This window comes from Colwellia sp. 5_MG-2023 (assembly GCF_030547795.1).
Classification (GTDB): Bacteria; Pseudomonadota; Gammaproteobacteria; order Enterobacterales; family Alteromonadaceae; genus Colwellia.
The window spans coordinates 346,028-391,309 of record NZ_JAUOPW010000001.1; the positions used below are offsets into that span (position 1 = coordinate 346,028).

The 45,282-nt window shown below is 35.4% G+C and carries 38 protein-coding genes and 1 pseudogene (1 of these 39 running past the window's edge); 11 read left to right on the forward strand and 28 right to left on the reverse strand.

What is annotated here, in order from left to right; translation table 11 throughout:
* Positions 1 to 178: the 5' portion of a hypothetical protein gene (locus tag Q4496_RS01390; RefSeq protein WP_303609809.1), read on the reverse strand. The gene continues 1,508 nt to the left of window position 1, outside the view; 178 of the gene's 1,686 nt are visible here — the first part of the coding sequence; its start codon is at positions 176 to 178; its stop codon lies beyond the left edge, outside the window.
* A 204-nt stretch (positions 179 to 382) separates the two neighbouring features.
* Here Q4496_RS01390 and dgt point away from each other — a divergent pair, with 204 nt between their 5' ends.
* A complete protein-coding gene (gene dgt, locus Q4496_RS01395) occupies positions 383 to 1,858 on the forward strand; it encodes a dGTPase (protein ID WP_159821005.1) in 1,476 nt (491 codons plus the stop codon).
* Between the two features lie 339 nt (positions 1,859 to 2,197).
* Here the strand turns inward: dgt and Q4496_RS01400 are convergent, their stop codons facing one another.
* Complete coding sequence (locus tag Q4496_RS01400) at positions 2,198 to 2,410, reverse strand: hypothetical protein (RefSeq protein WP_303609810.1); 213 nt, start codon at positions 2,408 to 2,410, stop codon at positions 2,198 to 2,200.
* Positions 2,411 to 2,596: 186 nt separating this feature from the next.
* Positions 2,597 to 3,627, reverse strand: a pseudogene (locus Q4496_RS01405) (PepSY-associated TM helix domain-containing protein); the annotation flags it as partial.
* A gap of 254 nt (positions 3,628 to 3,881) precedes the next feature.
* On the opposite strand from Q4496_RS01405, the gene Q4496_RS01410 reads away from it, so the two are divergent.
* The 3 genes from Q4496_RS01410 (at position 3,882) to Q4496_RS01420 (ending at position 8,989) form a co-directional block, all read left to right on the forward strand.
* A complete protein-coding gene (locus tag Q4496_RS01410; protein WP_215973762.1) occupies positions 3,882 to 6,014 on the forward strand; it encodes a TonB-dependent siderophore receptor in 2,133 nt (710 codons plus the stop codon).
* Positions 6,015 to 6,354: 340 nt separating this feature from the next.
* Positions 6,355 to 7,431, forward strand: coding sequence for a patatin-like phospholipase family protein (locus tag Q4496_RS01415; RefSeq protein ID WP_303609811.1), 1,077 nt, complete (start codon positions 6,355 to 6,357; stop codon positions 7,429 to 7,431).
* A 271-nt stretch (positions 7,432 to 7,702) separates the two neighbouring features.
* Entirely contained in the window at positions 7,703 to 8,989 is a 1,287-nt protein-coding gene (locus Q4496_RS01420) for an NAD(P)/FAD-dependent oxidoreductase (RefSeq protein WP_215973760.1), read from the forward strand.
* A gap of 117 nt (positions 8,990 to 9,106) precedes the next feature.
* Here the strand turns inward: Q4496_RS01420 and Q4496_RS01425 are convergent, their stop codons facing one another.
* From Q4496_RS01425 to Q4496_RS01465, 9 genes are all read right to left on the reverse strand, one after another.
* The gene (locus tag Q4496_RS01425; protein WP_215973759.1) at positions 9,107 to 9,298 is read right to left on the reverse strand and encodes a DUF3185 family protein; all 192 of its coding nucleotides are present in this window, start codon (positions 9,296 to 9,298) and stop codon (positions 9,107 to 9,109) included.
* Between the two features lie 50 nt (positions 9,299 to 9,348).
* Positions 9,349 to 9,510: a YqaE/Pmp3 family membrane protein gene (locus Q4496_RS01430; protein WP_159821012.1), complete on the reverse strand. Its 162-nt coding sequence runs from the start codon at positions 9,508 to 9,510 to the stop codon at positions 9,349 to 9,351.
* A gap of 116 nt (positions 9,511 to 9,626) precedes the next feature.
* The gene (gene aqpZ / locus Q4496_RS01435; RefSeq protein ID WP_303609812.1) at positions 9,627 to 10,328 is read right to left on the reverse strand and encodes an aquaporin Z; all 702 of its coding nucleotides are present in this window, start codon (positions 10,326 to 10,328) and stop codon (positions 9,627 to 9,629) included.
* A 525-nt stretch (positions 10,329 to 10,853) separates the two neighbouring features.
* Entirely contained in the window at positions 10,854 to 12,734 is a 1,881-nt protein-coding gene (locus Q4496_RS01440; RefSeq protein WP_303495248.1) for a protein kinase, read from the reverse strand.
* Positions 12,735 to 12,995: 261 nt separating this feature from the next.
* On the reverse strand, positions 12,996 to 14,270 hold the full coding sequence (locus Q4496_RS01445; protein ID WP_303609813.1) for a 2-oxo acid dehydrogenase subunit E2: 1,275 nt from the start codon (positions 14,268 to 14,270) through the stop codon (positions 12,996 to 12,998).
* A 40-nt stretch (positions 14,271 to 14,310) separates the two neighbouring features.
* Complete coding sequence (locus Q4496_RS01450) at positions 14,311 to 15,288, reverse strand: alpha-ketoacid dehydrogenase subunit beta (protein ID WP_215973756.1); 978 nt, start codon at positions 15,286 to 15,288, stop codon at positions 14,311 to 14,313.
* 2 nt (positions 15,289 to 15,290) lie between these two features.
* Positions 15,291 to 16,472, reverse strand: coding sequence for a thiamine pyrophosphate-dependent dehydrogenase E1 component subunit alpha (locus Q4496_RS01455; RefSeq protein WP_303609814.1), 1,182 nt, complete (start codon positions 16,470 to 16,472; stop codon positions 15,291 to 15,293).
* A gap of 391 nt (positions 16,473 to 16,863) precedes the next feature.
* Positions 16,864 to 17,916 carry an aldo/keto reductase gene (locus Q4496_RS01460; protein ID WP_303602036.1) on the reverse strand — a complete coding sequence of 351 codons (1,053 nt, stop codon included), beginning with the start codon at positions 17,914 to 17,916 and terminating at the stop codon, positions 16,864 to 16,866.
* Positions 17,917 to 18,085: 169 nt separating this feature from the next.
* Complete coding sequence (locus Q4496_RS01465; protein ID WP_252727566.1) at positions 18,086 to 19,078, reverse strand: hypothetical protein; 993 nt, start codon at positions 19,076 to 19,078, stop codon at positions 18,086 to 18,088.
* Positions 19,079 to 19,298: 220 nt separating this feature from the next.
* Between Q4496_RS01465 and Q4496_RS01470 the strand changes: the two genes are divergently transcribed.
* Positions 19,299 to 20,240 carry a glyoxylate/hydroxypyruvate reductase A gene (locus Q4496_RS01470; protein ID WP_303602037.1) on the forward strand — a complete coding sequence of 314 codons (942 nt, stop codon included), beginning with the start codon at positions 19,299 to 19,301 and terminating at the stop codon, positions 20,238 to 20,240.
* A 204-nt stretch (positions 20,241 to 20,444) separates the two neighbouring features.
* Here the strand turns inward: Q4496_RS01470 and astE are convergent, their stop codons facing one another.
* From astE to seqA, 3 genes are all read right to left on the reverse strand, one after another.
* Positions 20,445 to 21,563, reverse strand: a complete 1,119-nt coding sequence (astE, locus tag Q4496_RS01475) for a succinylglutamate desuccinylase (RefSeq protein WP_215973752.1) — start codon at positions 21,561 to 21,563, stop codon at positions 20,445 to 20,447.
* 53 nt (positions 21,564 to 21,616) lie between these two features.
* A complete protein-coding gene (gene pgm, locus Q4496_RS01480) occupies positions 21,617 to 23,281 on the reverse strand; it encodes a phosphoglucomutase (alpha-D-glucose-1,6-bisphosphate-dependent) (protein ID WP_303609815.1) in 1,665 nt (554 codons plus the stop codon).
* A gap of 68 nt (positions 23,282 to 23,349) precedes the next feature.
* Positions 23,350 to 23,931: a replication initiation negative regulator SeqA gene (gene seqA / locus Q4496_RS01485; RefSeq protein WP_303609816.1), complete on the reverse strand. Its 582-nt coding sequence runs from the start codon at positions 23,929 to 23,931 to the stop codon at positions 23,350 to 23,352.
* A gap of 167 nt (positions 23,932 to 24,098) precedes the next feature.
* Here seqA and Q4496_RS01490 point away from each other — a divergent pair, with 167 nt between their 5' ends.
* The 5 genes from Q4496_RS01490 to fur all read left to right on the forward strand — a co-directional run bounded on the left by Q4496_RS01490 (position 24,099) and on the right by fur (position 26,785).
* Positions 24,099 to 24,941 carry an alpha/beta fold hydrolase gene (locus Q4496_RS01490; RefSeq protein ID WP_303609817.1) on the forward strand — a complete coding sequence of 281 codons (843 nt, stop codon included), beginning with the start codon at positions 24,099 to 24,101 and terminating at the stop codon, positions 24,939 to 24,941.
* A gap of 154 nt (positions 24,942 to 25,095) precedes the next feature.
* A complete protein-coding gene (locus tag Q4496_RS01495; RefSeq protein WP_215973749.1) occupies positions 25,096 to 25,317 on the forward strand; it encodes a DUF2788 domain-containing protein in 222 nt (73 codons plus the stop codon).
* Positions 25,317 to 25,598 (forward strand): LexA regulated protein, encoded by a 282-nt coding sequence (gene ybfE, locus Q4496_RS01500; protein ID WP_215973748.1) that lies wholly within the window; start codon positions 25,317 to 25,319, stop codon positions 25,596 to 25,598. The genes Q4496_RS01495 and ybfE overlap by 1 nt, the downstream gene beginning before the upstream one ends.
* A gap of 35 nt (positions 25,599 to 25,633) precedes the next feature.
* Positions 25,634 to 26,158 (forward strand): flavodoxin FldA, encoded by a 525-nt coding sequence (gene fldA / locus Q4496_RS01505; RefSeq protein ID WP_215973747.1) that lies wholly within the window; start codon positions 25,634 to 25,636, stop codon positions 26,156 to 26,158.
* Between the two features lie 183 nt (positions 26,159 to 26,341).
* Positions 26,342 to 26,785, forward strand: a complete 444-nt coding sequence (gene fur / locus Q4496_RS01510; protein WP_215973746.1) for a ferric iron uptake transcriptional regulator — start codon at positions 26,342 to 26,344, stop codon at positions 26,783 to 26,785.
* 172 nt (positions 26,786 to 26,957) lie between these two features.
* Here the strand turns inward: fur and Q4496_RS01515 are convergent, their stop codons facing one another.
* Together Q4496_RS01515 and Q4496_RS01520 are read right to left on the reverse strand one after the other, a co-directional pair.
* Positions 26,958 to 27,515, reverse strand: a complete 558-nt coding sequence (locus Q4496_RS01515; RefSeq protein WP_215973745.1) for a GNAT family N-acetyltransferase — start codon at positions 27,513 to 27,515, stop codon at positions 26,958 to 26,960.
* 333 nt (positions 27,516 to 27,848) lie between these two features.
* Entirely contained in the window at positions 27,849 to 28,418 is a 570-nt protein-coding gene (locus Q4496_RS01520; RefSeq protein WP_215973744.1) for a PhnA domain-containing protein, read from the reverse strand.
* Between the two features lie 192 nt (positions 28,419 to 28,610).
* On the opposite strand from Q4496_RS01520, the gene sstT reads away from it, so the two are divergent.
* Positions 28,611 to 29,837, forward strand: a complete 1,227-nt coding sequence (gene sstT / locus Q4496_RS01525; RefSeq protein WP_303609818.1) for a serine/threonine transporter SstT — start codon at positions 28,611 to 28,613, stop codon at positions 29,835 to 29,837.
* 259 nt (positions 29,838 to 30,096) lie between these two features.
* On the opposite strand, the gene Q4496_RS01530 is transcribed toward sstT, so the two are convergent.
* The 11 genes from Q4496_RS01530 to bamA form a co-directional block, all read right to left on the reverse strand.
* Positions 30,097 to 30,813, reverse strand: a complete 717-nt coding sequence (locus Q4496_RS01530) for a PEP-CTERM sorting domain-containing protein (protein WP_303609819.1) — start codon at positions 30,811 to 30,813, stop codon at positions 30,097 to 30,099.
* A 348-nt stretch (positions 30,814 to 31,161) separates the two neighbouring features.
* The gene (gene tilS / locus Q4496_RS01535; RefSeq protein WP_303609820.1) at positions 31,162 to 32,517 is read right to left on the reverse strand and encodes a tRNA lysidine(34) synthetase TilS; all 1,356 of its coding nucleotides are present in this window, start codon (positions 32,515 to 32,517) and stop codon (positions 31,162 to 31,164) included.
* Positions 32,518 to 32,718: 201 nt separating this feature from the next.
* On the reverse strand, positions 32,719 to 33,675 hold the full coding sequence (accA, locus tag Q4496_RS01540) for an acetyl-CoA carboxylase carboxyl transferase subunit alpha (protein ID WP_215973740.1): 957 nt from the start codon (positions 33,673 to 33,675) through the stop codon (positions 32,719 to 32,721).
* 134 nt (positions 33,676 to 33,809) lie between these two features.
* Positions 33,810 to 37,328 (reverse strand): DNA polymerase III subunit alpha, encoded by a 3,519-nt coding sequence (gene dnaE, locus Q4496_RS01545; RefSeq protein WP_303609822.1) that lies wholly within the window; start codon positions 37,326 to 37,328, stop codon positions 33,810 to 33,812.
* Positions 37,329 to 37,374: 46 nt separating this feature from the next.
* Positions 37,375 to 38,007 (reverse strand): ribonuclease HII, encoded by a 633-nt coding sequence (rnhB, locus tag Q4496_RS01550; protein ID WP_215973739.1) that lies wholly within the window; start codon positions 38,005 to 38,007, stop codon positions 37,375 to 37,377.
* An 8-nt stretch (positions 38,008 to 38,015) separates the two neighbouring features.
* On the reverse strand, positions 38,016 to 39,200 hold the full coding sequence (lpxB, locus tag Q4496_RS01555; protein WP_303495249.1) for a lipid-A-disaccharide synthase: 1,185 nt from the start codon (positions 39,198 to 39,200) through the stop codon (positions 38,016 to 38,018).
* A gap of 273 nt (positions 39,201 to 39,473) precedes the next feature.
* Positions 39,474 to 40,244, reverse strand: a complete 771-nt coding sequence (lpxA, locus tag Q4496_RS01560) for an acyl-ACP--UDP-N-acetylglucosamine O-acyltransferase (RefSeq protein WP_215973738.1) — start codon at positions 40,242 to 40,244, stop codon at positions 39,474 to 39,476.
* Between the two features lie 72 nt (positions 40,245 to 40,316).
* Positions 40,317 to 40,760 (reverse strand): 3-hydroxyacyl-ACP dehydratase FabZ, encoded by a 444-nt coding sequence (gene fabZ, locus Q4496_RS01565; protein ID WP_303495251.1) that lies wholly within the window; start codon positions 40,758 to 40,760, stop codon positions 40,317 to 40,319.
* 144 nt (positions 40,761 to 40,904) lie between these two features.
* Positions 40,905 to 41,948 carry a UDP-3-O-(3-hydroxymyristoyl)glucosamine N-acyltransferase gene (lpxD, locus tag Q4496_RS01570; protein WP_215973736.1) on the reverse strand — a complete coding sequence of 348 codons (1,044 nt, stop codon included), beginning with the start codon at positions 41,946 to 41,948 and terminating at the stop codon, positions 40,905 to 40,907.
* Between the two features lie 3 nt (positions 41,949 to 41,951).
* Positions 41,952 to 42,470: an OmpH family outer membrane protein gene (locus Q4496_RS01575; protein ID WP_215973735.1), complete on the reverse strand. Its 519-nt coding sequence runs from the start codon at positions 42,468 to 42,470 to the stop codon at positions 41,952 to 41,954.
* Positions 42,471 to 42,575: 105 nt separating this feature from the next.
* Positions 42,576 to 45,050: an outer membrane protein assembly factor BamA gene (bamA, locus tag Q4496_RS01580; RefSeq protein WP_215973734.1), complete on the reverse strand. Its 2,475-nt coding sequence runs from the start codon at positions 45,048 to 45,050 to the stop codon at positions 42,576 to 42,578.
* Positions 45,051 to 45,282 lie beyond the last annotated feature (232 nt).

Consider the following 45,282-nt stretch of genomic DNA (forward strand, 5'->3'; position numbering starts at 1 on the left):
ATCTGTCTGGAATTATAAGCTGAACTTTAGAGGTCGATGCTTCGAATTCCAACTCAATTGATAAAGTATTACTTGAAACTTGTGAAATGGAATATTTAATTAATGACTCAGACTCACTCGCTTTAAGAGTATTACTAACTAATAAAATATAAAGGATAAGTATTATTATTTTTTTCATTTATTACTCAATATAAACAGCCTTAAATTTAAGACTGTTTATTATTACATTAAATTATCCATTTAGTAATATGAAAAAAAGTTAACTTTATATAACTCCTTTGAATACCAGAAACAGTTAGTGGAAGAACCGATAGTAAACAGTTAAAGTATTGTAATCGTGGATTTTACTTCCCTATTTAAACACGGAAAATGGATTTTTATTATGAATTACAACAATAAATTAAAAACAACTCGCTCACGTCAATCATCAATTGAAGGAAGATGCTTCAATGAGGAGATGGAAAGTGATCGTGGCCGCGCTGTTAATTCTGCTGCTGTTAGACGTTTACAACAAAAGACCCAAGTTTTTCCATTGGAAACTAATGCCGCAGTGAGAAGTAGGTTGACACACTCGCTTGAAGTACAGCAGGTTGGTCGATATATCAGCAAATTAGTAATAAAAGAGCTTTCGAGTAAGGGATTATTGGAAAAACTTGAAATAGCAGGCAATATTGATGGTTTCGTTAGTGCAATTGAAGTTGCCTGTTTACTTCATGATGTTGGTAACCCAGCATTCGGGCATTTTGGTGAAGAAGCAATAAAGCTCTGGGGGAAGAAAACACTTACAAATATATTTAATGAAAAATTTTCAAACGAAGTCAATTGCAGCATACTTATAAAGGATCTCTCCAGTTTTGAAGGGAATGCACAAGCGATAAGATTACTCCATAGCCTCCAATCATTGAACTTAACGTACACTCAACTAGCTTGCCTTATAAAATATACACGTGGCGCATATGAAGACAAACCAATAAAAACTGATACTTATGCATACAGAAAGAAAAAGCCTGGTTTTTATTTTTCTGAAAAAAATCTATTCGAAGATATAAAAAAAGAACTATCTATTGCTGACGGATGCCGCTTTCCCTTAACTTATATAATGGAAGCTGCTGACGATATTTCTTATTGCATCGCTGATGTAGATGACGCTATTGATAAAGGTATTTTAACTGTCGAACAACTCCACATTGAGATAAAAAAAACGTGGAACAATTTCAAAGATGATCCTGATATCAAAGATGAAATAGTAGAAAACGGCTATCTACTCAAAATAGCAGACCGTGCGTATAAAAAGTATCAAGAAGAAGAACACAACAAAGACCACGCTTATATACTTACACTACGCACTACACTGGTAAATGAGCTATCAACATATGCAGCAAAAAGATTCATAGATAATCACGAACTGGTATTTAACGGTGAACTCGATGAATCACTTCTAGATGGCCATGATGAGTTTAATCTAGCTACCGAAACGTTTAGAAATCTTGCTATCAATAACATATTTAATAGTAAAGAAATCGAAAACTTAGAACTTAAAGGGTATGCAGTAATTTCTGGTTTACTGAACATCTATACCCCATTAATTGAATTATCCTTTGATGAATTTAAAGAATTAGTAAGTAATAACTTTTTAAAATCACACCCAATTGAAACAAGGCTTTTTCACAAACTATCAGGCAAACATAAAGGTAGATATAAAGAAGACGTAAAAGGTATATATGCTAATGAATTACCACTTAACAAAGATAAAATGATGGAATTATATGCTAGAACAAGGCTGCTCATAGATTATATTAGTGGTATGACAGATCAATTTGCTCTTGAAGAGTTTCAAAATCTATCTGCAATTAAATAATTTTTTGCCAGATAATTTCGTTGGTTTAAATGTAAATACAGCAAACAAAGCTACTTACTTTAAACCAAGGTTTTCTTTATATCTAAAGGCATATTACTTAAGAGTCGTGCGTATAATTCTTCACAATTATTCTTCTGAAATTTTACTAAATCCTTTTCTTGTTTTTGGGCTTTCTTTTTAATTTCATCTTTTGATAAGTGCTGTAGCCCATATTTAGGTTTATTTATTTTTAATTATTTTTAATTATTTTTTCTTTTCTAATATATCATTAACGTCATCATAGCAATCTGAAAGTTTCACCGAATAACTAACACTTCTGAAAATTGGCTGCGGTTTTTTTCACATTTCTTCAGCTACTTCTGCTTTTGATATCTTATAACTGAACTTGTTTTTAAAGTCCTTCTCATCTGAATGTCCATTGATATATCGCAATTTAGCTTTCTTAAATTTAATAATTGCATCGTAAGCCTTCCCTGATGTTTCAACATCAACTGCCCAACTAGGACGTTTTTCATCCTCTACTGGTTTAATTAAAGAGCGGTCTTCACCCAAAAATTATTTAAGATAATCATCTGCCATTATTTTATTTCCTGTTCAATGAATGCGTCTTTACCATCGTAACTATTCTTTGTGTTAGTTATGACAGTGGCCTCTTTATTTTTTTCTTGCCTTTACTGTACGACTCCCCCACATTAAAAAGCCTGTAATTGACATGCCAGTTAACAAAGCACCAAAAATAAACCAAATAATTTTAGTCCATATTCCACCAATCGTTCCATAATGCAACGGATTAGCAATATGCGATAATGTTTGTACCACTGTCATCTTATCGGGATCCCTCTCACCTGCCACATCGCCCGTCCAAGGATTAACAATGACACCATAAGAATATTTGTCATAGAAAATAAAATCGCCACTACCATATAATTTATAGGTATCTCGATTATGTTCAGGCAGCATTAAATACGTCCCTTCAAAATCTGGTGATTTTTTATGGGCTATGTCTAACGCACGAGTCAATGAGGTTTTTTCGAAGGTATCAATTTTATTGCTTAATGGGAGTTGTTCTACAGTCGCAATAGGTGAATGTGGCTCTATGTCATAATCAGCATGCCACAAGACGGCTTGAACTAAATACCATAACCCAGTGAGACTCATCAGCAGTAAGAACCAAAGAGACCAAACGCCAGCTAAACGGTGTAAGTCGCCATATAGCGTTTTTTTACCCTTTCTTAGACGAAGCTTAGGTTGTGTAAAAGCGTGCCAAAAATTCTTATAAATAACTAATCCGGTAATCAAAACGCCAAGCATGACAAAAGCCATAGCGCATACAATGTAATAACCAATACTGTAATTACTCTCCCAGGAAATATTAACCAACCATGCAAAGAGCGCATAAAACCATTGAACGTTATATCCTGATACACACCTTGTATGTCGCCAGTGTATTGATTGATGTAAGCAATAGCTTGCGGTTTATCTATATCTGTAAAAACAATCGCATGGATAAGATAAGGCTCAAATGTCATCACAGTTGTTATTTTTGCTGTAGGGTGAGTTTTTTGCACAATAGAAATTAATTCTGGCGCACTTTTCATTTCATAATTTTCAGGATTGTTTGCCCGTGAATTAGGATTACTTAACCAAGTCAACTCTTGGCTAATAACGGCAATGATAACGGTAAGACAAACAAAACAAAATAACAGCCATACGGGCAATGAAAACCAGCCATGAAGTTGAAGCCAGAACCGATTGCTGAGCTTTGCCATAAACTTGCCGTATTGATAATTATAAAAACTGAATAGGTGCCTATAATAATATTTATTTACAATCAACTCAATTGATAATCATTGCTATTGTTATTTATGTGTTTGTAACAAGTAAATATTCTCGCAGCTATATTAATTTACATTAACATCTACTCAACATACAAATAGCAACAATTATCATTTGCATTACAGTTTGCTAAATGTATAATAGCGAGAAATTTGCTAATAACAGAATAGATAACCTGAGGATAAACATGAAACTTAAATGTACTTTTGCATTTTCTACGTTAATTTTGGCTATGGGACTTCCGGCTTATGCACAAAATGTACAAACAGAAAAAAGTGCTGAAATAGAAAATAATAATGTTGAGAAAATACTTATCGTAGGCGTTCGTCAAGACCGAGTTAGCAAAGGTGCCACCGGTTTAACGATGGAGCTTAATGAAACGCCACAATCAATTAGCGTTATAAGTGCAGAACAAATTGAAAACTTTGCTGCGAATAGTATTAATGACGTTATGAAAATGGCGACAGGTATTACCGTAGAACAAGGTGAAACTAACCGTACTCGATATACAGCCCGCGGTTTTGATATTCAAAGCACTCAAATAGATGGTATCGGCCTACCTAATGGTTGGGGACTTGTTACCGGTGCAATGGAAAGTTACGCTTATGAAAAAATTGAAGTTATTCGTGGTGCTAATGGTCAATTAACCGGTGTTGGTAACTCTGCTGGTACAATTAACTATGTACGTAAACGTCCAACCAATGAAAATGAAGGTGAAGTAGGTGTAACTTTAGGCTCGTACGATCTTAAACGTTTACAAGCCGATTATTCATTCTTTTTAACTGATAGCGGTAGTTGGGCAGCGCGCGTTATTGCTGTTGCTGAAGACTCTGGTTCATACCTTGATGGCTTAGAGGATGATCGCACTTATATCTCTTTTGTGGTTGATGGCCAACTAACAGATAATTCAACACTAGCCTTTGGTGCATCACATCAAGATGCTAATAGTGATGGTGTTATGTGGGGGGGCTTATCATTAGCATACGCCGATGGCACACAAGCAGACTTTGATGTAAGTAGTAGTCCGACTCAAGACTGGACTATATGGGATGCTGTCAATACAAACTTTTTTGCTGAATATACTTATACTTTCGATAACGATTGGGAAGTGAAAGCTACTTATAATAGACAAGCGTCTGATGATCAAAGTAAATTGCTCTATGTTTATGATGCTTTAGGACTGTTTGACAGCGAAACTAACTTAGGTTTAATTGCTTTACCTGGCCGTTATGATTCTGAGTTTAAAGCTGATTTATTCGATGTAACTGTTAAAGGTGAATATAACTTAGCGGGTAAAAATCACGAGTTAATGTTTGGTACAAGTTCCTCCAAAAGTACTTCTACTTCATTTACAAACCCTTCTATTGCCTCAGCACCATACTTTGAATATAACGGTTCAACTGTAACATACGCTCCAGCTTTCCCCTATTCAACAAACTCTGACGCGTTGCCTGAACCAGAATGGGATGATCAAGTTACATATGCCGATCTTGATGTCACTCTTACGCGTATATTTGGATCGACTAAGTTGAATATAACGGATGATTTATTTGTTATCGCTGGGTTTAATGCGATTGATTATAACCGTAAAGGTAATAATTCAGGTGTGGCTGTTGATAATGATGAAAGTGAAATTAGTCCATACCTTGCTGCAACATATATGATTAATGACGATGTTAATGTATATGTAAGTTACTCAGATATTTATCAACCATTAGATCAGTACGATATTGATGGTGAATTTCTAGACCCTAGCAAAGGTGTTAATTACGAAATAGGCGTAAAAACGCAATGGTTTGACGATAACCTATTAACTACATTTGCAGTATTTAGTGCTGAGCAAGAAAATATCGCCGTTTTTGCTGGTATTGATGATAACGGAACTTATTATTACGAAGGCGCAACAATGGATTCAACCGGTTTTGAGGTAGAAGTTGCAGGTAATATTACCGATAACCTAAACGCTAATTTTTCTTATACTTTTGTAGATATTGAAGATGATTTTGGTGATGATACTAGTGCATGGGAGCCTAAAGATACCGTTAAGTTTACTTTAGCTTATAATTTACCGCAGCTACCAGAATTAAAACTTGGTTTAGGTGGTAGATGGCAATCAGAAGTTGAGAATGCCGCAGGCTCTGTTAAGCAAGACTCTTACTTATTGGTTAATGCCTTTGCTCGCTGGAATGTATCTAATGATCTTGCCATACAAGCAAATATTGATAACATCACCGATGAAAAATATATCACGAGCCTGAAAAACATTGGCTTTTATGGTGCTCCTATCACAGCAAGTGTTGGCTTAACTTATAGCTTTTAATCTTTAGCTTTAAGGTAAAGTTAACGTTAAAAATATGCATTTTAACGCATTAATTATAATTCATCCTGAACACGATTATCCCTGTTTGGTCATGTTAAATAGTTAATGCGTTTATTTTTATAATCGGTCTTATTGAAGCACATGCTACAAAGCTCCTTATAATCTGTTACATAAGCTGTTCTCATCTTCTAATTCCCTCGCTATACTGTAAAAATTAACAAGAACACCATTATTATTCAAAGCATTAGAAAGAATTATGATTAATACTTTATTTAAATGTAATATCAATTATCTATCGCGTCAAAATAATACTCAATTAAACGATACCATTTAATAACTTATGCTAGACATTTACGCAGGCGAAAACGCCTTAACAACTATTCAAGAAAATGGCTTTAAACAAGAGCTGTTTACTAATTTCTTAGGTGCATCAGGTGGACCAAAATGGTTTACCCTTTTCGGCTTAGATAAATACCTATTCGGTGACTTCTTTAAAGAACGCACTACAGAATTAAACCTTATTGGCTCTAGTGCTGGAGCATTTCGTGCGGCTTGCTTCGCGCAAAAAGATCCTGTAGCAGCTATTTCTCGTTTAGCCGATAAGTACGCGCGTACAGTGTATGATGATAAGCCGACCACTGCTGATATATCAGATTCAGCTGTTGATATGCTGTCCCATATTTTTGGCACATCCGGTGTAAATGAAGTGTTAAGCAATAAAATTTTCAAAGCACATTTTATTGTCGCTAAGTGTAACGGGCTGACAAGCTATGAAAATAAAGCGGTTCAATGCGCTGGCTTACTTGGTAGTATGTTATTAAATAAAATAGATAGACGTTTATTAAGTTACCAATATGAACGATTTATCTATCGTCCTAAATCAAGCAATTTGATCGTAAATGATCCATACAACTTTACTAGTCACTACATAGATTTTACCCAAGACAATATTCCTGATGCCCTTCTTGCTTCAGGCTCAATTCCAATGGTGATGTCTGGCATTAAAAATATTGCTAATTCCCCCCAAGGTACCTATAGAGATGGTGGTATTATTGATTATCATTTTGACTTTGCACTTCACAATGAAAAAGTGATTGATACCAAACAAAAAAAATTCGATAACCTTACCCTATATCCTCATTTTAGTGATACACCTAAAGCGGGTTGGTTTGATAAGAGCTCGTCTCGTCAAGTGCTCGATAAACATTATGAAAACACCGTATTACTAGTGCCTTCAGAAAAATTTATCCAATCATTACCTTATAATAAAATTCCTGATAGAAATGACTTTAAAACATTAGACGCTCCTACTCGTATTAAATATTGGCTTAAAGTATTGAGCGAAACAGACCGATTAGCCGATGCGTTTAATGAGTTTATTGCTAAACAAGATATCAATAAAATTCAGCGTTTTTAATTTACTCTTTTAACCTAATATCTTTAGCTTAATCAGTAGACTGATTAATATTATGTATGGTTATTGGTGATTTTATTTTGGATTACCTAGAGGCACTTTGCTAAAACGCTCTAGACATGCGAAATAGCTATGCTAACTATACTAATGAATGAGCTTTATCCATAGTTCAAACGATGGCTAATCCGCAACAAATAAGCGAAAATAGTAATTAACTAACAGTATGTTGTGCTTGCATATTAATGAATAATCTAAAAATATGAGAGGAAATACCATGTATAAAATTGTTATCGTTGGCGGCGGAGCCGGAGGATTAGAGCTTGCCACTAAACTTGGCAATAAACTCGGTAGGAAAGGTAAGGCTCATATAACTTTAGTAGACAAAAACCACACGCATTTATGGAAACCTTTATTACATGAGGTTGCCGCTGGGTCACTTGATGATGGTATTGATGCGTTAAGTTATCGCGTGCATGCAAAGAGTCATGGTTTTAATTTCAAACTAGCTGCATTAAAAGATATTGATCGCGCAGCAAAGATTATCCAATTAGATAAAATCATTGATCCTGATGGCACTGAAATCTTACCAGAAAGCACACTAGATTATGACATATTAGTGATGGCATTAGGCAGTGTTACTAATGACTTTAATACAAAAGGTGTTAGTGATAACTGTATATTTTTAGATAACCCTCAACAAGCAAAAAGATTTCATCATTTAATGCTTAATAAGTATTTACAATTAGGCGTTAAAGAAACCAATAAGGTCAGTATTGCTATTGTGGGCGCAGGAGCTACTGGCGTTGAACTTTCGGCTGAGCTGTATAATTCATTAGAGCAAGTCTCCAGTTATGGTTTTGAGCATATTAATAACACCGACTTAAAGGTTAGCCTAGTAGAAGCTGGCGAAAAAATATTACCCGCCTTGCCAGAGCGCATTTCTAGCTCTGCACACCAAGAATTACTGAACCTAGGTGTTGATGTTCGTACTAAAACAATGGTGACTGAAGCAACAAAAGCAGGCTTAATAACGAAAGATGGCGAACTTATTGAGGCTGACTTAATGGTATGGGCTGCAGGTATTAAAGCCCCCAATTTCTTAAAAGATATTGGAGGATTAGAAACGAACCGCATTAATCAACTAGTCGTTAAACAAACATTACAAACAACACTCGATGATAATATTTATGCCATTGGTGATTGTGCAAGTTGCCCGCTACCTCAAGGTGGTTTTGTTCCTCCTCGCGCTCAATCAGCTCATCAAATGGCTTCTTTGGTAGCAAAAAATATTTTTGCCACCCTTAAACAAAAGCCACTTATAGAGTACAAATACACAGACTATGGATCATTAGTTTCCCTTAGTAATTACAGTACTGTGGGTAGCTTAATGGGAAGCCTTACTAAAGGTTCAATGAAAGTTGAAGGAAGCTTAGCACGCTTAGTTTACGCTTCTTTATATCGCATGCATAAGGTTGCACTGCACGGTTATATTAAAACGGCTTTAATGATGTTAGTTGAACGGATTAACCGTATTTTACGTCCTAGGTTAAAATTGCATTAACCTTGTATATATCTCTGACTGTATAACTAAAGGTAGGTCGACATTTATATCGACCTACCGAACAATCAGTCATCTATCTGCTAACTGATTATCAATATCTAAATAACGTTAAAAATATTACTTTAACTTTATAATACCAGCTAAAACTGCAATTGCTCCACCAGCCATTCCTGCCCAAGCTTCAATAGGTGTATCTCCATTTAATGTACGACTTAGCTGAGAACTAGCTGAATCATAAACGTCGTACCCCCATAAACCGAGAGCCGCCCCAGCAATGATAAGGATCACACCAATAATTCTGTTATCCATTTTTTACTCCTAATTAATTTTGTTGTTTACATGCAAGAAAAAATATTGCACTAATCTTTTGTTATCAACCAAAGGGCATGTAAAATACCTGGGACATAAAAACATAAGCATAAGATAATGTTTATTAATAAATCTTTACCTACACCACTTTTCAAAAATACCGCTACAGGTGGCAATAGCAAAGCTAAAATAATGTGTATTAGTTTATTCATAAAATATATTTCCTTGTAATCATCTAAATGAAAATTTGCCTGATCATATTGGCATACACGTGCTTTTTTAACTAAAAACATAAAACACCTTAGTTACCAATTATCATGGCTATTGTTTAAGCCTTGTCGTCAGCTTCAAACCATCGATAAACTATCCCAGCTAATATAGCTCCTACAATGGGTGCTACCCAAAAAAGCCATAATTGAGATACAGCCCAATCGCCCTGAAAAATGGCAACACCTGTACTTCTTGCCGGATTAACTGATGTATTTGTGACAGGAATACTAATAAGGTGAATTAATGTAAGACCAAGACCGATAGCTAAAGGAGCGAATCCTTGTGGAGCACGTTTATCTGTAGCACCTAAAATAATTATAAGAAACATAAATGTCATTACAATCTCAATGACTAATGCCGCTGTTAAACTATAACCACCTGGAGAGTGTTCTGCATAGCCATTCGAGGCAAATCCCGCTGTAACATCAAAACCCGCTTGTCCACTAGCAATAATGTACAACACTGCTGCTCCTGCAATACCACCAGCAACTTGTGCAACAATGTATGGACCCAGTTCAGTAGCTGAAAATCGACCACCAGACCAAAGACCAATTGAAACGGCAGGATTAAGATGACAACCAGAGATATGCCCAATAGCAAACGCCATTGTTAATACCGTTAAACCAAATGCTAAAGAAACACCTAATAGCCCAATGCCAACATCTGGAAATGCTGCTGCAAGCACAGCACTACCACAGCCACCAAGTACTAACCAAAAAGTGCCTATAAACTCTGCACCCAATTTTTTTGTTAATGTCATTTTTATCCCTTTATAATTATAGAAGTAATATTCTGTTGGGCTCTTTATATATCAAGTTGAAGGTTACGCCATGCCAATTTACCTAATTAACTATAGCAGCTCGGCTATATTTCCAAGGTTTAATTTTTTGGCTTATGACATAGTAAAATGCCAACAGGTATTTTGAGTACTATGCTAGTACTAGCTCTAAAACGGATAAGAAACTCAAAAGTCACAATTTTTTATCTATTTAATAAAATTAATACAAAAAATTAAAAAACAATCGAATAATATAATCTACAAAGATTTAAAAAGTGCAGAAATAATAGCTGTCATTTAAGTAACCTTAGCTCGGTTTAATAAATCTTTCTCTAACCGTTATTTCTCCTTACTTCCTCGTTAAATTTACTTGCAATAGACTAGGTATTGACGCGAAATTTGCCTTGAATTAAGCAAAACTATCAAGTTAGAGTATAAAATATAGTTATATTATTAATAATTTCAATAAATTAAAAACATCTTAAACCGAGTTCAGGTTAAGTAAACTTAAATTAACTTGGGGTTTTTAGGGTAAAAACGTTCGGGTAGACTATTAATATGTTCAAAAAAGCGTGTATCTTTATAAGGCAATTTCATAAAACCTGAAATACCAATGCCGTCAATGGTTGGTAATAGTGCCATTAATTCTGCTAAGCATTGACTAAATTCTTCAGCTTTATCATGATTAAGTAACATCAAATAGCTGTGTATTTTTAAATGCTTAGGTAATACCTCAAAGATGATGCACCCTGTGTGATGAATTAAATTAATACGCGCCAAAACTTCCATCATTTTTTCAGGTAAATATAAATACTCATCGGGATCTTTGCCATCTTCAAAATAAGAATGAAGACGGGTAACATCGTCAATATCAGCAACATCACTGACTTCAAACGGTATATATTGCTTAGGGTCGGCGATAAAAGGCTTATTTGAATTATTACGTTCAATATGAAGGGTATTTCTGGCATTAAATAAGCAACTCTTAAACATACCAATACGAAAAATCCCTTGTGCTAAATGAATCATATTATTCACTGCACTTTCAAAAGAGTATTTTAAGCTGGGTTCAAACAAAGTTAAGTTTGAATCAACATAAACCCCTTCTTTGGCCCAACGAATAGCTAAACCACCAACAACAGGGAAATTACCTAATCTACCCAATGCAGCAATAAAGGCTTTTTCATTATCGCCCATGCCCATTAAATAGTTTTTATAATATTTTTCTAGCTGCACATCATCAATATCACTTAAGCTATCACCATTAGCTTCTTCTCTTAAGAATGATTTACGTGAGCCATAAACAACTGTATCTATTTCTCCTGCTTTACTCGCTGATTTTGATTTAACCCACACAGGAATAAGTGCTTCAGCTTTTATAACCGTCGGTTTATCTGATAACACTATTTGCTTTAAATAAGATAAATTTTTAAAAAAATAGTCACCTGCCTCACAACGTTTTTTTTCATCATCACTCAACATAGCCGTTAAGACATTAGCTAGCATCTTAGGTAGACCTAACGAATTTGGTTCGATGATTTTAGTGCCATATCGACACGATTGTCCCGACGCTATGGCATACAATGTGGCAGCTAAACCTTGTTCATCAAAACGCGGCGAAGACAAGCCACCACTAATTTGCTCTGGCCCTATAAAATAAACATCACCCAGCCTAGCATTGCTGTGTTGTAAATCACTACTCATCAAGTCCATGACATTATTACTGGTACTTTGTCCTTTTACATCAAGCTGCGCAATAACAGACGATCCCCAATCAATCAGTTGCACTAACCCTGTATTTTCATCAAAAACAATGTTTGAAGGCTTTATATCACCATGCACATAAGGTTTCCCTTTAGATTGGCTGTGTTGATGTGCCCTTTCGTCGCGTAAATACAGCAAAATTTCAGCTAACTGAATGGCAATACTAACGACTAACTCAGGGGCAAGAGGACCCCGTTGATGAGAAAGCTTTTCTAAATCAATACCTTTCGCTCGAGTCATTTGTAGAATTGATTGACGTTTGATTTTTTGATAATCAATCACTTTAGGGATTCTAGGGTGATTAAGTTGGCTTTGAATATCAGCTTCTTCACTCAACCTATCTTGAACATGCTGTGGTAAATTAGCACGAGAAAATTTGAAAACGACCTCTTCTTCAGCAATATTTACGGCGGAAAAAACAAAACCATAAGCTCCTTTCCCCAACAGCGCAATATTATGATAACCAAGAAACTTCAATTGTTGTTGACACAGCTCAACCCATTTCTTTAATTTTGTCGCATCTTTGTGGTTTAGCAGGTAAATAGATTGCTCTTCAGCAATATAGAAATGCTGAAGTTTTTTTTCTCCACTTTTTGTATTATTTTTAATTAAGATCTCGGTCACAAAAATATCGCCTGCCCTGCATTATTCTCTAAAAACTATTTATAAAAACGGCCTTCTGTTCAGTATACCTACTCTAGCAAGCTTTATTATCGGCTATTTATACTAAAGTACATCTGCAAATACAAAAACACGCCCAATTTGAGCGTGTTTCAATCTATAACTTACCAATTAATTATATCAACGAGTTATACTTTTATACCCAGTGGTAAATAATTTATAAAGGCTCAGCGATAAACTATAAAACTCTCATCCTTGGGTAAATTAACTCATATGAACTAACATATTGCTTGGTTTTTCTAAAAAGGATTTCCACAAATTACAAAAACGCGCAATACTGCCGCCATCAATAACACGATGATCACCAGACCAGCTAACTTGCATAATACTGCGAGCTTCAACTTCACCTTTATCATTGAACCTTGGTAGCACTTGTACTTTACCTAAAGCAACAATAGCCGATTCAGGCTTATTTATAATAGGTGTTGCCACAGTGCCACCAATAGCGCCAATATTAGAAATTGTTATAGTGCCAAATTTTAAGTCACTACTTTGCACTCTCCCACTTCGCGCATCATTAGTTAAACGTGTAATATCAATCGCTAAATCTAAAATTGATTTAGTTTGTACTTGCTTAACATTAGGGACTAACAAGCCCACTTTTGAATCTACCGCCATTCCAATATTATGATCATTGAAGTAAGTTAATTCGGTACAATCTTCATTTACTTGACTATTAATTACAGGAAATTCTTTCAATGCTAACGAAATAGCTTTCATAAAAAAGGGCATCATCGTCAATTTACTATCAGCTTTTTCCAATACAGCCTTAATGGTAGGATCTTCTTTAAAGGCTAAACGTAGCTTTATCAACTCCGTCATGTCAATTTCTTCACAATAAGTAAAGTGAGGAATCGTGCTCACAGAATCAACCATGGCTTTTGCCATTAATGCTTTAACACCTCTGATTTTTTCAACATAACTAGACTCTACTTGTGCTGACAATGTACTAGTAGCACTAATAGCATTATTGCCACCTTGCTCAAAAGCAACCACATCATCTTTGTATACCCGACCTTTTTTACCTGACCCTTTCACTTCACTAATATCAATATCTAATTCACGTGCAACACGGCGTACTGCTGGGCTAGCAATAGCCTTACCATGGCATAATTTATTATGATCTTCTTGAACTGACTTGGTATTACTTTCACTTATCGCTGCACTGCTTGATTCAACAACTGGTTTAATATTTTCAGCTGAAGCTGTTTCTTCAACCAACGTTTCTTCTGATTGTAAATCATCGGGTCTCATCGAATAAAGCGGTGCATGAACTTGTGCTATTTCACCTTGTTGATAAAATAATTTTTCTATTACACCAGCATGCATTGCCGGTATTTGTACTAATGCTTTATCTGTCATAACATCGGCAATAGGTTGATCTTCAGCTACTTGCTCACCTTCTTCTACAAGCCATTCAACAAGCTCACATTCAACAATTCCTTCACCTATATCAGGTAAAATAAAATCAATACTCATATTTTTTTCCTATTTTCTTAATCAGAAATCATTCAGTAAATTAATAGTTTACGCTGCGTTTAATAGCTTCATAAATTTTTAGATGATCGGCAACATATTCCTTTTCAAGTGCTAATGGGTAAGGTGTATCTAACCCACACACTCGCTCTACAGGTGATTCCAAATGTAAAAAACATTCTTGTTGAATAGTTGCTGCTATTTCACTAGCAAAACCTGCCGTTAATGGCGCTTCTTGAGTGACCAACAAACGACCCGTTTTAATAACAGAATTAGCAATTGTGTCGACATCCCAAGGTAATATGCTGCGTAAATCTATTACTTCACAAGAGATACCATCATTAGCTGCTAAATCAGCTGCTTTTTGTAATATTTCCATTTGAGCACCCCAAGCTAATAGGGTGATATCACTTCCTGTTTGTACAATTTCAGCTTTACCTAGTGGTAGTTGATAGTCTTCTGTTGGTACTTCCCCCACAGAAGCACGATAAAGGCGTTTAGGTTCAAAAAATAGAACTGGGTTATCATCACGTATCGAGGCTAATAGTAGACCTTTAGCTTGATAAGGATTACGAGGAATAATAATTTTTAATCCTGGTGTATGAGCAAAATAAGCCTCAGGTGATTGGCTATGGTATAAACCGCCTGCAATGCCGCCTCCATAAGGCGAGCGAATAGTTAATTTGCCCACATCAAATTCATTACCACTTCTGTAACGAAATTTAGCGGCTTCATTTACAATTTGATCAAAAGCAGGAAAAATATAATCCGCAAATTGAATTTCAGCTATCGGGCGTGATCCTTGAGCTGCTAAACCATTAGCAAAACCAATAATACCTTGCTCAACTAACGGGGTATTAAAACAACGCATTTTTCCATATTTATCTTGTAAACCAGAAGTCGCCCGGAAAACGCCACCAAAATGGCCAACATCTTCCCCAAAACATAAGGTACTTTCATCTTCATCCATCGCAATATCAAGGGCATTATTAATCGCGTGTAACATATTCATTTGTGCCATAACTAAAATTTCCCTGCAGTAAATGGATAGGCTTCTGGGTATTTATTTATATGTGTTTTAACCTGTTCTAATTGTGCTGTTAACTGAGCTGATGGGACATCGTAAACGTCGCTAATTAAGGTATCAATGTGAGGTTTTTCTATTTTTTCAGCAACCTTCACAGCAGCTAATACTTTTTCTCTTAGTTTTTCATACAATGTAGTTTCTTGCGCTTCATCCCACCAATTCTGTGCAAGCATCCAATTTTTCATGCGTACAATAGGATCATTAGCTTGCCATTTTTGTTCTTCTTCACGCGTACGATAACCAGAAGGATCATCAGAGGTAGAATGAGCACCTAAGCGATACGACATGGCTTCAATTAACACTGGCGCATTTTCTTTTAACGCATACGCTCGCGCGATTTGGGTCGCTTTAACTACAGCTAAAATATCATTACCATCAACACGTAGTGTTTTAATACCATAACCAACACCGCGAGAAGCAATACCGTTACCTTTAAATTGTTCATCTGCTGGTGTGGAAATTGCGTAACCATTATTACGACAGAAAAATATAACCGGTGCTTCTTGTACTGCAGCCATATTTAAACCGGCATGAAAATCACCTTCTGATGCGGCCCCTTCGCCAAAATAACATAGCGTTACTGCATCTAAGCCTTGTAGCTTTTGTCCATACGCATAACCTGTTGCCTGTGGAATTTGAGTGCCTAAAGGAGAAGAAATAGTCATATAGTTCAATTCTTTTGAACCATAATGAATGGGCATTTGACGGCCTTTACCTAAATCTTTATCGTTAGAAAACATTTGATTCATAAAGTTTTCAAGACTAAAACCACGAAACATTAATGCGCCTTGCTCACGGTATTGGCTCATAATCATATCTTGTGGCTTCAAACCTGCAGCACCACCAATACTTGCAGCTTCTTCACCTAACGCCGCCATATAAAAGCTTAAACGACCTTGGCGCTGTGATGCCACCATACGTTCATCTAAGACTCGATGAAAAGCAAAGGTTTTATATACTTTGACTGCTAATGCTTCATCGATATCTGGCATATCACTGCCTTCATAAACAGTGCCGTCTTGTTGTAAAATTTTTAATTCAGGAATTTCAACACTTGTACCGTCGATAAAAGTAGGTTTATGTACTATCGGTCCATCATTATAAAGTTCATTGCTCATAACATTCTCTTATTGTATTGTGCTTTTTTTAATCATCATTTAACCAACGTTTGTTGGATGATGATGAAAATAATTTATACTTTTTTATTTGCACATTTTATTTATTGCTATAAAAGTATAGTCAATAATGTTTGACTTTCGAACAAAACTTTACCTTTACGTAAACTGATTAACAAGATTCTACCTTAATGAAGTTGACCTATTTTTATAAGAAGTGAGCAAAAATGTTTACAGTAGGAAAGGAGGTGTAATTATTTGTCAATAAAATGAGCCACTTTAATAAAAGCAGCTCATGGATGATATGTTTCAAAGTAAGTATGTCTGGTGCTACATACTTATATTTTCGACTTTAACAGGAAGATAAAGACGATGGCAGTTATAGAATCGTTTATTAAAAAGGGGCTGGATATTTTTTTAAAATATTATTAATTTCAATTAGTAACTGCTCAGGTAATTCAGTGCTAAATGCGGCTATATTGTCTTCTAACTGTTGCAAGGTTGTTGCACCGATAATAGTAGAAGTTACGCCTCTAATTTGATCACACCAAGCCAAGGCTAATTGTGCCGGAGTTATATCAAACTTATTCGCTAAATTAACATACGCTTGAGCAGCAGCATTGCTATTTTCTGTGTCTCTAAATAAGCCATTTCTTTGCATATAAGTCCATCTACTGCCCTCTGGACGAGCTCCATTTAGATATTTACCTGTTAATATCCCTGTCGCTAACGGCGACCAAGGTAAATAAGCAATATTTTCACGAACACAGCTTTCAATTAAATAAGGCCAGTCTTTTGTATGTAATAAGTTGAATTCATTTTGGATAGACACCATACGTGGGAGATCATATTTTTCACTTAAGCGTAAATATTGGTTTATTCCCCAAGGCGTATCGTCTGATAGACCGCAATACCGGATTTTTCCTGCTTTAACACTATCCGCTAACCCTTGTAATATATCTAACATTTTCTCGGTTTCTTCAGCAGTATCTTCTGCCAAGAAGCCATCACTATTTGGCCAATGTTTACCAAAATGTGGCGAAGTACGGTTAGGCCAATGTAATTGGTATAAATCAATATAATCGGTTTGTAAGCGCGCTAACGAAGTGTCGATCGCTTCAATAACGGTTTTACCTGAAATCTGGCTTCCTTCACGTATATATGAAAAGCCTGGCCCAGCTATTTTTGATGCAAGTACAATATCTTTACGTTTAGCTGGATTAGCTGCTAACCAGTTACCAATAATCGCTTCTGTTTTACCATAGGTTTGCTCTGATGGCGGCACTGCATACATTTCAGCGGTATCAATAAAGTTAACATTTTTCGCTAATGCATAGTCAATTTGAGCATTAGCATCTTGTTGATTATTTTGTACTCCCCAAGTCATACTACCTAAACACACTCGAGAAACATTTAAAGAACTACTGCCTAATGGAACATACTTCATAAAATTTTTATAACCTGATAATAAGTGTATATGAAGATTAACAAAAGAATTCAAAGTTGCACAGCCCCACAACCTTCAGCAATCTACTTCAGCAATCTACTTCAACAATCAACTTCGAGAATTTTTTAAAAAGAATTTTAACCACAAAATACCAACCACATGATTCTGGTTAATTAATACATTCGTTATGAGGTAAGTGTGTATTGATTAGGCCGTTAACAGTAAAAGGTTCTTTAACTGAGTTTTTATTAAATGTAACTTTAGTTCCATCGAGATAACTAAAATCTCCTGCTGCATTCAAATGCCATAAGTTATCATCAAGCTTTTCAAAACAAAAATCACCTGTATCGCCATGACTAATTAATATAGGTTTATTAATTCGTTTTGCTAGTTCTGTAAATGCTTTTCGGTACTGTATAAAAGCATCGCATTTTTTCAATGTAACGGTGTCGCACATACCACTTTCCAACACTTCCTTTTGATAAATATCAGCTTGAAAGCCTATGATTAAAGCATCATAATCTTCTGCTTTACTCTCAATGGTACTAAGCCAAGCAAAGTTGAACTCATCGCGTTTATCTGCCTTTTTTAATGCCAATGCTACATTTGACTTATCGATATGATTTCTGCCATTACTAGTGCCAACTATGTGTAGAGTACCTACAGCTAAGCGATCATTAATCCATAATTTATTTTCTATTTGTGCAGGCTGCGCCTTAATAGCGGTTAAATATTTATCTAATAATGGCGGTGTTTGATACATCAATGTAGTGATGAAATCTAACCGTTCTAACTCATTAAAGCTGTAAGTTAACGTATCACGGTCACAATCAGTCCATTCATTATCACCAGGGGTATAAATTATCTTCCCAGGATAAACTTGATTAATAATGGCCTTATGCTGTTTTAGCAGCTCATCAGTACACGACTCACCACCACTTTTCATATCACCCAGATGCATAACGACTGTTGGCTTAACGTTGTTAACTAGTTGGTATAAGACACCATCGGGCCCTTGCAGCATTGTTTTTTCTTTATCGCTATAGGGAGTATCAGCCAAGATAACAAGTGATTGTGCCCAAATCATGGAGCTTGTCATTACCAATGAAAGAAACACTAAATTAGAGATAAGCTTTCTGCGAAAAAAACAACTTAAAATCATAAGGAAACCTAATAAATTAAAATAATACAATATAAAAGGCTAGCGTAACTAAGTCAGTAGTATAATGCAGCTTTTATCTTAATAAACCTCTGACAGTTCACTCGTGCTATTTAGGTGATAATACCCAACAGATAGAGATTGGGCTTTTATTTTACTGTTGAATAAAATGTTTATAGACGTAAAATCAAAGTGTCTTCTCCTATAAACAGGTATTTACTAAATGAAAAAAATTGTTTTTATAAGTCGGTTAGACAATAAAGTCCAATTACAATGGTTATCATGTTTAAGACAGCAATTACCTGAGGAAACCATTCTACTGCCTGAACACGTGAGTGAAGATGAGTTTCAATATGTTGATATTGCCATTGTTGCAAATCCTGAACCAAGCGTTATTGCTAAGTTTCCAAATTTAGTTTGGATACAAAGTCTATGGGCTGGTGTAGAAAAATTAATAAGTGAAAAATCCCTTCAACACATTAAAATTGTAAGGTTAATTGATCCTGAATTGGCAAAAACCATGGCGGAAGCGGTTGTTGCCTGGACCTTATATTTACATAGAAACATGCCGGAATATGCTCTTCAGCAACGTAACAAACAATGGCAACAATTACCTTACATAGCAGCTAGAGATACACGTGTTGGTGTATTAGGAGCTGGTAATTTAGGGGGAACGTCTTTAAAAAGCCTACAACAATTACAATACCCAGTAAGTTGTTGGAGCCGAACACCAAAACAGCTTGAAGGAATAAAGAGTTATTCCGGTAATAGTGGTTTGCACTCTATTGTTAAAAATAGTGATATTTTGATCAGTTTATTACCACTTACCGCTGAAACACATCACTTACTAAACGCACCTTTATTAACGTTACTTCCTTGGGGAGCCAAAATAATAAACTTCTCTCGCGGTGCTATCATCGACACTAAGGCAATGCTTGAGTTATTAGAGAGTAGGCATATTTCACATGCCGTGCTTGATGTATTTGAACATGAGCCATTACCTGTCACAGATCCTATATGGAGCAATCCAAATATAACCGTGCTTCCGCATATTTCAGCGCCAACAGATATGAGTTCATCAATAAAAGTTGCAGCTGACAATATAAAGAATTATCGTGAATTTTTGATCATCCCTGAGACGGTCAATACTCAATTAGGCTATTAAGCGCTTAGCCTAACGTAATCAAGGTAAAGTAACGAATATATATTTAGCTTCAATATATTTAACCTGAATTTACTTAAGTTTAAGCTGAATATATACATATAACTAAGAAGTGAGTACACACAACAATAAAAATGAGACCTTAGCCTCATTTTTATAAATAATTTTAAGCTTGTTATTATGCTAAATTTTATTAAAAATCAGCACTTATTCTGGATTAACAACCACTGGAATTACCGTTAACAAGGCACGTTGGCCAATAGCAACATTCGCATTTGGAAAAATAATAGCTTCGCCCTGCTGCTTAGTTTTTATCGCTTTATCACCATCAGTGGCAATAACAGTACCAATGGGAAAATCGGTAAAATTCTCTACATCATCAGCAAAATGAAACTTAAAATCTTTATTTTTCCTATCAATAATTTGATCAATTTCAAAAAAACTAAAGTCGTCTTTATTATACTCAGGTAACGTTAACGACTTTTGTGAGATTAATGCCGATAAGCTCGTTTTTACCTTTGAGAATTTTGCCATATCATTTTCACCAAAAGGCATCACTTTACCTAATTCAACAGTAAAAGCATGTGCACCAAACTCATTTGATGAAAAATAACTAAATGTTGTCGTAGGTGAATTAGAAAACAAAATAGTGTTTATACCACAGGCAAACATAAACTGTAGCTGAGTTTTCACCCAAGGTTTATTATGCTGAAATGGATAAACTGCAAACTTGTCATTTTTAGAGCCACGTATTGCCGTATGTAAGTCATAATGAAAACGTTCAATTGCCTTACTACTAGGTAAGCTAGCTTGTTCTGAGCCGGCAATAAAAAAATCTCGAACCGTGTTTTCTAATAACAAGGCTCGATCACGTTCTTTGTTTATTAAACCTGCCCCCTGCCCTTGGTCAATAGAATGACCACCAGAAAAAAGACGATTCAAATTTTCTTCAACAAAGCGTTTACTAATATTAATAGACGGCGGATTACCAAAAATAAATAAGGTTCTATGTTCTACATGTAATTCACCTAAGATAACTTGCTTAATAAGTTCATTACAAATTTCAATTGGTGCGGTTTCATTACCGTGGACAGCACTTGATAAAACAATATCTTTGCTTGAACTATGACTTAAGGGTTCAAAAACAATAATACCTGTATCAAGTACTGAGACCTTTGTTTTCGCCGAGCTGTAACGACAAACAACCTCAAAATTAAACCTAGCCATTGAAAACTCATGACTACGCGTTAAATGTAAAAAGTCTCCATTTGCCAATAATTCTTTTTTTAACTTTTCTGCCGACAATTGTTTTTGTGGGTATGACATTGTTAACCTTTATATTTTTATACTGTTGAGCGTAACATTAAGTCTTATTTAATTTAAAGCCCTGCAGCTTGAAAAGCAGCACTAACAATATCTTGCGCTTCTTTAATAATCATGTGTAAATGTTGTTCATCAATAAAGCTTTCAGCATATATTTTGTATATTTCTTCGGTACCAGATGGGCGAGCAGCAAACCAGCCATTTTCAGTAACTACTTTAATACCACCAATAGCAGCATTATTGCCTGGTGCATGTGAAAGAATTTCAGTTATTTTTTCACCAGCCAAAACATCTGCCGTAATATCACTGCTTGATAATGCTGTAAGTACTTTTTTCTGTTCAAAAGTAGCGACCGCTTCAACTCGACCATAACAAGGCTCGCCTAATTCTTTTGCCAGTTCAAGATAATGCTGGTGAGGATCTTTACCTGTCACAGCTAAAATTTCTGCTGCTAGTAAAGCCATAATAAAACCGTCTTTATCAGTAGTCCATGTGCTGCCATCACGTGCTAGAAACGTTGCACCCGCACTTTCTTCTCCGCCAAAGGCGTAGCTTGAATCATGTAAACCATCAACAAACCACTTAAAACCAACAGGAACTTCAGATAAAGGACGCGCTATTTTTTTCGCAACGCGGTTAATTAATGAACTTGATACGAGGGTTTTACCAATTTTACAATCCGCTGACCAATTTCTATGAGTCATTAGATAATTAATGGCGACCGCTAAATAATGATTAGGGTTCATTAAACCACCGAACTTAGTAACAATGCCGTGTCGATCAAAATCAGGATCATTACCCACACTTATATCAAAATCATCTTTCATAGCAATTAAACCAGCCATTGCATAAGGCGATGAACAATCCATGCGAATTTTTCCATCTTTATCTAAAGGCATAAAAGCAAAACTGGCATCAACAACAGGGTTTACCACCTTAATATTTAAGCCATATTTTTTAGCAATAACTGGCCAATATGCGATACCTGAACCACCTAAAGGATCAACACCAATAGTTACACCAGCTTTTGCGATAGCCTCCATATCAATCACTTGATTTAGCTGACTAACATAATGCTCAATAAAATCTTGTTGAGAAAGCAATGGCGATTGTACCGCTTGAGCAAATGAAACTTGTTTTACGTCGACTAAACCCGCTTTAATTAACGCATTTGCTCTTTGCTCTATTTGTTTTGTAATTTCACCTTCTGCTGGGCCACCATGAGGTGGGTTATATTTAATACCCCCATCAGTAGGTGGATTATGTGAAGGCGTTATAATTAAACCGTCAGCTAAATCACTTTGGTTCTCAATCTTATTATGACTAATAATTAAACGTGAGATAACAGGTGTCGGTGTAAAACCAGCACCAGATAGTGAATCATTTTGAATAACAACATTAACGCCATTGGCAATAAGTACCGCGATTGTGCTAGCAAAAGCCGGCTCTGATAAAGCATGGGTGTCTTTACCTAAAAAAAGTGGCCCGGTAATTTTTTGTTCATGACGGTATTCAACCACTGCTTGACATATTGCAAGAATATGAGCTTCATTAAAGCTAACTTTAGCAGACGAACCTCTATGTCCTGAAGTACCAAAGCTTACTCGCTGAGCCGTAATAGCTACATCTGGCACTTGTAAAAAATAGTCGCTAACTAATTGACCAATATTAATTCTATCTTCAGGGCGAACTGGCTTACCTGCGTGTGGATGAACTGACATAGTATTCCTTTTGTTAATCGACTTATTATTTATGTTATTCGACGTATATTAATGTGAATATATTAGCGTTAAAGTAATTCTCTGATTTTTTCTACATCATCATCATTGTAACCAAGTGATGTTGCGGCTTTAGTTAACATCATTTTTTTACGCGTAGTATTTGAGTTAGTTAATACCCAAAATGGACTATCTGGTATTTGTTTTGGCTTAGTGCTACTACCACTAGCAGCTAATTCAGCTTCTGAATTAGCAAAATACAAACGATCACGACCACAGATTTCTGTCACAACTCTAAAACGGTTTGGATGAGCTCGATAAAGTGCAGCTAATATAAGTAAAAATCGCCCAACAGCACCGCGCTGCATAGCCAGTTCTTCTTTATTAATAAAATTAAAAACACTTTCTGAACTATTATCAAACGCTTCAATCTCACTCGATTCACTAGCATCTGCTTCAGTATTAGCAGAACTTTCTGATAAAGGCTCTTCTAAAACATCGCTGTCTACACTTTCTTCTGACAAAACTGCCTGTTGAGCTGTCTCATTAAGTTTAAGTAAACGACGCAAAATACTTGAAGCATTCTCACCAATAAACTGTGTATTGGCAACAATGTGAAGATATAAGTCATCGTCTATTTCAATATTTTTCATTTATCATTAACTTCTATAATTTTTTAATGGCTACAAGATTATACCAATTAAATTAATTAAGGGTACAGAATTCAACGAGAAAAAACTTACAACAATGAGATAATTACTCAACATAAAATAAAAAAAATTTAATATTTCATGATAAAATTATCATAAATGAAATGTTAATGGCGAAAAATAAAATGGCAGCAAAGAACTTGTCACAGTTAAACGATGATCAATTACACAATAAACAACTAAGTGAGCGACATCTACATTATCAGCAGCTTGGCCAAGGTGAACATGTTGTATTAATTCATGGTTTATTTGGCAGTTTAGAAAACTTAAACATGGTCGCTAAAGGGTTAAGTAAACACTATTGTGTTACCAGTATTGACGTTAGAAATCATGGTAATTCATTTCATCGCCAAGGAATGAATTACCATGAGCTTGCTCAAGATGTTATTAACCTATTAGATAGTTTAGCAATTGAGTCTTGTTGTATTTTAGGTCACTCAATGGGTGGAAAAATTGCAATGCAAATTGCACTATCCTTTCCTAAAAGAATAAAAAAACTAATCGTAGCGGATATTGCACCTATTAAATATCCAGCTCATCACCTAACGATTATTAAAGGTTTACAAGCGCTAGACTTAAGTAAAGTAAAAAAACGTAAAGATGCTGATGATCAATTAGCAATTTATGTAGACAATGTAGGCGTAAGACAATTTTTACTACGCAACCTATCTATCAATGAAGATGAGCAGTTTTCTTTTAGATGTAACCTAGCAAATATCGAACAAGGTTATCATCAAATAATGCAAGGAATTGAAATGAATAAAGGTCCTTTTACTGGCGATACTTTATTTATTAAAGGTGGGAATTCAGATTATATTTTACCTGAGCATCAAAGCGTTATAAGTACTCTGTTTCCTAACGCGAAAGCTAAAGTAATTCAAGGTGCAGGCCATTGGTTGCATGCTGAAAAAACAGTTGCCTTTAACAAGTTAACCTTAGACTTTTTAAGTTAGTTTTCTCTTGAACAATGATTTGGATCAATTAACACAATTTTTCTTACAAAAAAACTCAAAATTTAGCTCGAATATCAATGAAAATAAATGAGTTTATGCCAACACTGTGCTATAGTTCCGCCAATTTTTATGCTTACTATACTAACTGATTAAAATGCTAGCTGAACATTTCGAACTAATAGAAACTATCGGTCTTAATTTATTTTTTCTTTTCATTTTTGGCTTTATTGGTTTGTCCATCCATGATGTGATGAATAAAAATGACGTCCCAAAAGTCGGTCGACTGGTCGTTTATTTTGTATTATTTTTAGGCTGTGCTGGTTTCATTGCCAAGGGTATTATTCAATTCATCTGGGAAAGTCAGGGAGTTGGCTAGTGGCAAAAGAGTTAACAGATTTAACCACCATTGATTTATTTAATGATGAAAAGCGTCCTGGACGACCGAAAACTAGTCCACATCCACGTAATGTTCAAATTAGAATCAATAAACGAAATCAGGTTAAACGAGATAAAAGTAACGGTTTAAAAAGGGTTGAATTTAAAGTTCACCTTAGCTTATTTGAGCAACTAGAAGAATTAGCTAAAAGTAAAAATATTAATCGTAGTGAATTAATCGAAACACTGTTGATTAAGTCATTAGCAAAAGAAAGTAATTAAATTAATACTAAATTGAAGTTATAAGGTAAATTTCCATGGCAATCGTAGGTTTATTTTTTGGTAGTGATACTGGTAATACTGAAGCAATAAGTAAGATGATCCAGAAAAAACTAGGCAAAAAAATGATCGATGTTAAAGACATCGCTAAAAGTACAAAAGAAGAAATCGCTGAATTTGATTTAATTATTTTAGGCATTCCAACCTGGTATTATGGTGAAAACCAGTGTGATTGGGATGATTTTTTACCTGAGCTAGAAGAAATTGACTTTACTGACAAACTTGTTGCTATATTTGGTTTAGGCGATCAAGAAGACTATGCTGAATACTTTTGTGATGCAATGGAGCCACTACGTGATATTGTGGAAAGCAAAGGTGCTATTGTTGTGGGTAATTGGCCAACTGAAGGTTATGAATTTGAAGCTTCTAAAGCCTTAATTGATGAAAATACCTTTATCGGTTTATGTATTGACGAAGATAGACAGTCAGAGCTAACTGAAGAACGTGTTGATAAATGGGTAAATCAACTCAATGATGAAATGTGTTTATCTGAACTCTCTTAATTGTTAGCTTTTGCGCTCATAAAGCAGAAGAGTCATCTTTGATAAAATACAAAAAGCTCATTTATTGAGCTTTTTGTATTTTAAAACGAAAAAATATAACATTTAACCAAACTATCACTTTCACCAAGCTTGATAACAACCTATACTTTCACTTTTATCATTATACATAGAGAAATTAATTCCATGGCAGATCAAAATGAAGAACTAAAAAGAGCTGGACTAAAAATTACCCTGCCACGTATTAAAATTCTTACCATTCTACAAAACCCAAAAAATCAGCATATTAGTGCTGAAGATGTTTATAAACTATTACTTGAGCAACAAGAAGAGATTGGCTTAGCAACAGTATATCGCGTGCTTAACCAATTTGATGATGCAGGTATTGTTAGCCGCCATCATTTTGAAGGTGGTAAATCTGTTTTTGAATTATCGCATAAAAAACATCATGACCACTTAGTTTGTTTAAAGTGCGGTAAAGTTGTTGAATTTGAAGATGATGTAATAGAACAAAGACAAAAAGATATTGCTGAATCACATCAAATCACATTAACAAACCATAGTTTATATCTATACGGGGAATGTAAAGATCAAGATGCGTGTGAAGCCTATAGAAAAGCGAACCTTTAATAAATAAACCTTATTAAAACATAGATACTTATTTTTAGCGTATGGAATAATCTTCCACGAGAATAAAGTTTTATCGGCTACCATAAGTAATTAAGGAGCAAAAATACTTATTTTTGTTCCTTATTCATTGACTTATCAATTCTTAGTGTCACAACTATGTTGCTTCAAATTTTTAGTACTTAATTTTTAGTACTTTAGGTCGTATAAAAAAACTAATAATAGAGCCAAAAAGATCATCATATAATGATTCTATTTCCTCTTTACTAATACTGCCCTCACGTATCAACATCTCATACTTTTGATCAGGCTCTTTCACCATATACTCGGTAGAAATAAACCCGTTCTTTTCATAAAACGCTTTGCGCTTCACTCGCTGTTCATAGTTTTTAGCTTTTTTATCAAGTTCTTCGATATTTAATATTATTCTTTTCCCAATATATCTATCTTTTAATGATGCCATCACCTTACTTCCATACCCTTGAGAGCGTAATGATTCTGATATAGCCAAAAACTGTACAAAAACAATGTCCTTATACTCAGCAGAATAAATCAGCCCAATCCACACATCATTTTCATAGAGTACATTAAAACCTTCCTTACCATTTCTAAGTTTATAACGAAGTAAAAATGTTGGTATGCGCTTAGCACCAGGGAACGCCTCTTTATAAAGTTTTATAACCTCAGTGTAATTAGCATCATGCTTATTAAGTGCTTTAAAATTTATATTCATATGCCGTACTCATAATAATGCTGTAGAACTTATCTTTTAGGAAATTATACCTTAAGAACGAGTAGATAAAATCCTGAAAAATACGTTATGTGAAACCTGAATCAATCTCTTACGATAAGCTAACTTTTGCATGCTCTACTAATACAAATATCCTCAGTTATTCGTAATTGAGAGTCAATTAGACAATACTGATGCCTGCAAAGACACCAAGAATAACCAGTGAAAATATTATATAGAGTTAAAGTAATTTGAAATAAGTTACGTTGAGCAACTATAAAAAGGCATAGTCGCCCTTTTATAGTCAATACGAGAAGACTAACCAGTAAGGTTAACTTAAGCTTTCTTTAAATAGGCTGAAACAAGTACGATACGCGTACCATTAACTTTACCTTCAATATGTTCAGGGTTATCAGTTAACGTAATACCACGTACTAGAGTACCTTGTTTTGCCGTAAAGTTGGCACCTTTTACTTTTAAGTCTTTGATCAAAGTAACATCATCACCGTCATGTAACTCAGCACCATTACTATCACGTGTTGGGCCCTCACGTTGCTCAGCTGCAATACCTTGCTCTGCCCAAGTTTTTACGTCATCTTCCATATAAATCATGTCTAATGCGTCTTGTGCCCAACTTTCAGCTGATAACTTATGCAACATACGATAAGATATTACTTGTACAGCAGGCTCTTGGTTCCACATGCTGTCATTTAAACAGCGCCAGTGGTTCATATCTAATTCTGCTTCACCGTCAATTTGCTTTTGACAAGTATCACAAATATAAACACACTGTTGTGCACTTAAATCACTCGTTGGTGGTACAGGATATACTGAGAGGTTATTTGTTGCTGTGCAAAGTTCACAGCTATTATTACTACGTTGTTTTAATGCATTTTCGTTAGGCATAATGGTTCCTAATATTAACCTTGATGATATAAGATAAACTTAATTTTCAGTAACATAATTATACATTATTTTTTTATATCTTTTGTAAGAAAATCTATACTCACTTGGTAATTAAATATTGTTGCTAATGATAGACAAAGCTTAACTTCAATGATAAAAAGCTCGGCAATAAAAATATAATAAGGCGTCAGCATGACAATACATTCCAACACAGAAAAAAAATCACTACTAACTAAACTAAACGCATTCGGGTTAGTACCCCAAATCATCATTGCCATTATATTAGGGATAACACTTGCTGTACTAGCCCCAGAAGTCGCTATTTCATTTTCAATTCTTGGTAGTTTATTTGTTAATGCACTAAAAGCTGTAGCGCCAATTTTAGTATTAGTGTTAGTTGCCTCGAGTATCGCTAATCAAAAAATCAACAGTGATGCTAAATTAAAACCAATAGTTGGCTTATATTTACTTGGTACACTTTGTGCTGCTTTTGTCGCTGTAGTGCTTAGTTTTATATTCCCAACGACATTAACATTAGATATAGCTAGCGCGAGTGCTACTCCACCACAGGGCTTAAGTGAAGTATTATCAACCTTGGCTTTTAAAGTAGTCGAAAATCCAATTAGTGCCATCGTAAACGGAAATTTTATTGCCCTATTGGCTTGGGGGCTTGGCTTAGGCTTCTCACTTAAACATGCGAATGAACAAACAAAAATAATGGTACATGATTTCAGTGAAGCGATATCGAGCATTGTGCGCATTGTCATTCGCTTTGCCCCTATCGGTATTTTTGGTTTAGTTGCCAATACCATTGCGACTACCGGGTTTTCAGCATTAGCTGAATATAGCCATCTTGTTGTGATCCTACTTGCTGCAATGTTAATTATTGCATTAGCCGTTAATCCATTAATTGTATTTATTATTATGGGGAAAAATCCATATCCATTAATTTTTACGTGTCTTCGTGAGTCAGGTATCACCGCATTTTTTACTCGCAGCTCTGCTGCAAATATTCCAGTCAATATGGCGTTATGCAAAAAGTTAGATTTACATGAAGATACCTACTCTGTTTCAATTCCTTTAGGTGCAACTATAAATATGGCAGGTGCGGCAATAACAATTACCGTGTTAACCCTAGCGACAGCTAACAGCTTAAATATCGATGTAGATTTTGGCACAGCTATCTTATTATCAATCGTGGCGTCTATTTCAGCCTGTGGTGCATCAGGTGTCGCAGGTGGTTCACTATTACTAATACCTTTAGCTTGTAATTTATTTGGTATCAATAATGACATCGCAATGCAAGTGGTTGCTATTGGTTTTATTATTGGTGTTATTCAAGATTCAGCTGAAACAGCACTTAACAGCTCTACTGATGTTGTTTTTTCTGCTGCAGCTTCGCACAACATCACAAAATAGAGTTTAAGTAATACTAGAAGATATTATCTCGATTGGCTATTCTATAATATGTGTATTTTATAGTTCAGTTGTTAAACCTTATGCAGTGAAAGCACTTTAATAAACTGGCTATTACCGCATTAGTACAAGTATAGAAACACCATTACAGAGTAAAATGAATGCCAATAAAAAACGCCTCACAAAATGTGCGGCGTTTTTTATTAATCAAACTTAATCATTCTTTATTAGTGAATTTTTATAAACTAATAGAATAATTAAATTAAAGTGATTTTTTCTTACGACGTAAAGCTATACCAGCTAAACCAAGACCTAAAATAGCTAAAGAAGTAGGCTCAGATACTGGTGTAGGATTAGTAGTTTCAGTATAGTTATAATCAATATTTAAAGAAGCTTTAGCTAATGTATTAACATTAACATCTACGTTACCGCCACCACCTGAAACTGCGTAACCGCCAAGAGTACCAAGACCTACAGTAGAGATAGTGCCAGTACCAATAAAGCTTAAGAAATCAGCATGTGAAGAGTCAATAGTAATAGTCATACTATCAGTACCACTTAAATCTAAGCCAGCATACTCATCAAGACCACCAGTACCATCAAGTGTAGGAGCATCTGTATCACCAGAATCATCTGCTGCAAGGTTCTGAAAACCAGTAGTTGCAGATAAAGACAACTCAAGTGCGCCTAAGCCTAAAAATGATCCTAAAGTCTCAACATTTACAGTACCTCTTGCTGTCGTAGCTGTTGTATTATCATTATCTAGGATAAGATCTGAGAACATTTCAGCAGAAAAAGTAATGTTAATTGAATCAAGGTTACCTAAGTTAGCATCAAATTGTGCAACGGTAAGTGTATCATACCAATCTGTAATAGCTGGGCCTTGAAAGTCCGAATAAGAAATCACACCGGCTTGAGCTAGTGGAGATAATGCCATAACAGTAACAGCAGCTAATAATTTTTTCTTGAAAGTTTTCATTGTCATCCTTTATTTATCGATAAATTCATTCTGTTATCCTATGAATGATATGCAAATGTTTTACTATACCTTTCATATACTCTAGAAACAGTTTAAAAAAAGTACTGTTTTACAACAGCCTACCAAAATAAAGCACATACCATGCCAACAAAAATAATACCAATAAGATGTTGATATATAAGGATATTTGATGGCTTGTTATTTTCCACTTATTTTAAAAGCTACTAGTGTAAAAAAACTCGACACAAAAATAATGATTTAATTTAATTAAAACAATTGCATAGGTTATTTTTTGTACGGTTTGTTTGTAGCGTGTGACTAAGAAAGGGACAGCTAGTTACCTGGTGATTATGACCAGTTTAAAAGAATACTATCATCATTATTTTTAGGAATATAACTTTGACAAACAAAGTGCCCTATCGCAGCGACTAATACATCATCATAATATAAAAAAGGGATCCTTTTCCGTTGCCAAACTGGAATATTTAACTCTTGAAGTATCTTTTTTAGACTACGAGAATGATTTCTATAATCAGGTAAACAAATAGGATTGCTATGATTAAAACGTATTGTCACTTTTTGTCCTGCATTCGGCATTATAATTCGTTGAGATGCTACGGTAATGTCTTGGCTAGTTTTCTTTAAAAAATATAATTTCCCCAAATTATCGGGTAGCTCAATTTCTGTTTTCGGCTCATTGAACACGATATCAGTATGCCAATTGCTAATATCTATAAAGTCAGCGGTTAAATATAAAGTCCCCTTATGACGACGAATCACATTATCACCAACTTTCACTACAGGGTTTTTATCACTATCCGCATTCAATTGTAGGTACAGTTGAGCTAGCTGTTCAGTACTTGGCATTAAACAATTATTTTTAGTTAAAAAATAACGAATTACATTATTAAACCGTTGTTGAGATAACTGAGTTAACGATCTCACTGTTAAGCTATTCACGCCACTAATACAAAGGTTAAGGTCTTCTTCAGCCAACTCATCAAGTAATAACTGCCCTTCTCTGCAATGTTCACTACTGCGATTAATGGTACTAGTAATGCTAGGCCAGCGCTTCATTAATAGTGGCATAATATTATTGCGAATAAAATTACGATCAAACCGAGTATCTGTATTTGACTCATCTTCGACCCAGGTTAAAGCATTAATTTTGGCATAATCAATAATGTCAGCTCGAGATACTGATAATAATGGTCGCAGTAATAAATCTTTCTCTTGTCTAGTTTCATTACCCATAGCTGATAGACCTTTTAAACCTGATCCTCGCTTAAGGGCAAGTAAGAAAGTTTCTGCTTGGTCGTCACTATGGTGCCCAGTAATGATCAATGAAGGTGTTTGATAAATCGAATGTAAAGCTTGATACCTTGCATCACGCGCTAAAGACTCTAATGACTTCTGTGCTTGTGCTTGGACATTAACCCGACATATTTTTAACGGTAAATTAAGCGCTAAGCAGGCTTGTTCAGCAAAAACTTGCCAAGAAATAGCATTGTCACTTAAACCATGATTAACATGACATACAGTTACAAGGTTAGTAATAGGTTGCGTTAAAGGAGATGCTTTCTTTAACGATGCTATGGCATGTAATAAGACTTGCGAATCGACACCACCACTATAAGCAACAACCACAGGCATGTTCGGATGTTTACTGATGGCGTTTAGCAGTGCTAATTCTATGGGATGCATAAATAGCCTAAACTTGTTTTAATCAATTTTTTTAACTGGTTAAACATTATAAAACCAAATTGATACTTGTGTGGATTGAAAATTAATAGAGGGGAGATAGTCATGAAAGACTGGTTGTAGATAAAGTCTTTAAGGGTATAAACACTTTATCTACAACCTATATTAATAATAAGTATTAATATAGGTTGGCAATATAATATATTAGCAATAGCCAAATGACATTAACTTATCATATCGACTTTCAATCAACTGTTCTTTATCTAACAGATCAAGTTCTGCTAAGTTACTTTTTAAAGATTCTTTTAACATTGCTGCCATATGATCCATATCGCGATGTGCACCACCTAATGGCTCTTCCACAATATTATCAATTAACTCTAATTCTTTAATACGCTGTGCAGTTATACCCATAGCTTCTGCTGCTGTTGATGCTTTAGCAGCGGTTTTCCACAAAATAGATGCACAACCTTCAGGTGAGATTACAGCATAAGTAGAATATTGTAGCATATTAACTCTATCACCAACCCCAATTGCTAACGCACCACCAGAGCCACCTTCACCAATAACGGTACAAATAATAGGAACTGACAAACGTGCCATTACTTTTAAGTTCGTTGCTATAGCTTCACTTTGACCACGCTCTTCTGCACCAATGCCAGGATAAGCACCAGGAGTGTCAATAAAAGTAATAATTGGCATATTAAAACGCTCTGCCATCTTCATTAGACGTAATGCTTTTCGATATCCTTCAGGACGAGGCATACCAAAATTACGTTTAACTTTTTCAGTGGTCGAACGACCTTTTTGATGACCAATAATCATCACAGGTCGACCATCTAAACGTGCAGTACCACCAACAATAGCGCTATCATCAGCATACGCTCTATCACCAGCTAATTCATCAAATTCAGTAAATATACGAGATAAGTAATCTAACGTATATGGACGTTGTGGATGACGGGCTACTCGTGCTGTTTGCCAAGGATCTAAATTGGCAAAAATCTTTTTGGTTTGTTCTTTATTTTTTTCACGTAACTGAGAAATTTGATCTTCTAAATCAAGATCTAGCTCCTGACCTGCATTAACAAGCTGAAGCTCTTCTATTTTTGCATCAAGTTCGGCAATAGGTTGTTCGAAATCTAAAAAATTTAATGACATATGCTATTTTGCACCTAAAAAATGGTCTTAATTTTCTTTCATTACCGATTTTATCATCGATAACACTTAATTATTAATTTTAACGGATAGCGTTAAAAGCTAGCTCTGAAATATATATTATAAAAACTATTCAGCTACTTAAACTGTAAGGTGACATTTTCTTCACCTAATAGTTCTTTTAAATCATATAATAACATATCTGCTGGCGATACTCGCCATTGTACTCCAAGTTCTAACATGCCGCGAGCTTCTTCTCTTTGATAATAAACCCTCACAGGGCAAGTACCTTCTTTATGTGGCGTTAAAACTTGTGTAAATTGCTCAATAAAACTGTCGCCTAGTTTTTCTTTATGCACTCTAACATCTAAAGAAGTAACATAGTTTTCTCTAGCATCAGCTACCGTCATAATATCTCTGGCGGTCATTGTATTACCTCCAGAGTAATCATCAAAGCTGACCTGTCCACTACACACTAAAATTGCATCAATTTCGAGCAATTCAGAAAATCTATCATAGTCATCTGGAAATAATCGTATATCCATACGCGCACTTTTATCATCCAACGTTACTAATGCCCAGCGACGACCACGTTTATTAACCATAACGCGCACACCAATAACTAAACCGACAGCAACCGCTTGCTTATCACGACCGGTTGGCTGCATGCCCACTAAACGACTAGTAGAATATTTTTTAATTTCAGCTAAATAACGATTAATAGGGTGACCTGTTAAATATAAACCTAAGGTCTCTTTTTCACCATTAAGCCAAACTTCTTCCGGCCACTTTTTTACTTCTTTAAATGACTGCCTAGAATCGGTTTGTTCATCATTAATTAAACCAAATAAATCATTTTGTCCTAACGACTCAGCTTTTGCATGCTGCTCAGCTGCTTTTATTGCTTCTGGCAATGTTTCAAATAAAGCTGCTCGATGTGGTAAGTCTTTACCGTCACTTGTTAATTTATAGGTCGGTCCAAGTGCATCCATAGCACCTGATTTTATTAACTTCTCTAAAACACGTTTATTTGTTTTCTTTAAATCTAAACGCGCACAAAAATCAAAAAGATCAATAAAAGGACCGCCTGATTGACGTGCGGCAATAATCGCTTCAATAGGACCTTCTCCTACACCTTTTACCGCGCCAATACCATAAACAATTTGATTATTATCATTAACAGTAAATTTATACTGACCAGCATTAACATCTGGCGGTAATAAATCAATATTCATATTGCTACATTCATCGACTAATGTAACAATTTTTTCAGTGTTATCCATATCCGCAGACATAACGGCTGCCATGAACGGTGCCGGAAAGTGGGTTTTCATCCATAACGTTTGATAGGAGACCAACGCATAGGCTGCTGAATGAGACTTGTTAAAGCCATAACCCGCAAATTTTTCTACTAAATCGAATATTTTAATAGCTAACTCGCCATCAACACCGCGATCTATTGCACCTTTTTCAAAGCCAGCACGCTGCTTTGCCATTTCTTCAGGCTTTTTCTTACCCATAGCACGACGCAGCATATCTGCACCACCTAATGAGTACCCAGCCAAGACTTGTGCAATTTGCATAACTTGTTCTTGATACAAGATAATACCGTAGGTTGGCTCTAAAACAGGCTTTAAATCTTCATGTTGCCATGTCGCATCTGGGTAACTGATTTCTTCGCGGCCATGTTTACGTTCAATAAAGTTATCAACCATGCCAGACTGCAGTGGTCCAGGGCGGAATAGTGCTACTAAAGCGATGATATCTTCAAAACAATCGGGCTTTAATTTATCAATTAACGACTTCATGCCGCTAGATTCTAATTGAAATACTGCCGTTGTTTTAGATTGTAGTAGTAGATTAAAACTCGCTTTATCTTCAAGGTCGATAGTTGTTATATCAATAGGCTCTTTACCTGCTTTTAACAGCTGCGCATCAGCCATTTCAATAGCCCACTGTAAAATAGTTAAGGTTCTTAATCCTAAGAAATCAAATTTAACTAAACCCGCGTCTTCTACATCGTTTTTATCAAATTGTGTAACTGGATTCTTACCTTCATCATCACAATATAAAGGTGCAAAATCAGTAATAGTGGTAGGCGAAATAACAACACCACCAGCATGTTTACCCGCATTACGTGTGGTGCCTTCAAGGATCCGACACATATCAATCAGATCTTTGACTTCCGAGTCTTGTGCATAAATTTCAGGTAGCTTCGGCTCTTCTTCAAATGCTTTTGCTAAAGTCATGCCCGGTGTTGGCGGAATAAGCTTAGAAATTCTATCAACAAAACCATAAGGATGCCCAAGTACACGACCCACATCACGAATTACCGCTTTCGCCGCCATAGTACCAAAAGTAATAATTTGAGAAACCGCATCACGACCATAAAGTTCCGCAACATGATCAATAACCTCATCACGTCGATCCATGCAAAAGTCAATATCAAAATCTGGCATGGAGACACGTTCAGGATTTAAAAAACGTTCAAAAAGTAAATCGTATTCAAGTGGATCAAGATCAGTAATATCAAGCGCATAAGCGATAAGTGAACCAGCCCCTGAACCACGACCCGGGCCAACAGGAATATTGTTATCCTTACTCCATTGAATAAATTCCATTACAATAAGGAAATAGCCAGGAAATCCCATATTATTTACAACTTCGAGCTCTATTGCTAAACGTTCGTCGTAAGGTTTTCTGATTTCACTAAAGTTATCAGCACTGGTATCAAATAATTTATTAAGGCGCTTTTCTAACCCTTCTTTAGATACCTTGATAAAATAATCATTAATTTCTAGACCATCTGTAGGAAAGTCAGGTAATACATATTCACCTAATGTCACTGTTACATTACAACGTTTAGCAATTTCTACAGAATTAGCTAGCGCTTCAGGAATATCACTAAACAACTCACACATTTCTGCTTCAGAGCGTAAGTATTGTTGTTCGCTATAACGTTTAGGGCGTCTTTTATCATCTAATGTATAACCATCATGAATAGCAACACGGATTTCATGTGCATCAAAATCCTCAGGCGAGAGAAACATCACTTCATTTGTGGCAACAACAGGCAGTTCGAAGTGTGTAGCTAAATCAACAACAAGATGTAGGTAATTTTCTTCATCAACTCTGCCAGTTCTTATTAATTCAAGATAAAAGCAATCATGAAAGTGTTGCTGATAAAAGCTAACCATTTGCTCAATAAGTTCATTATTACCTTTTAATAATGCTTTACCTATATCGCCTTCTCTACCTCCAGATAACAGTATTAAGCCTTGTTTATATTCAGCTAACCATGCTTTATCAATGACAGCTTTATCTTGAATATGTCCCCGCATATAGGCTTTGGAAATTAATTCAGTCAGGTTTTTATAGCCTACATTATCTGTAGCAAGAACTACGATACGAAAAAGCTCATTGCCTAATTCTTCACTTTTCACCCAAAAATCACAACCGATTATAGGCTTTAGACCTGCACCGTGAGCTGCGTGATAATACTTTACCAAGCCACAAAGGTTTGTTTGGTCCGTTAAAGCTATTGCAGGCATATTTAATTCAGCCGCTTTAGCAACAATAGGCTTAACCTTTTTCAAGCCATCACACATGGAATAATCACTATGAACGCGCAAATGAATAAATTTAGGATCTGTAATCAATTCCTGGTTAGGATCCATCTGTGCTATTTCATTATTCACTGTATCACTCATTTATAAGGCCCAATACTCTAGCAACAGGTTTAAAACTTTGTCGATAACAATCGAGCACTCCAAGCTCAGTGATTTTTTCTAAATGCGCTTTCGTAGGATACCCTTTATGTTTAGCAAAACCATATTCAGGGTATAATTTATCAAGAGCAATCATTTCATTATCACGAGCAACCTTGGCAAGTATTGATGCCGCGCTTATTTCAATAACACGTGCATCTCCTTTCACTACCGCTAAACTAGCAATAGGGCCTTGCTCACTATTAAAGGTTGGTGTACGATTCCCATCAACTAACACATAGTCAGGAGTAACAGATAAACCTTGAACAGCTCGCTGCATAGCAAGCATAGTGGCATGTAAAATATTTAAGGTGTCAATTTCTTCCGGACTAGCTCGTCCGATAGACCATGCAACTGCTTTTTCTTTAATTTCTTCACTTAACAAGGCACGTTTTTTTTCAGTAAGTTTTTTCGAGTCCTTAAGTCCTTCAATAGAATTATCAGGATCTAAAATTACGGCAGCAGTGACCACATCGCCAACTAACGGGCCTCGCCCCACTTCATCGACCCCAGCAATACAATAAGCAACAGGGTATTCAAAATCAGGTAAAATTATTTTTGGAGCCATGGGAATTATTACTTATTTAAAAGAGGTGTATTTGAAGTATTAAGCAAATCAATCACTGCATTTGCTGCTTGCTTACTTGCATCACATTTTAACTGTTGATGAATAAGTGTAAACGTATCGTTTAATTGAGATTGATCTTGATACAAGCGTTCTTTTACCAAAGGAATAATCTTTTCTGGACACACTTCCTCTTGCAATAACTCAGGTACCAATGTTTTGTTTGCTAATAAATTAGGTAGAGAAAACCATTGGAGTTTTACTAACCATTTGGCTAGCAAGTGCGTAATCATATTAAACTTATAGCAAATTACCATAGGTCTTTTAATTAAAGCTGCTTCTAAAGTTACCGTTCCTGAAGCAGTCAATAAGCAATCACTAGCCGCCATAACCGTTTGAGTTTTATCAATAACAAGTTGTACCTTTAAATTAGGTGCTAATTGCGCTTTCAACGTATTGAACTGTTGTGCTCTTTTTTCGCTAACCATTGGCGCAATAAAGAGTAAGTTTTCATCCTCTTGCTGTAATTGCATCGCACTTTGAAAAAAAGGTGCTAATAAACGAGATAACTCACCACCTCTACTGCCAGGCATTAACGCAAGGATTTTATTTTCAAGAGGAAGATTAAGTATAGCTCTTGCTTGTTTTTTATCACTTTCCATTGGAATATCATCAGCTAAAGGATGACCCACAAAAGTACAAGGGACTTGATGTTTATCGTAAAAAGCTTTTTCAAAAGGTAATAAAGAAAGCACCATATCGGTTGCTTTCGCTATTTTAACAATTCTTTTTTCACGCCAGGCCCAAACAGAAGGGCTAACATAATGAACAGTTTTTATTGCTTGTTGTTTTAAACGAAGCTCTAAGCCAATATTAAAATCTGGGGCATCAATACCAATAAACACATCAGGTTTATTGGCAGTAAAATAGTCAACTAATGATTTTCTCACCGCAAATAATCGTCGAATGCGGCCCAGTACTTCAACAATCCCCATAACCGCTAATTCTTCCATAGAAAATAAACTTTCAAAGCCAAGTTTATCCATTTTAGCGCCGCCAATACCAATAAATTTAGCATCAGGATATTGAGATTTTAATGCAGTAATTAAGCCAGCTCCTAATGTGTCACCGGAGTGCTCACCAACAACAATGGCAAAAATGGGGGAAGAAGTATGAGTGGTTAAAATTGATGACACTAGTTAGCTCCTAGGTTTATTTTTCTAAGTAACCTGAACTTGGTTTATAATATTTAGACTCTAGCTCAGTGGTTTGCTACTTTATTTTATAAAAAATCAAGGTGAACTTCATGTCGATAGCTAGCTATTGTGAGTAGATTTGACAATGAAGTTAAACAAGCACTTGCAAGAAAAATACTTATTAAACCAAGTTTAGACTAGTACTTATTATTACTAAGTACTAGCCCCTAGGTGCTAAAACTTAGTAATAATGCAATATTAAATCGCAATGTATTAACGAATAATACCGCGAGTAGAGTTTTTAATCGATTGAGTAAAAAGCTCTAATTCTGACGAAGGATCTCCGAGTGCAGCTATAGCATGTAAAGCGTCATCAACCGATTGTTTTTTACGATAAATCTCTTTATAAGATCGCTTAATTGATAAGATAGTATCACTTTTAAAACCTCGGCGTTTTAAACCTTCACTATTTAAGCCAAAAGGCTTCGCTGGATGACCTGAAGCCATAACATATGCAGGAACATCTTTTAATACAATCGCATTGGCAGCAATAAAACTATGAGCACCAACATGGCAAAATTGATGAACACCCGACATACCACCAAGAATAACATGGTCACCTATATGAACATGGCCAGCAATAGATGCATTGTTAGCCATAATACAGTGGTTACCTACCATGCAATCGTGTGCCACATGAGTGTAAGCCATAAATAAGTTATTACTACCAATTTGGGTAAGGCTGTTGTCTTGAGGTGTACCTCGATGAATAGTACAACATTCTCTAAAAATATTATTGTCGCCAATAACTAACTCTGTTGGCTCGCCATCATATTTTAAGTCTTGGCAATCTTCTCCTATACTAGCAAATTGGAAGATTCTATTACCTTGACCTATTTTAGTTGGTCCATTAATGACTACATGAGAACTAATATGACAATTGTCACCAATAATGACATTGCTTGCTATATGAGTCCAAGGACCAATAGTAACATTTTTTCCAATAATTGCGCCTGGCTCAATTATCGCTTGTGGATGAATCATAATATCTCTGTTATCTATTTCAATTAAAGTATAATGCTGGGAGTGTAAAACTTGAGAAGAGTTATATCGTGCTTAAAGCTTTCTTTTAGCACACATAAGATCAGCAGAACAAACGACTTTACCGTCAACTTTTGCTTCACCATAAAACTTCCACATACCACGTCGTTCTTTAATAAATTCGACATGAAGATGCATAGTATCACCAGGTAAAACTGGTTGTTTAAAACGTGCTTTATCTATAGAAGCAAAAAGGTACATTTCATTTTCTTCACGTCCTTCACTGCTTTTAAAGCCCAAAATACCTGTTGCTTGTGCAAGAGCTTCCAAAATTAACACACCAGGAAAAATGGCGGCATCTGGAAAATGTCCTGTAAAAATAGGCTCATTGATCGTTACATTTTTTATCGCATGTAAACTTTTAAGAGGCTCATGATCAAGAACTTTGTCAACAAGTAACATAGGGTAACGATGAGGAATTAATTCTTTAATTTCATTCAGTGATATTGGCTTTGCTATTCTATTTAAATCAAGAGTGTCCAATTGATTTTTTCCTTTCATTGGCTTGTGCTGACTTATTATATAAGATCAACGTACAAGTTTACATTAGATAATGTTGCCTTTGCAGCTATTATTATTTTTTATGTTATTTAATCAGCAAGTTTATTTGCTTTCGAGTAATTTTTCTAACGCTTTGACACGTTGAGTTAAACTATCTAGGCGTTTAACGCGTGCGTTTATTTTATGCCATTCACTATTATCTACTACAGGCATACCTGAAGAATAAACCCCAGGTTTAACAATAGATTTAGTTACCATTGACATGCCAGTAAAAACACAGTTATCTGTAATATTAATATGTCCATTAACACCAACAAGACCTGCTATCGTACAGTTTTTTCCAATGACAGTACTACCGGCAATAACACTACAGGCAGCCATAGCTGTATTTTCACCAATAACAACGTTATGAGCAATTTGAATTTGATTATCAAGAATAACACCATCTTTGATCACAGTATCTTCAAGTGCTCCTCGATCTATTGTAGTACTAGCTCCTATTTCAACCTTGTTACCAATAATAACTCGGCCTAATTGAGGAATTTTATGCCATTTATAGTTTGCATTAACTGGAGCATAACCAAAGCCATCAGAGCCAATAACGGTATTTGCTTGAATTAAGCAATCTTCACCAATAATAACATTATGATAAATACTAGTATTTGCCCAGAGACGTGTTCCTTTACCTATTGAGCTATTTTTACCAATAAAACAACCGGCACCAATACATACATCATCATTCAAATAAACACCTGATTCGATAACTGCATTAGCACCAATGCTAACATTTTCACCTAAGTGAACACTTTCGTCGATTACTGCGCTCGTATGAATGCCACTTGCCACCTTTGGTGTGGTATCAAGTAAATTAGCCAACAGAGCATACCCCATGTAAGGGTTATCCATTACTAAAGCATTCACAGGACATTGCGCTAACATATCTGGTGCAATAATAACTGCACTAGCCTTTGTATTACTGAGCTGTGATATATATTTTTTATTTGCTAGAAAAGCGACTTGCCCTATTTTAGCATTAGCCAGTGTTGCCAAACTTTCTATGGCGTCATTTGCTGAAGATTTATCTTCATCATAAGTCACTAGCTTCGCTTGAATATGTTTCGCTATTTCATCAAGAGTGTAAGCCATCTCTTATTTAATTTTGCTTACTTGTTCAACTACAGAAGCTGTAATATCTGTTGATTCTTTTGAAAAAACAACTGTTTGTTGAGATAACACTAAGTCATATTTTTCTTTAGCTGCAATATTGTCTACCGCTTGAGTTACTAAAGCTAACAATTTGTTTGTTTCTTCATTTCGACGTTGAGCAACCTTTTGTTGAAACTCTTTTACTTTGACTTGATATTCTTGGTATAAACCAGCCATTTTAGTTTGTAACTCAGTTTTTTCTTTTTCATTCATTAATGAACCATTACGTTTTAAGTTTTCATCTTCAAAAGATAAATCTTTTTGTAATTTCTCAATAACAGCTTTTTCGTCTTTAAATTCTGTTTCTAGCGTTTGCATTAAAACCGCGGCTTGAGGGATTTGACTAATCGCTTCTTGTACATTTACCACAGCAATTTTTTGTTCAAAAGCCATTGCGCTACTTGCTAATAACATGGTTGAAGCTGTAGCTGTAATAGCCATAGATTTGATAAATTTTTTCAAGGTATTTTCCTCTTCTTTTCTATAATTGGATTTAGAGTATTATTCGCTTAACTTAATTTAACAGCTAGACGATGTTCTTTACTAGATTATATTATCGGGTGAATCTTAAAATGTTTTACCAATATTAAAACTAAAGAATGCTGTGTCATCATCTTCTTCTTGTTTAATTGTTTTAGCAAAGTTAAAAACCATTGGTCCCATTGGAGATAACCACTGAATTGATAAACCTCCAGATGCACGATAATGACTTGGATCAGAATAATCACCAAGTTTTTCTAATTCTACAGCTGCTAAATCTTGATAGTCGGCTATATCAAATTCAGTATCCCAAACGTTACCAACATCAACAAAAAAGCTTGTTCTTACACTATTAGAATAACTTTCATCTAAAAATGGTGTAGGTACAATTAATTCAACACCACCTAAAGCAATAGCATTACCACCAACACTTCGCGGTGTAGCATAGATAAAATCATGATCAGGACCTAAACAACAAGCAGTTCCTCCTATTGAACTAGGCGTACCACTAACAGCTGTTGGGTAACGATATATAGCTCTAGGTCCTACAGTGTTGTTTTCAAAACCACGTAAAGTATCTGAGCCACCTGCTCTAAAATTTTCCCAAAATGGTAGCAACTGATCATTACCACGTACATCGCCATAACCGTTACCATAACCTAACTGTAAACGAGTTAACACTGTCCAACGTTGGTTTCTAGTGAGTGGGAAGTAAAATTTACTGTCAAAATTAAGTTTAAAATATTGTACATCAGACGAGCTAGGAGTTGTCACTTTAAAAGACAAAAGTTGTGATGAACCTGCTGTTGGGAATGTACCTCTGTTCAACGTTGAGCGCGAAATATTGGCATTAATATCATAGTTTTTAAATGCTAGCGCTGCATCTGGATCACTCGGATCAGAATGTAGATCATAAAAGGTTTGAATTTGTTCATAGGTTTCTAATGAAGTAATTTCATTATTTTTAAAACCGACCCCAAAACCAACTCGAACGTATTCATTAATTGGGAAGCCCCAGTTAAGGCCAATACCGTATGTTCTATTATTATACTCAACTAGGTTAGCTTGTCCTGCATCAAAAGCTTGATAAAATATTTGACCACCAAGAGAGATAGCATCAACAGTAAAATAAGGATCTGTATATGAAAGGCTAGCACTTTTAGAGTATCTGTTTGTGTTAATGTTAAAGCCTACACGATTACCTGTTCCCAAGAAGTTATTCTGCTGAATACCAGCATTCAAACTTAAACTGGTTGAATCACCATAACCGATACCGGCAGTAAATGAACCTGATGCTTGTTCTTTTACGGCAAAATCTACATTAACTAAATCATCTTCACCGGCAATTTGATTAGTTTCAAATTCAACCGTTTCCATATAAGGCAATCGAGATAAGCGTGATTTAGAATGTTCAACTAGGCTATTAGATAGCCAAGCACCTTCCATTTGTCTTAGTTCACGACGTAAAACTTTATCTGCAGTAACATGGTTACCAGTAAAGTTTACTTTGTTAACATAAATACGTTTACCTGGATCGATAGATATTGACAGTTTAACAGTGTTATCTTCATCATTAATATTCGGAATAGTCGTAACTTTAGGGTAAGCATAACCAAAGCGGCCTAGAAATTTACTGATAACTTCTTCAGTGTAAGTAACTTCTGCACCATTATAAAGGTTGCCCGCTTGTAACGGATTAATAGCTCTTATAGTTTTCTCAAAGCCAGCTAAATCACCAATAAAATCAACATCACTAATAGTATAGGTTTCGCCCTCTGTTACATTCAAAGCAATATAGACGGACTCTTTATCTGGCGTCATTGATACTTGAGTAGAATCAACATTAAAGCGAAGATAACCCCGATCTAAATAGTAGCTATTGATCGTTTCCATATCACCTTGTAGTGTTTGCTTTTGATATCTATCTTGCGCCATAAAATTCCACCATGGCGAATCAAAAGTGAGCTCTGTTTTTTCAAGAACTTCAGCATCAGTAAAAACTTCATTACCGATCAAGTTAATTTGCTTAATAGCTGCAGCATCACCCTCGACAAACTTAAACTCTAAATTTACCCTATTACGAGGTAAATGAGTAATACTTGCCGTTACGTCGGCATTATATTTTCCGACACTATGATAAAAATCTTCTAACCCGGTTTCAATACCTGAAATAACAGTTCGATCTAGTGTTTCACCAACACGTATATTACTGCCATCAAGACTTTCTGTTAACTGCTCATCTTTTAAATCACTATTACCGTCAAAAGTAATATCACTTATCGTTTCACGTTCTCTTACGCGATAGATAATGCGATTCCCGTCACGGTAAACACGGATATCATTAAAATGACCCGATTTATATAAAGACTTAATTGACTGAGAAATTCTAAATGGATTAAGATTATCACCAACATTAAAAGGAATATGTGTTAACGCAGCGCCTAAAGCAACACGCTGCAAGCCTTTTACTTCGATATCTTCAACCTGAAATTCTTCGGCTGCTTGAGCTGTTGTACCTAGAGCGCCTAATAAAACGGCAAAGGCTAATTTTTTAATTATCATAAATGCTTACTTTTATTACTTCTTTTAATTTCTAAACCTAGGTAATAGATTAAAATCTAATACCTACAATTAACCATTATTCTTTTAATTCTTTACTAAGTCGATATTAAAAATTATAGCGTAAAGGTTGATTATACCTTCTTCCTTTACTTCTTATCTATTTACCCTAATACCCGACTAAAATCATTAAATAGAGCTACACTCATTAATGCTAATAAAGCCAACGCACCAA

Bases quoted from the DNA above. Each gene is read 5' to 3' on its own strand.
- dgt (WP_159821005.1), top strand. From the start codon at position 383: ATGAATTACAACAATAAATTAAAAACAACTCGCTCACGTCAATCATCA.
- Q4496_RS01410 (WP_215973762.1), top strand. From the start codon at position 3,882: ATGAAACTTAAATGTACTTTTGCATTTTCTACGTTAATTTTGGCTATG.
- Q4496_RS01415 (WP_303609811.1), top strand. From the start codon at position 6,355: ATGCTAGACATTTACGCAGGCGAAAACGCCTTAACAACTATTCAAGAA.
- Q4496_RS01420 (WP_215973760.1), top strand. From the start codon at position 7,703: ATGTATAAAATTGTTATCGTTGGCGGCGGAGCCGGAGGATTAGAGCTT.
- Q4496_RS01425 (WP_215973759.1), bottom strand. From the start codon at position 9,298: ATGGATAACAGAATTATTGGTGTGATCCTTATCATTGCTGGGGCGGCT.
- Q4496_RS01430 (WP_159821012.1), bottom strand. From the start codon at position 9,510: ATGAATAAACTAATACACATTATTTTAGCTTTGCTATTGCCACCTGTA.
- aqpZ (WP_303609812.1), bottom strand. From the start codon at position 10,328: ATGACATTAACAAAAAAATTGGGTGCAGAGTTTATAGGCACTTTTTGG.
- Q4496_RS01445 (WP_303609813.1), bottom strand. From the start codon at position 14,270: ATGAGTATTGATTTTATTTTACCTGATATAGGTGAAGGAATTGTTGAA.
- Q4496_RS01450 (WP_215973756.1), bottom strand. From the start codon at position 15,288: ATGGCACAAATGAATATGTTACACGCGATTAATAATGCCCTTGATATT.
- Q4496_RS01455 (WP_303609814.1), bottom strand. From the start codon at position 16,472: ATGAGCAATGAACTTTATAATGATGGACCGATAGTACATAAACCTACT.
- Q4496_RS01460 (WP_303602036.1), bottom strand. From the start codon at position 17,916: ATGAAGTATGTTCCATTAGGCAGTAGTTCTTTAAATGTTTCTCGAGTG.
- Q4496_RS01465 (WP_252727566.1), bottom strand. From the start codon at position 19,078: ATGATTTTAAGTTGTTTTTTTCGCAGAAAGCTTATCTCTAATTTAGTG.
- Q4496_RS01470 (WP_303602037.1), top strand. From the start codon at position 19,299: ATGAAAAAAATTGTTTTTATAAGTCGGTTAGACAATAAAGTCCAATTA.
- astE (WP_215973752.1), bottom strand. From the start codon at position 21,563: ATGTCATACCCACAAAAACAATTGTCGGCAGAAAAGTTAAAAAAAGAA.
- pgm (WP_303609815.1), bottom strand. From the start codon at position 23,281: ATGTCAGTTCATCCACACGCAGGTAAGCCAGTTCGCCCTGAAGATAGA.
- seqA (WP_303609816.1), bottom strand. From the start codon at position 23,931: ATGAAAAATATTGAAATAGACGATGACTTATATCTTCACATTGTTGCC.
- Q4496_RS01490 (WP_303609817.1), top strand. From the start codon at position 24,099: ATGGCGAAAAATAAAATGGCAGCAAAGAACTTGTCACAGTTAAACGAT.
- Q4496_RS01495 (WP_215973749.1), top strand. From the start codon at position 25,096: ATGCTAGCTGAACATTTCGAACTAATAGAAACTATCGGTCTTAATTTA.
- fldA (WP_215973747.1), top strand. From the start codon at position 25,634: ATGGCAATCGTAGGTTTATTTTTTGGTAGTGATACTGGTAATACTGAA.
- fur (WP_215973746.1), top strand. From the start codon at position 26,342: ATGGCAGATCAAAATGAAGAACTAAAAAGAGCTGGACTAAAAATTACC.
- Q4496_RS01515 (WP_215973745.1), bottom strand. From the start codon at position 27,515: ATGAATATAAATTTTAAAGCACTTAATAAGCATGATGCTAATTACACT.
- Q4496_RS01520 (WP_215973744.1), bottom strand. From the start codon at position 28,418: ATGCCTAACGAAAATGCATTAAAACAACGTAGTAATAATAGCTGTGAA.
- sstT (WP_303609818.1), top strand. From the start codon at position 28,611: ATGACAATACATTCCAACACAGAAAAAAAATCACTACTAACTAAACTA.
- Q4496_RS01530 (WP_303609819.1), bottom strand. From the start codon at position 30,813: ATGAAAACTTTCAAGAAAAAATTATTAGCTGCTGTTACTGTTATGGCA.
- tilS (WP_303609820.1), bottom strand. From the start codon at position 32,517: ATGCATCCCATAGAATTAGCACTGCTAAACGCCATCAGTAAACATCCG.
- accA (WP_215973740.1), bottom strand. From the start codon at position 33,675: ATGTCATTAAATTTTTTAGATTTCGAACAACCTATTGCCGAACTTGAT.
- rnhB (WP_215973739.1), bottom strand. From the start codon at position 38,007: ATGGCTCCAAAAATAATTTTACCTGATTTTGAATACCCTGTTGCTTAT.
- lpxA (WP_215973738.1), bottom strand. From the start codon at position 40,244: ATGATTCATCCACAAGCGATAATTGAGCCAGGCGCAATTATTGGAAAA.
- lpxD (WP_215973736.1), bottom strand. From the start codon at position 41,948: ATGGCTTACACTCTTGATGAAATAGCGAAACATATTCAAGCGAAGCTA.
- bamA (WP_215973734.1), bottom strand. From the start codon at position 45,050: ATGATAATTAAAAAATTAGCCTTTGCCGTTTTATTAGGCGCTCTAGGT.